Below are 57,075 nucleotides of genomic sequence, written 5' to 3'. Positions count from 1 at the left end.
GTGCGCCCCTCGTACCGATCGCGCACGATCGAGACGGCCAGCACGCGGGTGCAGGCGCTGCCCAGACCCTGGCCGACGCGGGCCATGATCAGAGTCTCGAAGGTCGGCGCCAGGGTCGCTAGCAGGCTGAACATCACATAGACGCCGACGCCGAACAGCAGGACAGGCTTTCGCCCGAACCGATCCGCCAACGGACCGTAGAACAGCTGCGCCCCGCCGAAGCCCAGCAGATAGGCCGTCACCACCCATTGTCGGTCGTTGTCGGTCGCCACGTTCAGGTCGGCGCCGATGTGCGGCAGGGCCGGCAGCATGGAATCGATCGCCAGCGCATTCAGCGCCATCATCAGGGCGATGAGGCAGACGAACTCGACGAAGCCGAGCTCCTTCTTGGCGGGCGCTGACGCAAGGGAAGAAGACATCCGGGCCAGATGCGCCGTCACGCCCCGATCCGCAACCGCACGCCCGTCATAAATTGCTGCAATGCAGCGAAATCGGGTTTGAACGGGCGGCGCCTCGCCAAAGCCGCGAAGCTTCGCTAGAGGAAGTCATGACAGAACAGATGACAGCACAGGCGGCGCTGGACCGCCTCGAAACCCTCTACACCCAATCCGTGACCAACCTGCGCGACGCCGTGCGGGATTTCGTCAATACCGGCGCGCGGCCCGATCCGGTCAAACGCGCCGAAGGGGTGTTCGCCTATCCCGAACTTCGCATCCGCTGGGACGGGGATCGCCCCCAGGACCTGGAGCCGCGCGCCTACGCCCGGCTGTCGAGACAGGGCAGCTATTCGACCACGATCACGCGGCCCGACCTTTTCCGCCCCTATCTGACCGAACAGCTGGGCCTGCTGGAGCAGGAATATAACGCGACCTTCGAAGTTGGCCTGTCTCGCCAGGAGATCCCCTTCCCCTATGTGACCGACGGGCTGGAGGTCGCGCTGGACCGGTCGATGACGGCGGCTCTTGCGCGCTGGTTCCCCACCACGGACCTGGCCCATATCGGCGACGAGATCGCCGACGGCCTGTTCGAAATGGGCGGCGACTTCCCCCTGTCGCACTTCGACGGCCTACGGACCGACTTCTCGCTGGCGCGGCTGAAACACTACACCGGCACGCCGGTGGACGACGTTCAGTCCTATGTCCTGTTCACAAACTACAATCGCTACGTCGATGAGTTCGTGCGCTGGGCCATCGAGCAACTTCGGACGCCCGGCTCGCCGTATCAGACCCTATCCTGCGCCGGCGGCGTGGTGATCACGCGCGATACGCCCAACCCCGAGGCGGCGATCAGCGACACGGCCTGGAAGAAGCACCAGATGCCGGCCTATCACCTGACCGCGCCGGGCCATAAGGGCGTGACCCTGGTCAACATCGGCGTCGGCCCGTCCAACGCCAAGACGATCACCGACCACCTGGCCGTCACCCGTCCGCACGTCTGGCTGATGATCGGTCACTGCGGCGGCCTGCGCGCCAGCCAGACCATCGGCGACTATGTGCTGGCCCACGCCTATCTGCGCGACGATCACGTGCTGGACGCGGTGCTGCCGCCCGACATCCCCATCCCCTCCATCGCCGAGGTTCAGCGCGCCCTGTACGACGCCACCAAGTCGGTCAGCGGCATGCCCGGCGACGAGGTCAAGCTGCGCCTGCGCACCGGCACCGTCGTGACCACCGACGACCGGAACTGGGAGCTGCGCTATTCCAAGTCGGCCCTGCGCTTCAACCAGAGCCGCGCCGTCGCCATCGACATGGAAAGCGCCACCATCGCGGCCCAAGGCTATCGCTTCCGCGTCCCCTACGGGACGCTGCTTTGCGTGTCGGACAAGCCGCTGCACGGCGAGATCAAACTGCCGGGTCAGGCCAACCGCTTCTACGAAGGTTCGATCTCCGAACACTTGCAGATCGGCATCCAGGCGGTGGACCTGATGCGCAGCGAAGGCTCAAAGCTGCACTCGCGCAAACTGCGCGCCTTCGACGAGCCGCCGTTCCGGTAGGCGAGAAAGTCTCCTCCCCACAGCGTGGGGAGGGGGACCGCGCGTAGCGTGGTGGAGGGGCTCTTGAAGTCCCACCGGCGCCTGTAGCCAGCAAAGAACCCCTCCGTCTCTCCGCTACGCTTCGAGCCACCTCCCCACTTCGCAGGGAGGGGACGGATCTGGGGTCTTCAGACCGCCGCCTTCTCCAACGCGCCGGGCTCGACGGGGCTAGGCGCGGTGGTGGCCTTGCGGGTGTCCTGACGGCGCGGCAGCCGCCACACCTGGTGCGAGCGATAGCTCGTTCCATCCCAGGCCAGGGCCGTCACGGTGATGGTCTTGGCGTCCCAGTCGATCTGATTGAAGCCGGGCGGCGCGCCGCGCTCGCGATGCGACAGCGTCCCGCAGCCGACCGCATAGGAGCAGCGATCCGCCAGCGGGATCGGCATGGCGAACGGCACATGGACGTGACCGGTCATGATCAGATCGACGCCTGCCTCGGCGAAGATCAGGGCCGCCTCGTCGCCGCGCTTGACGTCGCCGGTCATCGGCGTGCCGACCATCTCGATCAGCGGATGGTGACAGGCCAGGATCCGCAGCGCGCCGATCGGCGCCTGACGCAGGGCCTCGGCCGCACGCCGCGTCTGGTCCAGATCGATGACGCCCTTCGACCAGTTGGGCCGCGCCTGCCAGCCGCGCGCGGTGACGACGCCGCGCACCATGACCGCATCGCTGCAGAACTGCCCGTCGTGGGCCGGAAAGCCTGTCGCCGTCTCGAACGCCCGCCAGGGATGGAAGACCCGCGCGATGGCGTCCCAATAGGGCACGTCATGATTGCCGACGATGACGAAGCGTGGCTCTGGCATGGCCCGCATCCATTCGCCCGCGGCCGTGAACTCGTCGGGGAACCCCTTCTGGGTGATGTCGCCGGTGATCAGCACCAGATCGTTCGGCGTTGCGTGGGCGTATTCCAGAGCGGCGGCGCAGGCGCGTTTGTGCTCGCAGCCGAAATGGACGTCGGAGAACTGAAGAACGCGTCCCACTAGATGCTGTCCTCGGCTGAGGGCGGCTTGGGCGCCAGCGCCTTGAAGGCCTTGGGCACGAAGCGGATCACGGCCTCGGGCTTGAGCAGCAGCGGCTCGCCGTCGATCACGGCCGGAATTTTCGAGCGGGCGCGCACCTCGATCCGTTTCGCCGGGCGGGTCGAGACGGCCGGATCCTGGCGCCAATCGCTGAACAAGGCTGTCGCAGCCAGGCGGAAGGCCTGGGTTGTGTCGCTGGGGTCCATGGCGGCGGCCTCCAGTCCGATGGGATCCTCCATCGCCTTGGAGATCATCGGGCTGATCAGCACCAGAGCCTCGGTGCGGCGTTTCTCGCCGCCATCGAGGGTGAAGCGCAGACGGCCGGAGAAGGCGCGTTTCAGGGCGCGACGACCATATTGCCAGGCCAGTTTGATCTTGCCGGTCCGCATCGCCTCGCGCGCCGGGGCCCACAGCGCCGGCGATCCCAGAATGGCGGCGCAATAGAAGTATTCGCCCTGAACCTCGCCGCCCGATACGGCCTGAGGCTCGCCCTCCTCCAGCGCCCGCTTCAGCGCCAGCTTCCAGTCGGCGGTGCCATAAAGCGCCTTGGGCAACATGTTCATCGTGCCGCCAGGCAAGGGCGCGATCATCGGACCGTCAGGCTTGGCCTTCGACGCCACCGAGCGCGCCGTGCCGTCGCCGGCCAGAACGAAGATCACGTCCGGCTTGGCGGCGAAGGCGTCGGCGATGATCTGGTCGAAGTTGCCCCCTTCGAACGACACGACCTCGGCCTTGAGGTCATACTGCCCCAACAGGGCTTCGGCCTCGCCGGCGGCGCGGGGCCCCACGCTTCCGGACAGCGGATTGACCAGCATCACGGCGTGCCGGATCTGGGCATGGGGCGTCAACGCAGTTTTGTCGTCTGCATCGGAGGGGGGGTGGGCGACATCGGTCATGGCGGCCGAACGCCCCGCAGGCGCCGTCGTTCCGCCCAAGCGTCACCATAGTTGCAGATGCAGTCTGCCGACGCGGAACCTATGCCGCGAGGACACGTTTGCTGCCCACAGGGGCCAACACCCAGGGACAAAGGAATTCATCATGAAAAAGGCGATTATCGCGATTGCCGGCGCCGGCCTGCTGGCTTCGGCCTGCGCCAGCGACCCGTACGGCTATAACAACGGCTCGAACGAAACCGTCCGCCAAGGCGCCATCGGCGCCGGCCTGGGCGCCGTCGCCGGCGCCATCATCGGCAACAACGTCGGCGGGGGCAACGCTGCGACCGGCGCCCTGATCGGCGGCGCCCTGGGCGGCACGGCCGGCGCCATCCGCGGCTCCAACCAGGACCGCAACAACCAGCAGCGTTATCGCGACAGCCAAGGTCGCTACTACTACTGCTACGACAACCGTCAGGACGAGTGCTACTGGGACAACGGTCAGCGCCGTTATTGATCAGTGATCAGATGCCGGTCGCGAAGGTCCGCGACCGGCGTTAGGTTGAAGAGGCGGCCTGTCGGACGACGGGCCGCCTCTTTTGCGTAATGGGCCGGCCGAGCCGGAGGAGGGCTGAGATGAAGCGATCGATGGGTCTGGCTGTGGCGACCGTGGGAATGCTGGCGGCGTGCGCGCCGATGCCGAAGCGCGAGGCGCTTGTGGTGGGCGAATCGCTGTGCGCGCCGGGGCGTTTCGATATCTATTTCCTGGAAAATCAGGCGCGGCTAACCGAGCCGGCGGCGATGGTGCTGAAGGCGGCGGCGACCAAGGCGAAGGATTGCGACGTGCGCAAGGTGCGCGTGGTGGGCCTGGCCGACGCCACGGGAACGCCCGAAGCCAATCTGAACCTGTCGCAGCGGCGCGCGCGGACGGTGGTCGAGGCGCTCACCCAGGCGGGTATGCCCGCGCCGATCTTCGAGCTGAACGCCGCAGGCGATGCGGGCGCCACAACGGCAGCCGGCAATGACGAACCGCTGCGGCGCCGCGCGGAAGTGATCTACGAGGCCTATCCGCGCTGATCGACGCGGGGGCGGGCGCAGCGATGGCGCGGGGACGCGTGACGCATTAGGTTGCGGCGCTCCCCTCGCCTGCCGGAACACGCGTTTGCGCCTCTTCGCTCTTCTCCTCGGCCTGCTGTTCAGTTTGACGGGCGTTTCGGCGACCGTCGCCCAGCCGGTGCAGAGCCAGCCCACGGGCGTCGTCGCCTTCGGACCGCAGCGGACCGAGCGGATCGAGGCCGAACTGGTCCCGATGTCGCAATGGGTCGCGCCCGGTTCGACGACCGTGGTGGCGGTGCGCCAGAAGATCGCGCCCGGCTGGCACACCTATTGGCGCAATCCCGGCGACAGCGGCGGCGCGACCAGCCTGATCTGGACCCTGCCCGCCGGGGTAACCGCCGATCCGATCCTGTGGCCCCTGCCCAGCCGCCAGCGGCTGATGAGCCTGATGAACTATGGCTATTCGGGCGCGGTGCTCTTGCCCGTGCCGATCCATGTGCCGCCGACGGCGCGGCCGGGCGAAGTGCTGACTCTGACGACGGATGTGCTGTTTCTGGTGTGCAGCGATCAGATGTGCGTGCCCGAGCCGATGACCCTGTCGCTGGCCCTGCCGGTGCGCGAGGGCGCAGCGCCCCTGGCCAAACCTTGGGGTGAAGAGATCGAGCGGCTGGTCGAAACCGCGCCGCGACCGGCCGGGATCGAGGCGCGCGTCACGCGTCAGGGCGGCCAGCTGATCCTGACCGCCACCGGCGGGCCGCTATCTGGCGACCAGGCGGGCGCCGACATCAGCCAAGTCTATTTCTATCCTTTCGACGGCGGGCGGATCGACCATGCGGCGGCCCAGTCGGGCCAGCGGGGGCCCAATGGCCTGACGCTGACGCTGACGGCCGGCAAGGATGCAGCGCAGACGGCGCTGACCGGCGTCCTGGCGACTGACAAGGGCGCGTGGGAGATCACGGCGGAGCCGGGCGCGCCTCTGGCGGGCGCCCAAGGCGGCGCGGCGCTCAAGCCGCTGGACGACGCCACAAAGACTCTGGCGAAGACCGGCGCTCTGGTCTTCCTTCAGGCCCTGGGCCTGGCGCTGCTGGGCGGGCTGGTGCTGAACCTGATGCCGTGCGTCTTCCCGGTTCTGGCGATGAAGGCGGCGTCGCTGTCGGCGGCGGCGCATGATCCGGCGCGGGCGCGGCGCGACGGCCTGGCCTTCACCGCCGGTGTGTTGGTCAGCTTCCTGGTTCTGGCTGGCGCCCTGCTGGCGCTGAGGGCGGCGGGCCAGGCGATCGGCTGGGGGTTCCAGCTTCAGTCGCCGGGCGTGGTCGCGGCCCTGGCCCTGGTCATGCTGCTGGTCGGGTTGAATCTGTCGGGCGTCTTCCATGTCGGCGCCGGATTGCAGAACGCGGGGTCCGGCCCCCTGTCGCGCCTGCCCGGATCGGCTGGCGCCTTCTTCACCGGGGTGCTGGCCGTGGTCGTGGCAGCGCCCTGCACCGCGCCTTTCATGGCCGCAGCGCTCGGCGCGGCCCTGGTCCTGGCCTGGCCGATGGCGCTGGCCGTGTTCCTGATGCTGGGGCTGGGTCTGGCCCTGCCCTATCTGGCGATCAGCCTGTCGCCCGGCCTGCTGTCGCGCCTGCCGCGACCGGGCGTCTGGATGGAGCGGCTGAAGGGTCTGCTGGCCTTTCCCATGTATGGGGCGGCGCTGTGGCTGCTGTGGGTGTTCACGCGACAGGGCGGCGTCGACGCCTTGGGGCTGCTGCTGACGGCGGCGCTGCTGCTGGCCCTGGCGGCCTGGCTGACGGGTCTGGCGCAAGCGGCGCGTCAGCGTGATGAACGACCAATCCTGACCACGATCTGCGCGATCGTCGTCGGCGTTCTGGCGCTGGGCCTGGCAGGCGTTGCGGCCGGCGCAGCGCGGAGTGCGGACGCCGCGCCGCAAGGCGACAGCGGCCCGCTGGCGGCCCAGCCCTGGTCGGCGGCGGCGGTGAATGCAGCGACCGCGTCGGGACGCCCCGTGCTGGTCAATCTGACCGCCGACTGGTGCGTGACGTGCAAGATCAACGAACGCGCGGCCCTGTCTTCGCCCCGTGTCGCCAAGGCCATGCGCGAAGCGAACGCCGCCTATCTGGTCGGCGACTGGACCCGGCGCGACGACGCCATCACGCGTGAGCTTCAGGCGCACGGGCGATCGGGCGTGCCGCTGTATCTGCTGTATCGACCGGGTCGGGCCGAGCCGGAAATCCTGCCGCAACTGCTGACCGAGGGCGTGGTCGCGGATGCGCTGAAGGATTGAGCGTCAGCTCAGGAACCGCTGCACCGCCGCCAGGAACCGCTGCGGCTGTTCGATCATCACCTGGTGTTCGGCGCCTTCGATCCGCTCGAACCTGGCCGTGCGCGCCAGCCCTTCGAACCCGTAGCGATACAGACCCTCCAGCCGATTGCGGGGCGCGTCGGGATCGCGGGTCCAGCCATAGACGACAGTGACCGGAGCGGTGATCTGCGACAGGCGGGGGCGCAGATCGACGGTCAGGGCCTCATACAGACCCTGGGCCAGGACGCGCCGGTCGCCGCCCTGAAGCCCCAGCCCTTCAAACACCATGTCGCCGGCCAGACCCATGTCCACGCCAAAGGCCGCGACCTGGGACTTCAGCGCCTGATCGCCGAACAGGAGCAGGGCCTGATAGCCCAGACGGGCCAGGGGCTCGACCTGATCGGATGTGGTGCGGGCGTCGATCAGGGACGGGAAGAAGGGCGAGGAATCGACCACCATGACGCGGCCGATGCGGTCGCCCATGTCGGCGGCGACGCGCAGGGCGATCTGGCCGCCCAGCGAATGGCCGATCACGGCGGGATGGTCGATGCGCTGCTCGCGGATGTAACGTTCGATCTCGCTGGCGGCCGGGCCGGCCAGACCGCCGCTGACATTGTCGCCGATTTGCGTCTCGCCGAAGCCGCGCAGAGTGACCAGATGCACCCGGTAACGGTTATCGAGCCGATCCGCCGTCGAACGCCAGGCCGAGCCGGTCGAGCCCAGGCCGGGGATGAAGATGATGTCCGGCCCCCGCCCGCGCGTCTCGACGATGATGCGGCTGGAGCTGAAGGCCGGCGTTTGAGATTGGGCCTGGACGGCGACGGGGGCGAGGACGAACAGGGTCGCAAGGAGCGAGGCGAGGAGGCGGATCATCATCCGCCCCTAACGCCCGATCACGGCGATCGGTTGACCTCAGTGTTGCGACCTATCGCCCCTTGAACTCGGGTTTGCGCTTTTCGACGAAGGCGGACATGCCCTCCTTCTGGTCCTCGAAGGCGAACAGGGAGTGGAACAGGCGGCGTTCGAACTGGACGCCTTGGGTCAGGGTCGTCTCCAGCGCGGCGTTGACCATCTCCTTGTTGGCCATGATCGCCAGCGGGCTTTGCGAAGCGATCTTGGCGGCGATCTTGCGCGTTTCGTCCAGCAAGGTGTCGTGCGGGTAGACGCGCGAGGCCAGACCGGACGCTAAAGCCTCCGTCGCGTCCATCATGCGGGCGGTCAGGACCATGTCCATGGCCTTGGACTTGCCGACCAAGCGAGTCAGGCGCTGGGAACCGCCGATGCCCGGCGCGACGCCCAGGTTGATCTCGGGCTGGCCGAACTTCGCCTTGTCCGAGGCGACGATGAAGTCGCACAGCATGGCCAGTTCGCAGCCGCCGCCGAGAGCGAAGCCGTTGACCGCGGCGATGATCGGCTTTCTGAAGCGGGTGATGCGGTCGTGGCCGAGAGCGAAATAGTTGCCCGTGTACATCTGGGCATAGGTTTGGTCCGCCATCTCCTTGATGTCGGCGCCGGCGGCGAAGGCCTTTTCGCCCGAGCCGGTCAGGATCAGGCAGCGCACGCTGTCGTCCTGTTCGACGCTGTCGAGGAAGTCGGCCAGGTCCTTGAACAGGGCCGAGTTCAGGGCGTTCAGCGCCTCGGGCCGGTTCAGGGTCACCACCGCATAGCCGTCGGCGTGGCGTTCGATCAGCAGGTTGGAATAGGCGTCGGCCATGGTCGGTCTCCTTTGACGGCGGTCATACAGGCGCGCGGCGGGGCCCGCTAGCGCAGGCGCTACCGTCGGGGCATCAGGGCCAGGGTCAGGGCGGCGCGCGCCAGTTCGACCACGACCACCATGCCCAGCAGCAAATTGGCGGCGATCACCTGACCCCGCGCGCCCGACAGGTCCAGCGTCCAGCCGAAGATGGACGATAGGGCGAGGATCAGCGCCGAGATCAGCACCAGGCCGACCAGCAGCATCAGGGCGACATGACCCGCCTTCAACGCCGCCTGAAGCGTCGGCCCCTCGTCCAGCACGCGGGCGCGGCGGCGCAACAGCCGGGCGATCAGGCCGGTGGCGGCGGCCTCGGCGACGGCGGCGACGACCAGGGCGGCGACGAACCACCAGATCAGGTCGCCGAGGTCGCCGGTGCGCAAGCCCTGGATGAAGTGGACAAAATAGGCGCCCCAGACCAGGACGCCGACGATCAGACTGATCCACAGGTGGATTTTGCGCATGGGTCGGATCTCGAAGGCTTATCGCCTCTGGCAGGAGGGGCAGTAGAAGGTGGAGCGGCCGCCCTGGACGATGCGGGCGACGACGCCGGTGCATTTCTCACCCCGACACGGTTCGCCTTCGCGGCCATAGACGTCGAACCGGTGCTGGAAATAGCCCTGGCCGCCCTCGGCGTTGGCGAAGTCGCGCAGGGTCGAGCCGCCCGCCGCGATGGCGTCGTTCAGGACGTTTCTGACTTCGGTCGCCAGACGCTCCAGCCGCGCCTTCGACACCGATCCAGCCGCGACCAGGGGCGAGATGCGGGCGCCGTAAAGGGCCTCGCACACATAGATATTGCCCAGGCCGGTGACGATCCGCTGGTCCAGAAGGCTGACCTTGATGTTCTGTTTCTTGCCCGCAAAGGCCTCAACCAGATGGGCGCCGGAAAAGCCGTTGCCCAGAGGCTCGGGCCCCAGGCCGGCGAACCAGGGATGGGTCTCGACCTGGTCGCTGGAGATCAGGCCCATGAAGCCGAACCGACGCGCGTCGGCGTAGCCGATGCGGGTCGCCGCCCCATCGCGGATGGCGCAGCCGCTGAAATGTTCATGCTTGCCGGCGATGGGCGCGGCCTCCTCGAACTCGCCCAGCAGGGTGCCGTCCAGGGTGAAGCGGCCGGTCATGCCCAGATGGGTGATCCAGGTCTCGCCGGTGGACAACGGCATCAGCAGATATTTGGCCCGCCGGTCTATCCGCAGCACCGTCGCCCCCTCCAGCCGTTCGACGAAACGCTCGGGGAAGGGAAATCGCAGGTCGGGCCGGTTGATCCGGACCCGCGACAGCCGCGCGCCCTCCAGCACCGGCGTCAGGCCGCGTCGGACGGTTTCGACCTCGGGAAGTTCGGGCATGGCCCGGTCCTAGCCCGTCCGGCTCGCGGGGCCAAGCGGCGGGGGCGCCCGCATCTGACCGCGACCAGTTGCCGCCTGCGACAGAATGCGCTTACGTCCGCGCAAACGTGGGACCTCGCATATGACAGACGCCGCCGCCGCCCCCAAGGGCCGGCTAGAACTTACGCTCCGCGCCCTGGTGCTGGGCTGCCTGCTGGCGGTGATCTTCACCGCCGCCAACACCTATCTGGGCCTGCTGGTCGGCCTGACCTTCGCCTCGGCCATTCCGGCGGCGGTGATCTCGATGGCGGTGCTGCGGGCGTTTCGCACCTCGACCATCTGGGAGAATATGACCGTCCAGACTGTGGCCTCGGTCGGCGGGGCCATGAGTTCGATCATCTTCGTCCTGCCGGGCCTGGTGATGATCGGCTGGTGGCTGGAGTTTCCGTTCTGGCAGTCGGTGGCGATCTGCATCCTGGGCGGCGTGTTGGGCGTGACCTTCTCGATCCCGCTGCGCCGGGCGCTGGTCGTCAACGGCGGCCTGCCCTACCCCGAAGGCGTCGCCGCCGCCGAGGTGCTGAAGGTCGGGTCGCGCGGAGCCGAACAGACCGAAAGCGCGGTGCGCGAGAACAAGTCGGGCCTGTGGGTCGTGGTCGCCGGCGCTGTGGTGTCGTCCGGCTACGCCCTGCTGGTCGCGGGTCGGGTCTTTGCGGGCGAAGCGGCCAAGTTCTTCAAGCTGCCGGCCGCGTTGGGCGGCGGGGCCACCGGCATGGGCTTTGGCATGCAGTTCGCCCTGCTAGGCGCCGGTCACCTGATCGGCCTGACGGTCGGTCTGGCGCAGCTGTTCGGCCTGGTGCTGGCCTGGGCCATCGCCGTGCCGATCCTGACCAGCCCGGACACCATCGCGTGGCTGACGGCGCACGGCATTCCGTCGATCGCCTCGACCCTGCCCGCCGGCGCGCCGGCCGAGGAGCTGGCGACCACCGTCTGGGCGCGCGAAGTGCGGTTCATGGGCGCGGGCGTCATCGGCGTCGCCGCCATCTGGACCCTGATCAAACTGGCCGGTCCGCTGATCGGCGGCCTGACCTCGGCGCTGGCCGCCAACGCCAAACGCGCCCACGGCGAAGTGCTTGAGCGCACCGAACAGGACCTGCCCATCAAATTGGTGGGCGGCGTTTCGGTCGCCTGCCTGGTCGGCATCGCCGGCCTCCTGGCCTGGTTCGCCCAGAGCGCCCCGGCCCTGGCGGGATCGACGCCGCTCCTGGTGATCGGCGGCCTGGTCTATGTGGTGCTGATCGGCTTCGCCGTGGCGGCCATCTGCGGCTATATGGCCGGTCTGATCGGGTCGTCGAACAGCCCCGTGTCGGGCGTCGGCATCCTGGCCATCGTCATCGCCTCGCTGCTGATGCTGGGCGTCATGGCCATCGCCGGCGTGCCGGCCGATCCGTCGATCATCGCCTTCGCCCTGATCGTGACGGCGGTGGTCTTCGCCGTCGCCGTCATCGCCAATGACAACCTTCAGGACCTGAAGACCGGCCAGTTGGTCGAGGCCACGCCGTGGCGTCAGCAGGTGGCGCTGATCGTCGGCGTCGGCGCCGGCGCCCTGGTGATCCCCTTCATCCTGAACCTGCTGAACCAGGCCTTCGGCTTCGAAGGCGGCCCGCCCGCCATCGTGGAAGGCGCCAAAACCCTGGCGGCCCCGCAAGCCACCCTGATCTCGGCCCTGGCGCGCGGCGTCATCGGCGGCGACCTGCGCTGGGACCTGATCGGTCTGGGCGCGGCGATCGGCGTGGTCATCATCGTGCTGGACGCGGTCGTGTCGAAGGCGACCAAGGGCAAGGTCAAGCTGCCGCCGCTGGCCGTCGGCATCGGCTTCTATCTGCCGGCTGCGGTGACAACCATGCTGGTCATCGGCGCCGTCGCCGGCTGGATCTACGACAAGGCGGTCTCATCCACCCGCTACGCCGACGTGGCGCGTCGGATGGGCGTGCTGCTGGCCTCGGGCCTGATCGTCGGCGAAAGCCTGTTCGGCGTCTTCACCGCCGGGGTGATCGTGGCGACCAGGGACGACGCGCCCTTCGCCATGCTGCCCGAGGATTCGGCCTGGCCGGCCATGCTGGCGGGCATCGTCGGCTTCGCCGTCGCGGTGTTCGGCCTGTACGCCTGGACGCGCAGCCGGGCTTCGAAGGTCTAGGGGCGGACTGGCGCCTCTCCCTCCCCTGCGGGGGAGGGTGGCTGAGCCGAAGGCGAAGCCGGGTGGGGGCGGCAGGGCGACACGTCGCAAGTCTGTCTTAGGTTGAACAGGTGCGGCCTTGCCGGCCGCCCCCACCCGGTCGCTAGCGCGACCACCCTCCCCGGAACGGGGAGGGAAAAGCTGGCTCAGGCGCGCGTGGCGACCATCATATAGTTGATGCCCGCATCGTCGGTCTGGCTCCATCGGTCGTGAAGCGGGTCGTAGTTTAGGCCATAGGGGCCCTCGACCGTCACTGGCTCCGCGGCCAGCATCGTGCGGATTTCCTCGGGCTTCAGGAACTGGCGCCAGTCGTGTGTGCCGGCCGGAACCCAGCGCAGGATGTATTCCGCCGCCACCTTGCCCAGGGCCAGCGACTTCAGCGTGCGGTTCAGGGTGGCGACCATCATCACCCCGCTCGGCCGGACCAGGCGCGAACAGGCGCGCACGAAGCCTTCGGGATCGGCGACGTGTTCGATCACCTCCATCGTCAGGACCACATCGAACGGCCCCGCCCCTTCCGCCTCGATCTGTTCCACCGTGGCGGCGCGATAGGCGATATCCAGGCCGACCATGTCGGCGTGGGCGCGGGCCGTGCCGATGTTCTCGGACGACGCGTCGATGGCGGTGACGTCAAAGCCCATCCGCCGCATCGGCTCGGCGATCAATCCGCCGCCGCATCCCACGTCCAGCAGGGTCAGACCTTCGAACGGCGCGCGCGCCTTGGGATCGCGGCCCAGCCGCGTGCAAAGCTGTTCGCGGATCAACGCCAGCCGCGCGGGATTGAAGCGGTGCAGCGGCGCGAACGGCCCGTGCGCGTCCCACCATTCGGCCGCCTGGGCCGAGAAGCGCGCCACGTCGGCGGGGTCGATCGATGCGCCGAACGCCGTTTCGGACGAATTTTGCGAAAAACCATGCCCCTGTTGGGGTAGGCGAGACGGAGCGGCGCCGTTAGAAGCGGTCATGACGCGAGGGATGAACCTTCGCGCCCTTTCACGCAAGCAGGGGGCGGAACGCCACGATGACGCGGCCCGATACGACACGACTGGTGATGAAGTTCGGCGGCACCTCGATGGGCGACCTCGAACGCATTCGCCGTGCGGCGCGGATCGTTGCGGCCGAAGTCTCGGCGGGCAAACAGGTCGCCGTCGTCGTCTCCGCCATGGCGGGCAAGACCAACGAACTGGTCGCCTGGACCGACGGCGCCGGACCGGCCGCTGCAGGCCTGCCGCTCAGCGACGACGAATATGACGTGGTGGTCGCCTCGGGCGAACAGGTGACCTCGGGCCTGTTGGCCGCGACCCTGCGCAACATGGGCTTCAACGCGCGCTCGTGGATGGGCTGGCAGGTGCCGATCCTGACCGACGACGCCCACGCCCGCGCCCGCATCATCGACATCCCCGGCGAGAAGCTGGGCGCCGCCGTCGACGTCGGCGAGATCGCCATCGTGCCCGGCTTCCAGGGCGTGACGGCGGACGGCAAGATCACCACCCTGGGACGCGGCGGTTCGGACACCTCGGCGGTCGCCGTGGCGGCGGCCCTGGGCTGCCCCTGCGACATCTATACCGATGTGGACGGCGTCTATACGACCGACCCGCGCATCGAGAACCGCGCGCGCCGCCTGGCCAAGGTGTCCTACGAAGAGATGCTGGAAATGGCGTCGCTGGGCGCCAAGGTGCTGCAGACCCGCTCGGTCGAGCTGGCCATGGCCAAACAGGTCCCGGTCCGCGTTCTTTCAAGCTTTATCGAACCCGACGCGAATGGCGTCATGCCCGACAAGGGTGGAACCCTGATCTGCGACGAGGAGGAGATCGTGGAAAAACGTATCGTGTCCGGTGTGACCATGAGCCGTGACGAGGCCCGCATCACCCTGCTGGGCCTCTCCGACCGGGTGGACGCGCCCGCCGACGTCTTCACGCGCCTGGCCGAGGCCAACGTCAACGTCGACATGATCGTACAGAGCCAGTCGCGCACCGCCGGAACGGTCAACCTGACCTTCACGACCGGCCGTCGCGACGCCGTGCGCGCCGCCGACCTGATGACCGCCGCGAAGGAACAGCTCGGCTTCGAGGAAATCCGCGTCGACGAGGACGTGGCCAAGGTTTCGGTCGTCGGCGTGGGCATGCGCAGCCACGCGGGCGTCGCCCAGACCATGTTCAAGGCCCTGGCCGACAAGGGCGTGAAGTTCCAGGCGATCTCGACCTCCGAGATCAAGATCAGCGTGCTGATCGACGCCGCCTACGCCGAGCTCGCCGTTCGCGCTCTGCATTCGGCATATGGGCTGGACGCGGTATAGGGTGAGTTCAGAAGGCGCCTAGGCGCCGGGGCGCGGGAGACATGATGCCGGCAGGCGGCGCGATGACCAGAGGACCCCGGATCCTCCTGCGCCAGATCCGCGAGGCTCTGGGCGGGGCCGGCGCGGGCGCGACGCCGGCGCAGGACCGGCTGAACATGGTCGTCAAGATCATCGCCCGGTCGATGGTCGCCGAAGTCTGCTCCATCTATCTGCGTCGCGCGTCAGGCGAGCTCGAGCTGTTCGCCACCGAGGGCCTGAACCCCGACGCCGTGCACAACACCCGGCTGCGGCCCGGCGAGGGCCTGGTCGGCGAAGTGGCGCGGATGGCCCAGCCCATCAGCCTGTCTGACGCGCCGTCGCACCCGTCCTTCTCCTATCGTCCCGAGACGGGCGAAGACCCCTATCACGCCTTCCTAGGCGCCCCGCTGCTGCGCGGCGGCCGGGCCATCGGCGTCCTGGTCGTCCAGAACCGCACCGAGCGGCGCTATGACGAGGAAGAGGTCGAGGACATCCAGACCATCGCCATGGTCCTGTCCGAAACCGTGTCGTCGGGCGAGTTGCTGGCGCTGGACGAGCTGCGCGACGTGGAGCTGGCGCCGCACCGGCCCGAACGACTGAAGGGCCAGAAGTTCGCCGACGGCCTGGCCTTCGGCCATGTGGTTCTGCACGAGGCGCCGCTGGCGCCCGAACGCCTGCTATCCGACGACCCGGCGATGGAGGAGGCGCGGCTGAAGCTGGCGCTGGCCACGCTGAAGAGCGGCCTGGATGTCATGCTGGACAAGGGCCAGGGCCTGGCCGGTCCGTCGTTCGAGGTTCTGGAAACCTATCGGATGTTCGCCGACGACCGGGGCTGGAACCGGTCGCTGGAAGAGGCGGTCAGGAACGGCCTGACGGCCGAGGCGGCGGTGGACCGGGTCAGGAACGAACACCGCGCCCGCTTCGCCCAGGCGCGCGACCCCTATATCCGCGAGCGGCTGCACGACTTCGAGGACCTCGCCAACCGGCTGCTGCGGGTGCTGGCGGGCGACAAGCCGGGCGAGCGCGAACTGCCCGACGACGCCATCCTGGTGGCGCGAAACCTGGGCCCCGCCGACCTCTTGGAATATCCGCGCGACAAGCTGAAGGGGCTGTTGCTGGAAGAGGGCTCGGCCGCCAGCCACGCCGCCATCGTCGCGCGCGCGCTGCAGATCCCGTGCGTCGGCCGTCTGATGGGCCTGCGCGACCGGCTGTCGGAAGGCGACATGGTCATCGCCGACGGCGAGACCGGCGAGACCTATCTGCGCCCCCGCCCCGACATGCTGGAGGCGGTGCAGTCGCGCATGGCCGTGCGCGAACAGCGCCAGGCCGAGTTCGCCCAGCTGCGCGACGTGCCGGCCGTGACCCTGGACGGGCAGCGGATCACGGTCCTGACCAATGCCGGTCTGGCGGTCGATCTGGAAAACATGATCGAGACGGGCGCCGAGGGCATCGGCCTGTTCCGCACCGAGTTCCAGTTCATGGTCTCGGACGAACTGCCCCGGCTGGACGCCCAGACGGCGCTCTACAAGCTGGTGCTGGACGCAGCGGGCGATAAACCCGTCACCTTCCGTACCCTGGATATCGGCGGCGACAAGGTCCTGCCGTATCTGGAGGCCGAGCGCGAAGAGAACCCCGCGCTGGGCCGTCGCGCCATCCGTTTGGGTCTGGATCGGCCGTCGCTGCTGCGAATGCAGCTTCGGGCGCTGCTGGCGGCGGGGGCGGGGCGCGAGCTGCGCGTCATGTTCCCGATGATCGCCACGGTGGACGAGTTCCGGGCCGCGCGCGAGCTGGTGGATATCGAATGCGCCTGGGCGCGGCGTCGCGGGCGCGCCTTGCCGGCCCTGCTGCGCGTCGGGGCGATGGTCGAATGTCCGTCGCTGCTGTGGCATCTGGACGCTCTGCTGCCGCTGACGGATTTCGTCTCCATCGGCACCAACGATCTGTTCCAGTACATGTACGCGGCCGACCGGACCAATCCGCTGGTGTCGGATCGCTACGACCCGCTGTCGCCGCCGACCCTGCGGGCGCTCCAGACCATCCAGAAGGCCTGCGCCGACACCGGCACGCCGGTCTCGATCTGCGGCGAACTGGCGGGGCGGCCGCTGGAGGCCTTCGCCCTGATCGTGCTGGGCTTCACCCGACTGTCGGCGCCGGCGGGCGGTGTCGGGCCGGTCAAGCGGATGATCCTGTCGGCGGACCTGAATGCGGCGCGGCGCGGCATGGCCAATCTGCTGAACCTGTCCACCGGCTCAGTCCGAAACGAGATCGAATCCCTGGCGCGCAAGCTGAACGTCGCGGTCTGATCGCAGGCGTCTGGACGCAAGGGCGGCGTTGCTGGTCGGCGCGCAATCGTCTATCTCGAGCCCTGTGAACGGCGCGTCGGCGCTGTGTTTCCCGGACATGGGGTCAGGCGTCATGACGCTGAATGCGGGGGTCGCCCCCGAGGCGATCGAAAGCATTGCGGACCGGCCGGATCCGACGGCCGCCTTCGTCGACGCCGCGACCCTGGGCGACGGTTTTCGCGCCGCCCGAGAGCGGTCGGGCAAGTCGCCGGCCGAGCTGGCCGCCGAAACCAAAGTGCATCGCCGGTTCCTGACCGCCCTGGAGCAGAACGACTGGTCGTCCCTGCCTTCGCGGGTCTTCGCCCTGGGCTATGTTCGGGCCTATGCCTCGGCTCTGGCGCTGGACGAACAGACGGCCGTCGAGCGATTCAAGCGCGAGAGCCCCGACACCTCCGTGCCGCTGAAGGCGCCCATCGGCATCGCCTTCGAGGACGTGAAACGCCATTCGCCGCGCATCGTCGCCGGCATCGCCGCCGTGGTGGTCGCCGTCATCGGCTGGAACGTGTTCCAGCGCGCCAGCCTGCATCAGACCGCCCATCCGTCCGATATCGCCGCCGTGCCAAAGACCTGGACCGGGGCCGCCGATCCCGATCCGCAGGTCGCGCTCAGCGCGCCCATGTCCGCCCCGCCCGACCAGACGACGCCGGCCCTCTACATCACCCCGGGATTGGAAGCCGAACTCACCGGGGTCGATCCGACCGATCCGGCCGTGATCGCCGCCGCCGCCAATCCGGAGCCGGTGCAGAAGGCGTTCAACCCGCGCGGGGCCGTCTATGGCGCCTCGGCCAACGCCTCGATGGTGGTGATCCAGGCCAAGACGGCCGGCGCCCTGGTCGTTCGGCTGGGCGACGGTCAGGCCCTGTTCGCGCGTCAGATGGCGCCGGGCGAGGCATGGCGCGCGCCCATCGGCGTGGCGGCGACGGTGGATGTGTCCGACCCGGCCGCCTTCGACGTCTTCCTGAACGGCGAATACGGCGGACCCCTGGCCGGCGTGCTGACGCCGCTGGCCCAGCTGAACAGCCGCGCCGACCAGGCGGCCAAGGCGCTGGCCGCCAGCCAGGCGCGCGCTCAGGCTCAGGCTCAGGCCGCCCAGGCCCGGACACAGGCGGCCGCGACGCCAGGGGCGACGCCTTCCCCCGCGCCGGCGCCCTCTTCACCCGCCCCTGCGCCGAACTGACAGGTCGGCCGTGGTCCCGCCGTCATCATCGGCCTATATGATGCTCCCATGAGCGACCACACCCACGTCCGACCCTGGCGCCACATCGAGCGTCGCAAGAGCCGCCAGATCCGCGTCGGCTCCGTCCTGGTGGGCGGCGACGCCCCGATCAGCGTACAGTCGATGACCAATACGCCGACGACGGACGCGGCGGCGACCATCGACCAGATCCGTCAGTTGGAAGAGGCCGGCGCCGACATCGTGCGCGTCTCCTGCCCCGACGTGGAATCGACCGCCGCCTTCAGGACCATCGTGCGCGAGGCCAAGGTTCCCTTGGTCGCCGACATCCACTTCCACTACAAGCGCGGCATCGAGGCCGCCGAGGCGGGCGCCGCCTGCCTGCGCATCAACCCGGGCAACATCGGTTCGGCCGACCGCGTCCGCGACGTGATCCAAGCGGCCAAGGACAATGGCTGTTCAATGCGGATCGGCGTCAACGCCGGTTCGCTGGAAAAGGAACTGCTGGAAAAATACGGCGAGCCCTGCCCCGACGCCATGGTCGAGAGCGCGCTGAACCACGCCCGCATCCTGCAGGACCACGACTTCCACGAGTTCAAGATCTCGGTGAAGGCGTCCGACCCCTTCCTGACCGTCGCCGCCTATCAACAGTTGGCCGAGGCGATCGACTGCCCCCTGCACCTGGGCGTGACGGAGGCCGGGCCGTTGCGCACCGGCACCATCAAGTCCGCCATCGGCCTGGGGTCGATGCTGTGGGCCGGGATCGGCGACACCATCCGCGTCTCGTTGGCCGCCGATCCGGTCGAGGAGATCAAGGTCGGCTTCGACATCCTGAAGTCGCTGGGTCTGCGCCACCGGGGGGTCAACATTATCGCCTGCCCGTCCTGCGCGCGTCAGGGCTTCAACGTCATCGAGACGGTGGCGGTGCTGGAAGAGAAGCTGGCCCACATCTCGACGCCGATGAGCCTGTCGGTGATCGGCTGCGTCGTGAACGGACCGGGCGAGGCTCTCTATACCGACATCGGCTTCACCGGCGGCGGCAAGGGCGCGGGCATGATCTATCTGAATGGCAAGATCGCCCACAAACAGGCCAACGACGGCATGATCGACCAAATCGTCGATCTGGTCGAACAGAAGGCCGCCGAACTGGACGCCGCACGCGCGGCGGAGCTTCAGGCGGCCGAGTAGCGGTCGCTCCGCTCTGGTTGCAGAAACTGGGCGCGCGTCACAAACCTGTGATTGACGACAACTGGTCTGCGTGCGACCTGTGCGTCAGGTTCGGCCGGGGGGCCGACATGTTAATCCACTGAGGGGCCCATGAATTCCAAAAACGCCGCACGCCTTGGCGTGCGTCTGCTCGCGCTTGCCGGCGTGGCGCTTTCGTTGCCTGCCTGCGCGACCGTCACGCGCGGCTCCAGCCAGCAGTTCACGGTCGAAAGCACGCCGCCCGGCGCCCAGATCAGCACGTCGAACGGCTTTGAATGCCAGGCGACGCCTTGCACCTTCCGCATGCCGCGCAAGGACGGTTTCCGCATCACGGTCGCTAAGGAAGGCTATGTCTCGCAGACGCACGAGATCACCAGCAGCGTTTCCGGCGCCGGCGGAACGGCCATGGCCGGCAATATTCTTGTCGGCGGCATCATCGGCGGGGCCATCGACGCCACGTCCGGCGCCATGAACGACCTGAAGCCCAATCCTTTGGTCGTCACCCTGCGCACGCCGGCCGAAGAGGCGGCAGCGGCCCGCACTCCGGCCTCGACCACCAGCGCGCCGGGCGATCAATAGCCGAAGACCCGCGATTGAACATGAGACGGCGGCGGGTGCGAGCCCGCCGCCGTTTTTCGTTTCAGATCACCTTGAACAGCCGCAGGGCCTGATAGCCGGCCGAGAGCAGCACCACGGCGCCGACGCCGTAGGTGAGAGCCCGGCGCGGGGCGATGCGGGCGATGACGCCGGCGAAGGGAGCGGCGATCAGGCCGCCGATAATCAGGCCCAGCACCGCCATGGCGTGGGTCGAGAAGCCCTCGGCCTCCTGCCAATGTCCGGTCAGCAGGGCGACCAGGAAGGTCGCGGAGATGGCGGAGGTGACGAAGAATTCCGCAGTATTGGTGGTGCCGATCGAGACGCGCGGATCCTGGCCCGTGCCGACCAGGGTGGTGGTGACCGTGGGTCCCCAACCGCCGCCGCCGATGGCGTCGAAGAAGCCGCCGACCAGACCCAGAGGGCCGGCGAACTTGCGCGGGAAGATCCGCTCGCGCGTCTGACGCGTCGCGCGCCAGATGATCACGACGCCCATGATGGCCAGATATGTGGTGATGAAGGGCTTCAGCACATCGCCGTCGATGCTGGTCAGCACGAAGGCGCCGAAGCCGCCGCCGACGACGCCGCCCAGGGCCAGCGGCACGAACAGCTTCCAGTTCACGTTCTTGTTGACCGTATGGGACCCGGCCGACGCCGCCGTGGTGAAGACCTCCGCGGCGTGGACGCTGGCCGACGCCGTCGCGGGCGGCACGCCGAACGACAGCAGGACGGTCGAGGAAATCACGCCATAGGCCATGCCCAGCGCCCCATCCACGATCTGGGCCAGAAAACCGACGGCGAGGAAGAGCAGGAAATCTTGCATGGCGGCCTCTGGAATGGGGGGCGAACGGTGCGGGCTATTTCCCTAGTCGGTCAATAGGAGAAGAAGTGTCCGCCGCTTGCAGAAGGGTTCGCGCCTCGAAGACGGCGGCGATCGCGTCGCGACCGTCCTGAAGCACGGGCTGCAACGGACAGGTCTCGACATCCGGGCAGGTCTCGCACGGACCATAGGCGGTGCGCGAGGCGCAGGGCGCGAGGGCCAGCGGGCCTTCCAGCGCGCGGATCACGTCGGCGAAGCTGATGGCGTCGGCGGGCGCGCCCAGCGCATAGCCGCCCGCCCTGCCCCGCTTCGACGCCAGCAGACCCTGACGGCGCAGATCCAGCAGGATGGCCTCCAGGAACTTTCGCGGAGCCGCCGCCGCCTCGGCGATCTCGGCGATGGTCGCGTGGCCGCCGTCCGGCAGACCGGCCAGATGCACCATGGCGCGCAGGGCGTAGCGGGACCGGTTCGACAGCATGATCCGTGATCGCCCGCCTGAGCCCCAGACGCAAGCTGTGGGAGCTCGATCCGACCCTCAGGCGAGGCGCGACACCGCCTCCAGAATCTGCGCGCCGTTATAGGGTTTCAGCACCAATGCCTCGGCCATGTCCGCATTCTTCGCGGCGGCGGCCACATCGCCGGAAATGAAGATGACCCGCACGGCCCAGCGGTCGGTCAGGACGCGGGCCAGTTCCACCCCGGTCATCTCGCCCGACAGATTGATGTCCAGCAGGGCCGCATCGATGCTGTGCAGCGCAGCGGCGGCCTCGGCTGCGGCGGCGCTGTGGAACGGGCCGACGACATTGTGGCCCGCCTCGGTCAGCAGTTCGGTCAGGGAGGCGGCGGCGTCGGCATCGTCCTCGACCACCAACAAGGTCAGGGTCTCAACCTCGGCCGGCGCCGTGGCGTCAAGCGGCGCCTGGCGCGTGACGACGGCGCGAAGGTCGCGCCAAACCTCGGTCGAGGGGCGGTCGGTGTCCAGATCGTAGATGGCGGCCATGGCCCTCAGTTCGCGGGCGTCTTCGGGCGACAGGTCGCCGCCGGTCTCGGCCAGACGGCTGTCGTACAGGCGGCACAGGCGATCGACGCTTTCGGCGACCTCGGCGGCGTCCGGCTGCGACGGGGGCGGGCGATCGAACATGGCGTCCTCCTCACGGTTGTTCGATCTCAACTAATGGCTTTGAGCCGATTGCGTCACCGCGACTGACGCCATCGTGACCCGGCCGTGATCGCCGATCACAAGCGCGGCGCCGGTGCCGCCCCACGCCCAAACACGGCTTGCAATCGACACGAGCCCCCCCGGCGGGTAAGGACGGCGCTCCGCTTTTTCTCAGGACATTTCCCTCTTGCGACTGCCCCAGGCCCGTCTCGATCAGGTGCTCGACCGTTTCCACGAGGTGGAGGCGCGCATGGGTTCGGCGACCGACGGCGCCGAGATCGTGCGGCTGTCCAAGGAGCACGCCGAGCTGAAGCCCGTCGTCGATGCGGTCCAGGGCCTGGCCCGGGCGCGCGCCGAAATGGCGGACCTGGAAGCCATGACGGCCGATCCGGAAATGGCGGCGATGGCCGAGGAGGAGCTGCGGGCGCTGACCGACAGGCTGCCCGAGCTGGAACGCGAGGTCGCGCTGCTTCTGGCCCCGCGCGACGCCGACGAGAACGCCTCGGCCGTGCTGGAAGTGCGCGCCGGCACCGGAGGGGACGAGGCGGCCCTGTTCGCGGGCGACCTGTTCCGCATGTATTCGCGCTACGCCTCCACGCGCGGCTGGCGGATCGAGCTGGATTCGGCGACCGAGGGCGACGCCGGCGGTTATAAGGAAATCATCGCCACGGTGACCGGCGAAGGCGTGTTCGGCCGGCTGAAGTTCGAGAGCGGCGTTCACCGGGTCCAGCGCGTGCCGACGACCGAGTCGCAGGGGCGCATCCACACCTCCGCGGCGACGGTGGCGGTCCTGCCCGAGGTCGAAGACGTGGAGATCGAAATCCACGACAAGGACATCCGCATCGACACCTTCCGCGCGTCGGGTTCGGGCGGGCAGCACGTCAACACGACCGATTCCGCCGTGCGCATCACCCACCTGCCTACCGGCATCATGGTGACGTCGTCGGAGAAGTCCCAGCACGTCAACCGCGACAAGGCGATGAAGAACCTGCGCGTGCGGCTGTACGACATGCAGCGCCAGGCCAAGGATCTGGCCCGCTCGGACAGCCGCAAGTCCCAAGTCGGGTCGGGCGACCGGTCTGAACGGATCCGCACCTACAACTATCCGCAAGGGCGGGTCAGCGATCACCGCATCAACCTGACCCTGCACAGCCTGCCCCAGATCATGGAAGGCGACATCGATCCGCTGCTGAACGCCCTGATCGCCGAGGACCAGGCGGCGCGTCTGGCCGACCTGGAAGCCGAGTTCGGTTGATCAGCCCAGGACGCCGGTCAGTGGCAGCCACAGCACCACGCCAGTGACGGCGGTATAGGCGGCGAAGGCATGCACCGACTTCAGCCGGCCGCTGGCCAGCGGGCTGTCGAGATCGGCGCGGTTGACCCACAGTAGATAGGCGGCCTGGATCGCCCAACCGGCGAGGAACGCGACCACGGCCCAGGCGCTGAGCGCCGCCAGCGCGACGCCCGACATCAGGACCACCACACCGCCCACGGCGATCACGCCGTCTGCGATCTGATCGTCTGCGGGAACGGCGATGACGCCGGACAAGGCCCGTTGCAGACGCCAGTTGAGCCAGGCCTGATACAAAAGCATCAGTCCGCCCAAGACGTAGAACATCCCTATCGCGCGCGCCGCCCACTCCATGTCCGAAATAAGGCGCCATTTTCTGCGGTTGTAATCAGGGAAAATGCGACGCCGATTCGGATCGTTAACGACCGGCGCAAATTAGACACAACCGTTGGTCTGCGAGCGCGCCCGCTAAGCTTTGGCGGCCAGCGCGCGCTGGACCGCCGGACGCGCCTTCATGCGCTCGAAATGCGCCTGGACGCGAGGAAACGCGGCGATGTCCACGCCATCGCTTTCCAGCCAGCCGGCGAAGGTGAACAGATAGGGGTCCGCGACCGTATAGGCGTCGCCCATCGCCCATTCGCCTGTCAGGTCCGCCTCGATCAAAGCGAAGCCGTCGCGCATGTTCTGCGTGACCTTGGCCGCCATCGACGCCTGGGCGGCGGCGTCGTCGCTCCAGCGCGCGGCGCGGCGACCGTGGGCGTGGGCGACGTGGACGGTGGTGGCCAGATAGAGGTTGAACGACTGCATCCGCGCAAAGGCGAAGGGATCGGTCGGCGCCAACAGGCCGGGCGGCGACAGGGCGGCGATGTGCGCCAGAATGGCCGGGCTCTCGGTCAGGACGCCCTGATCGGTCGCGAGCGCAGGAACGCGCCCCTTGGGATTGATCGCCAGATAGGCCGGCTCACGTTGCTCGGCCCTGGCGAAGTCGACCAGACGAACTTCATAGGCCAGCCCGGACTCTTCCAGCGCGATATGGCTGGCCCGGCTGCAGGATCCGGTCGCGGCGTATAGGGTCAGCATGGTCGCGCCTCGCAGCAAAGAAAAAGGCGGCGAGATCATCGCCGCCTTTCAGGAAATCATAGGTCCAGCAGGGCCCGCGCCGGATCTTCCAGCAGCTCCTTGACCCGGACCAGGAAGGTCACGGCTTCCTTGCCGTCCACGATGCGGTGATCGTAGCTGAGGGCCAGATACATCATCGGGCGGATCTTGACCTCGCCATTGATGGCCATCGGGCGCTGGACGATGTTGTGCATGCCCAGGATGCCCGACTGCGGCGCGTTCAGGATCGGCGTCGACATCAGCGAGCCATAGGTGCCGCCGTTGGTGATGGTGAAGGTGCCGCCCTGCATCTGATCCATGGTCAGCGAGCCGTCACGTGCGGCCTTGCCCAGGGCGCCGATGCCCTTTTCGATGCCGGCGAGCGACAGCGTGTCCGCGTCGCGCAGGACCGGAACCACCAGACCCTTGTCGGTGCCGACGGCGACGCCGATGTCGTAGTGGTTCTTGTAGATGATGTCGGTGCCGTCGATCTCGGCGTTGACGGCCGGGATCTCATGCAGGGCCGCGACGACGGCCTTGGTGAAGAAGGACATGAAGCCCAGCTTCACGCCGTGACGCTTTTCGAACACGTCCTTGTACTGGGCGCGCAGGGCCATGACGTTGGTCATGTCCACCTCATTGAAGGTGGTCAGCTGGGCGGCCGTGTTCTGCGATTCCTTCAGACGACGGGCGATGGTCTGACGCAGGCGCGTCATCTTCACCCGCTCTTCGCGCGGCTGGTCGGCACGCGGGGCGGCGGGCGCTGCGGCGGTGGCAGGGGCCGGAGCCGAGGCCTGGCCGATGGCGGCGATGGCGTCGGCCTTGGTGATGTTGCCCTTCGGTCCCGTGGCGTTGATGGCCTTGGGATCCAGATTGTTCTCGCCGACCACGCGCTGGACAGCGGGCGACAGGGTTTCGTTCTTGGCGCCCGAAACCTGAGCAGAGCCGGTGTTGGCGGGCGCGGCTGCAGGGGCCGGAGCGGCGGCGGCGGGAGCCGATGCGGCGGCGCCCGAACCCGAGATCGAGCCGATCTTCTGGCCCGGCGTGACGGTCGCGCCTTCGTCGGCGGCGATGGTCAGAACGCCGTCAGCCGGGGCGGAGACTTCGACCGCGACCTTGTCGGTCTCGATCTCGACCAGCAGTTCGTCCTTCTTGACCGTGTCGCCGTTCTTCTTGACCCACTTGCCCATCGAGCCCTCGGCGACGCTCTCGCCCATGACCGGCACGGTGATGTCGATCGCGGCGGCGGCGGCCGGAGCAGCGGCGGCCGGCGCGGCCCTGGCGTCAGCCTTGGCGGCCTTGGCAGGGGCAGCGGCGGGCGCAGCGGCCGGAGCGGGGGCGGACGCGCCTTCCGTCACCGAACCCAGGACCGTGCCGGGAACGACATTGTCGCCCTCGGCCGCCTTGATGTCGCCCAGCACGCCGTCGGCGGGCGAGACGACCTCCAGCGAGACCTTGTCGGTCTCCAGCTCGACCAGCAGCTCGTCCTTCTTGACCGGATCACCGACCTTCTTGGTCCACTTTGCGATGGTGGCTTCGGTGACTGATTCACCGAGGGCGGGGGTCAGGATATCGGCCATGTCAGGTCCAGCTCGTCTCTAGTCGGTCTTTTATACGTGTATCAGGCGAAGGCTTCAGTCGTGAAGGCTTCGAGTTCCTTCAGGTGCCGGCTCATCAGACCGGCGGCGGTCGAGGCCGAGCCGGGACGGCCGACGTAGCGGGCGCGCTTGGCCTTCACGTCCAGCTTGTCCAGCGTCAGCTCCAGCCACGGATCCACGAAGGTCCAGCCACCCATGTTCTTCGGCTCTTCCTGGCACCAGACCAGTTCGGCGTTGGGGAAGCGGGCCAGTTCCTTGCGCAGCGACTGGATCGGCCACGGATAGAACTGCTCCAGACGCAGGATGTAGACGTCGTCCACCGCCTGGCCGTCCTTGGCCTTCTTCTCGCGCGCGTCCAACAGGTCGTAATAGACCTTGCCCGAACACAGGATGACGCGGCGGATGTCCTTGTCCGCCTTGATCGTGATGCCGGCGATCTCCGGCCGCGTCTGGGCGTCGTCGTGCAGGACGCGGTGGAAGGCCGAGCCCTCCGCCAGGTCCGCCATGGACGAGACCGCCTTCTTGTGACGCAGCAGCGACTTGGGCGTCATCAGGATCAGCGGCTTGCGGAACGGCCGGTGCATCTGGCGACGCAGGATGTGGAAGTAGTTGGCCGGGGTGGTGCAGTTGGCGACCTGCATATTGTCTTCGGCGCACTGTTGCAGGAAGCGCTCCAGACGGGCCGAGGAGTGTTCCGGTCCCTGGCCTTCATAGCCGTGCGGCAGCAGCATGGTCAGGCCGCTCATGCGCAGCCATTTGCGTTCGCCCGAAGAGATGAACTGGTCGATCACCACCTGGGCGCCGTTCACGAAGTCGCCGAACTGGGCCTCCCACATGACCAGCGTATTGGGGTCGGCCAGCGAGTAGCCGTACTCGAAGCCCAGCACCGCCTCTTCAGACAGGGCGGAGTCGATGACTTCGAAATTGGCCTGGCCTTCGCGCAGGTTGTTCAGCGGGATGTAGCGCTCTTCGGTCGTCTGATCGATGATGCCAGAGTGACGCTGCGAGAAGGTGCCGCGCACCGAATCCTGACCCGACAGACGGATCGGGAAACCTTCATCCACCAGGCTGGCGAAGGCCAGGCTCTCGGCCGTGGCCCAGTCCAGGCCCTGACCCGAGGTGATGGCTTCACGGCGACCGTCGATGACGCGCTTCAGCGTCTTGTGCATGTCGACGCTGTTGGGGATCGTGGTCAGGCGGTGGCCCAGGTCGGTCAGCTTGGCCAGCGGCACGGCGGTGTCGCCGCGCAGCTCGTCCTTGGGCGACTGGAAGCCCTGCCACTGGCCGTCCAGCCAGTCGGCCTTTTCGGCGGACCAGGTCTTGCCGGCCTCGAACTGCTCGTCGAGGAATTTCTCGAACCGCTCGACCTCGGCGTCCACCTCGGCCTGGCTGATCACGCCTTCGGCCACCAGACGCTGCGAATACAGTTCGCGGGTCGAGGGCTGGGCGCGGATCTTCGAATACATCAGCGGCTGGGTGAAGGTGGGATCGTCGCCTTCGTTGTGGCCGAAGCGGCGGTAGCAGAACATGTCCACCACCACGTCCTTGTGGAACTTCTGGCGGTATTCGGTGGCCACCTTGGACGCGAAGACGACCGCCTCGGGGTCGTCGCCGTTGACGTGGAAGATCGGCGCCTGGACCATAAGGGCCACGTCCGACGGATAAGGCGACGAGCGCGAGTTGCGCGGGCTGGTGGTGAAGCCGATCTGGTTGTTGATGACGAAGTGCAGCGTGCCGCCCGTGCGGTAGCCCTTCAGTCCCATGAGGGCGAAGCATTCCGCGACCACGCCCTGGCCGGCGAAGGCGGCGTCGCCATGGATCAGCAGGGGCACGACCTTGGAACGGTCCAGCGCCCACTGGCCCTCGGGCACGCCCTCGTTGGCCTCGCGAATGTCGAACGCCTGTTTGGCGCGGGCCTTGCCCAGCACGACCGGGTTGACGATCTCGAGGTGGGACGGGTTGGCGGTCAGCGACAGGTGGACGTGGTTGCCGTCGAACTCGCGGTTCGACGAGGCGCCCATGTGATATTTGACGTCGCCCGAGCCCTCGATGTCGCTCGGCACCGCCGAGCCGCCCTGGAACTCGTGGAAGATGACCTTGTAGGGCTTGCCCATAACGGCGGCGAGGACGTTCAGGCGGCCGCGGTGAGCCATGCCCAGTACGACCTCGTCGACGCCCAGCGAACCGCCGCGCTTGATGACCTGCTCCAGCGCCGGGACCATGGCCTCGCCGCCGTCCAGGCCGAACCGCTTGGTGCCGGGGAAGCGCTTGTGCAGGAAGCGTTCGAAACCTTCGGCCTCGACCAGCTTGGACAGGATGGCCAGCTTGCCTTCCTTGGAGAAGGCGTTCTGCTCGAACTTGTCGGCGCCCTCGAACCGCTGCTGCAGCCAGGATTTCTCTTCCGGTTCAGCAATATGCATGAACTGGATGCCGATATTGCCGCAATAGGTGCGTTTCAGGATCTCCAGCACTTCGCGGATCGTGCCGGTCTGAAGACCAAGCACGCCGTCCAGGAAGATCGGACGGTCCAGATCGGCGCCGGTGAAGCCGTAGAACTCGGGCGTCAGCTCGGGGTTCTCGACCGGCTGTTCGATGCCCAGCGGGTCCAGTTTGGCCTGCAGGTGCCCGCGCACGCGATAGCTGCGGATCAGCATCAGGGCGCGGATGGAGTCGTGGGCGGCGGCGCGGATCGCATCGGCCGAGACGTCGGCGGACGCGGCCTTGGGCGCAGCAGCAGCCGGCGCAGCGCCGGCCTTTTTGGGATCGGGCTTCGGGGCCGGCCAACGACCGTCGAAGACGCCGGTCTCCTCCGTGGGTTCGGTCGCCACGCCGCGACCCCAGCCGCCGGCGCCGGCCGAGGCGGTCACCAGCGCGGCGTTGTCGCGCAGCTGGTCGAAGAAGGCTTTCCATTCGGCGGAAACGGAGCCGGGGTCTTTCGCCCACTTCTCCTGAAGCTCCTCGACGTAGGCCGCATTGGACCCGTAGAGGAATGAGGTCTCGGCAAAGACCTGGTTCAGCCGACCGGCATCGTCCGCCATCGTTTCGCAATCCCTGGGCCCCGACGGACACATCTCCGTGAGGGGCGCGCCCGTCATATAGGCGTCGTTTCCTGACGGGTCATGACCGAAACGGGGCAATTTGGTAGGAAATTGGTCGCAAGCCCAAGAAAAAACGCCCCCGGCCTGAGCCGAGGGCGTCCATCGATGCGTCACACGGCATTTTTGATGCCGAAAAGGCGCTCAAGCAGCGAGCCGCCGCGCGGCGAGCGATAGCGCCCGCGCGCAGCGCGCACTTGGAAAGGCTTAGCCCTTCAGCACTTCGACCAGGGTCTTGCCGAGGCGCGCGGGCGATTCCGACATGCGGATGCCGGCGGCTTCCATCGCCGCGATCTTGGATTCCGCATCGCCCTTGCCGCCCGAGACGACCGCGCCGGCGTGGCCCATGGTGCGGCCCTTCGGAGCGGTACGGCCCGCGATGAAACCGGCCATCGGCTTCTTGCGGCCCTTCTTGGCTTCGTCGATCAGGAACTGGGCGGCGTCTTCTTCCGCGCCGCCGCCGATTTCGCCGATCATGATGATCGAAGTGGTTTCCTCGTCGGCCAGGAACAGCTCCAGCACGTCGATGAACTCGGTGCCCTTGACCGGGTCGCCGCCGATGCCGACGGCCGTGGTCTGACCCAGGCCTTCGTTGGTGGTCTGGAACACGGCTTCATAGGTCAGGGTGCCCGAACGCGACACGATGCCGACCGAGCCCTTCTTGAAGATGTTGCCCGGCATGATGCCGATCTTGCACTCGTCCGGCGTCAGAATGCCGGGGCAGTTCGGGCCCAGCAGGCGCGACTTGGAGCCTTCCAGGCGACGCTTGACCTTGACCATGTCCATCACCGGGATGCCCTCGGTGATGCAGGTGATGAAGGGGATTTCGGCGTCGATGGCTTCGATGATGGCGGCGGCCGCGCCCGACGGCGGAACGTAGATCACCGAGGCGTCGGCGCCCGTAGCGTCACGGGCTTCGGCGACCGAGGCATAGATCGGCAGGCTCTCATCGTGCGATCCGGTCCAGTTCGTGCCGCCCTTGGAGGGATGCACGCCGGCGACCATCTGGGTGCCGTGATAGGCCAGGGCCTGTTCGGTGTGGAAGCCGCCGGTCTTGCCGGTCAGGCCCTGGACGATGATCTTGGTGTTCTTGTCGACGAGAATGGACATGGGTCTGTGCTCTGAATTCGATGTGTCAGCGGGGCGGTGGCGAGTAAGGCCGAAGCCTTAGCCGACCGCCGCGACGATCTTCTGGGCGGCGTCGTCGAGGTCGTCGGCGGCCTGGATGGTCAGGCCCGACTCGTTCAGGATTTTCTTGCCCAGCTCGGCGTTGGTGCCTTCCAGACGCGCCACCAGCGGCACCTTCAGGCCCACTTCCTTCACGGCCGCGACCACGCCCTCGGCGATGACGTCGCACTTCATGATGCCGCCGAAGATGTTGACCAGGATGCCCTGGACGTTCGGGTCGGCGGTGATGATCTTGAAGGCCGCCGCGACCTTCTCCTTGCCGGCGCCGCCGCCGACGTCGCAGAAGTTGGCCGGCTCCTTGCCGTACAGCTTGATGATGTCCATCGTCGCCATGGCCAGACCGGCGCCGTTGACCATGCAGCCGATGTTGCCGTCCAGCGAGACGTAGGCGAGATCCCACTTGGACGCTTCGATTTCCTTGGCGTCTTCTTCGGTTTCGTCGCGCAGTTCCTTGATGTCGTCGTGGCGGAACAGGGCGTTGCCGTCGAAGCTGACCTTGGCGTCCAGAACGCGCAGATGGCCGTCCTTCATCACGATCAGGGGGTTCACCTCCAGCATGTCCATGTCCTTCTCGACGAAGGCCTTGTACAGGGCGGGGAACAGCGACTTGGCGTCTTCGGCCGCGGCGCCCGTCAGGCCGTAGGCGGCGGTGATGGCGGCGACGTCGGCGTCGGTCACGCCCGCGCTCGGGTCGATGACGATGTTCTGAATCTTCTCGGGCGTGTCGTGCGCGACGGTTTCGATGTCCATGCCGCCTTCGGTCGAGACGACGAAGGCGATGCGGCCATAGGCGCGATCGACCAGCAGCGAGCAGTACAGTTCACGCTCGATGTCGGCGCCGTCCTCGATGTAGAGGCGGTTGACCTGTTTGCCGGCGTCGCCCGTTTGGGCGGTGACCAGAGTGTTGCCCAGCATTTCCTTGGCGTGGGCGACGGCTTCCTCGACCGAGAAGGCCAGGCGAACGCCGCCCTTGGCGTCGGCCGGCAGTTCCTTGAACTTGCCCTTGCCGCGGCCGCCGGCGTGGATCTGCGACTTCACGACATAGAGCGGACCGGGCAGCGACTTGGCGGCCGCCTCGACCTGATCGACCGACGTCACCGCGACGCCTTCGGCGATGGGTGCGCCGAAGCCTTTGAGGACCTGCTTGGCCTGATATTCGTGAATGTTCATGGGGGACCGTCGCAACCGCTGCTGGGAGAGTTGCGGGGCTTATAGGCCCCACCCCTTCGCAGGTGCAACCGTCCACAGGCCCCCTTTAGTCGACCCAGTCCTTCTTGAGGGTGCGCGACGCCCCGATAAGCAGGATCGCGGCCAGCACATAGAAGCCCATGCCGGTGTAGATGGCCCAGCGCAGGCTTTCCTCGCCGAAGCGCGGCGCCAGCAGGTCGCTCATCCAGCCGAAATAGTAGAAGCCGACCGCGATCCCGAGCAGATTGTTCAGCAGCAGGAACAGGGCCGAGGCGGTGGAACGCATGGCCGCCGGCACCAAATGCTGAACCGCCGCCGTGATCGGGCCCAGCCAGGCCAGGTTCAATCCGGTCGGCAACAGGAAGATCAGGAAGGCCAGGGTCAGCTGCTGGACATGGCTGCCGCCGCCGGGCAGAACCAGGCCGATCAGCCAGGGCGAGTTCATAGCCAGGATGAAGCACGGCGCCGAGATCAGGAAGGCGACGGCGGGCGTCAGCGGATAGGCGCCCTTGCCCTTCTTGGACAGCTTGTCGGCGATCATGCCGCCCAGCCAGATGCCCAGGATGCCGCCGATCAGGGCAATGCCGGAATAATAAATGCTGGTCTGTTTCAGGGTCAGGTCGAAGCTGCGCATGAAGAACAGCGGCAGCCAGCCGGCCACGCCATAGCCGCACACCGACGACGAGGCGGCGCCAAGGCCCAGCAGCCAGAAGCTGGACTTCTTGATAACCACCGAAGCGGTGCGCCGCGCGATCATCAGCGAAACGCCGATCACCACCGCCAGCAGGCCGCCGAACGCCAGCACCAGCGGATTGCCCAGCGACATGCCCATCAGCCAGCTCAAGGCGCCGAGGATCAGCAAACCGGCGCCAAGCCCCAGCATGATCTGCGCGGCGATCTTGCCGGCCCGATCGGTGCCGACCGGCGCGGCCGCCAGGGCCGCGACCTGCGCTTCGGTCTTGATGGCGTCTGTGCCGCCCCGCCTGGGATCACGCACCGTGAGACGCAGCAGGGGTGCGACCAGCACGCCCAGCAGGCCGACCACGATGAAGGCGGTGCGCCAGCCGTAGGTCGCCGCCAGCAGACCGCCGACCAGGGTCCCCGCCGCCATGCCCAGCGGAATGCCGAAGGCGAAGGCCGCCATGGCCCGCGCGCGCTGATGCGGCGGGAAATAGTCGGCGATCAGCGAATAGGCCGGAGCCACGCCGCCCGCCTCGCCGATGCCCACGCCCATCCGGCACAGGAACAGCTGGCCGAACGACCCGGCCATGCCGCATAGGGCGGTGAAGCCCGACCAGACGGCCAAGGCGCCAGTCATGATCCAGACCCGGCTGAATCGGTCCGCCAGCCAGGCCAGAGGAATGGCCAATGTCGAATAGACCGAGGCGAAGGCGATGCCGCCCAACAGGCCGAACTGGCTGTCGGACATGCCGAACTCTTCTTTCAGCGGCGCGGCCAGGATGCCGATGATCTGGCGATCCAGGAAGTTCAGCATGTAGATCAGGATCAGAACCGCCAGCACATAGTAGCGGTAGCCGGGCCGCTCAGGCCGCTCGGGCCGCGCCTCCTGGACCGTCAGCGTCTCCGTCGTCATCGGCGTTTCCCCTCGGCGTCTTGTTGTTCGTTGCGGCGAGCCTATCCGCAAGTCGAGCCTGTGCAAAATAGGCCCGACAAAGCGAAAAGGGCGGCGGCCCGGAGACCGCCGCCCCTCGTCGTCAGGCGTTATGGATGTGGATCAGAACTTCAGACCCAGGGTCGCCGTGACGGTGCGCGGCGGGCCGTAGAAGCCGATGATCGAGTTGCCGGTCAGGGCGCCGGGGAAGGTATAGCCGCCGACGCGATAGCGTTCGTCGCCCAGGTTCTTGCCGTGGACGCCGAAGGTCAGGCGGTCGTCGGACGAGGTCCAGACGATGCTGGCGTCATACATCCAGTAGGCGTCCTGATCGAGCAGCGGCGCGGGCGTTTCGAACTGCTGATAGGCGCCGCGGTAGGCGACCGACGGGATGAAGGCGATCGACGAACCGTTCTCCATGACCCAGTTGTAGTTGGCCGAGATCGATCCGGTCCATTCCGGCGTGTTCTGGAAGTCGCGCTGCGAGGATACGTCGACGACGCAGCCCGGCAGGGTCGGGCAGGACGTATTGCCCGAGGCCGTCGGGATATAGGCCAGGAACTGGTCGAACTTCGCGTCGATGTAGCTCAGCGAGGCGTTGAACGTCAGGGCGTCGGTGGCGCGCACGCGGCCTTCGAACTCCCAACCGCGGATCGAGGACGAGCCGACATTGTCCACCACCGAGGCGACGGTGGCGCCGGCCGGATACTGGGTCGTGATCTGCTGGTTCTCGTAGCTGGAATCGAAGATCGCGGTGGCGAAGGTCAGGCGACGATCCAGCAGCGAACCCTTCAGCCCGATCTCGTAGGTCTCGACGGTCTCGGGCGCATAGCCGTTGACGGTGGCGGGATACAGGACCGCATCGCCGCGCATGTCGAAGCCGCCCGACTTGAAGCCCTCGCCCCACGAAGCGTAGGCCGTCAGATCGGGGCCGAACTTGTAGTTGACCGAGACGCGCGGCGTGAACTTCTCGAACTCGCGCGTGCGGGTGTAGTTGGTGCGCGGCGCGCCCAGCGGTACGGCGGCGTTGTTGCCGAAATAGGGGCTGCGGATGCCCAGATACTGCTGACGGAAGACGGTGCCTTCCTTCTCGTCCTTGGTGAAGCGTCCGCCGACCGACAGCGACAGGGCGTCTGTGAAGTCATAGGAGAAGTCGGCGAAGGCGGCGTAGCTCTTGGTCGCCACAGAACCCGAGGTCAGGGTCGTCAGATTGGCCAGACCCACGACGGTGTCGAACGCGCCCGAGGCGTTGGCGTCCATGTAGAAGACGCCGGCGACGCCGTTCAGGCGGCCCGCGCTGACCAGAACCTGGAATTCCTGGCTGAACTGGTCGTCGTCATAGGCGGCGGGGATGTCGAGGATGGGCTGGGGCAGGTTGTCGAAGTCGATGTTGCCGCGCGTCAGGCCTTCACGATAGGCGGTGATCGACTTGAAGGTGAACATGTCGCTCATCTCCCACTCGCCGGTCAGCGACACGCCGCGAGTCTGGACGCGGTTCTTGTCGCCGGCGCCGGCGTTGGTGTCATAGACATCGGCGGGCGACGGGGCGAACTCGCGGTGGCCGTGGCGCGCGTTGGAGTCGTCGTTCACCAGATCGCCGGCCAGACGGAAGAACAGGCTGTCGGTCGGGCTCCATTCCGCACTAGCGCGGAAGGCGGTCACGTCCTTGTTGTAGTGTTCGTTGCCGGTGTTCAGGTTCTTGCCATAGCCGTCGCGCAGATAGCGGGCCAGGGCGGCGGAGACCTTGAACTCGTCGCTGAACGGCAGCTGGGCGCTGGCGATCACGTCGCGCTGGTTATAGCTGCCGTAGGCGGCGCGCAGGCGTCCCTCGGGCTCGTCGGCATTGATGCGGCTGGTGACGTATTTGATGGCGCCGCCGATAGTGTTGCGGCCGTAAAGCGTGCCTTGCGGACCGCGCAGCACCTCGACCCGCTCCACGTCGAAGATGTCCAGAACGGCGGCCTGCGGACGGGCCACATAGACGTCGTCGATATACAGGCCGACGCCGGGATCAAAGCCCCACAGGGGATCCTGCTGGCCCACGCCACGAATGAAGGAAATCAGGGTCGAGTTCGAGCCCCGCGCGGCGTTCAGCGTCAGGCTGGGCGTCGAGCGCGCCAGTTCGGTGATGTCCAGGGCGCCGCGCGCCTCAAGCTGTTCGCCGCTGACGGCGGTCACGGCGACCGGCACGTCCTGCAGGCTTTCTGCGCGGCGGCGGGCGGTGACGACGATGTCGTCGACGGTGGCCGCATCCTGGGCGTTCGCGGCCTGAGCGGTCGCCTCCGCGTCCTGGGCGACCGAAGCCCCCGCAAGCACGCCCCACGCCGCGCCGGCCAGCAGCGCGCACTTCACATGACGGTTCATGATCCTAGACCCCTTTATCGTTTCCAGCCCGATGGACGCTTTTATTCAGCGTTCAATGATTTTCACGGACCCTACCCGGTTTCGGCCGTCTGTCAAACACTGGACTGACGCAGCGTCACTTGGATCGCCGACCGTGGCGCCGTTGCACCGTCGCGGTCGTGCGCCTAGCCTTGCAGGATGAGCAAGCCGGACGCCGCCGCCCCCCTTCCCCGCCCTGTCGCCGCCGCGCGTCGCAAGGCGGCGGGCGCTGCGCCTGCGCGGCGTGGTCGGCCGCCCAAGACCGAGGCCAAGGCGGCGGGCGAGACGCGCGATCTGATCCTGGATGCGGCCGAGGACCTGTTTTCCAAACACGGCTTCTACGGCGTCACCATCCGCGAGGTGGCGCGCGAGGCGGGCGTGGATACGGCCCTGGTCCACTACTATTTCGGCGCCAAGCGCGAGCTGTTCGACGCCGTCTTCCTGCGCCGGGCCGAGGTCTGGAACGACGACCGCGTCGCCGCCATCGACCGCTATGCCGAGACGGCGGGCGACGACATGACGCTGGAGGGGCTGTTGGAGGCCTTCCTACGGCCGCCGTTCGAATGGTCGCTGAAGGGCGGACCGGGCTGGAAACACTATTCCGCCCTGGTGGCCCAGACCAACGCCAACCCCAGTTTCGGCGGCGAGACGATGGCGCGCTATTTCGACCCGGCCATCCACCGGCTGATCGAGCTGATCGCCAAGGTGCTGCCCGACGCAAGCGAGGTCGACCTGTACTGGGGCTATCACAATCTGTCGGGCGCCCTGACCCTGACGCTGGGCGAGACGGGACGTCTGGACCGGCTGTCGAACGGGCGGGCGCGATCCGGCGATCTAGAGACGGCCGGCGACTATATGGTCCGGTTCGCGGCGGCCGGTTTCCGCGCCGTGGCGGGAATGACCCCGCGCCAGGGCTGATCGGTCACGCCGGGGCGCCGTCGCGCGCCCGGCTTTCGCCCGGCCGAAAATCGTGGTTTCAAGACGCGATCTTCCGACTGCGAAAGCCCAGATGACCTCCCCTGCCGCCGACCGCCGCCGCACCTTCTTGCGCGGTCTCATCGTCGCCGTTCTGGCAGGCGTCTTTCTGGCGGTGACCGGCGCCTTCGGCAGCGCGGGCGCGTCGTTGCCCGTACGGCTGTCCTATTGGGTGCTGGTTATGGTGCTGGGCGGGCTGTGGGGCCATCTATGCGGGGTGCTGGTCAGCCGGTTTCTGGATTCGGACGAGCGGCCGTGGCTGACCATCGCGATCATGGTGGTCGTGATAACCGGGCCGCTGTGCGTGCTGGTCTGGGCGGCGACGGGATTGTTCTTCGCCCAGAGGCTCTATCCGCTGGCGGTGCTGCCGGAACTGGTCGTGCCCGTCGTGGTCATCACGGCGGCGGTGACGACGTTGAACGTCTTTCTGGGGCGGGCCGTACCGGTCCAGACCCACGCGGCGCCGCCTGAGACAGCGGCCCGCCCGGTTCGGTTTCTGGACCGTCTGCCCATGAAGCTGAAAGGCGCGACGATCCGGGCGGTGCAGGCCGAGGACCACTATCTGCGCATCCACACCGACCGGGGGTCGGACCTGATCCTGATGCGGCTGTCGGACGCGGTGGAGGAACTGGAGGGGCTGGAGGGCGCCCAGACGCACCGCAGCTGGTGGGTGGCGCGCGAGGCGGTGCGCGCCGTCGAACGCGGCGACGGCCGCGCGACCCTGACGCTGGACGGCGGCCTGTCGGCGCCGGTCAGCCGCCGCTACGCCCGGATGCTGCGCGACGCCGAATGGTGGTGACGCTTTAGGGCGCGGGCTGGGTGGTCAGCATCGACGCGGGCGCCGCGCAGCCGGTCAGCTCGTCGTCGCCGATCTCGACCTTGGCCGTCAGCGGATAGGTGCGGTCGCTCATGCCATCCGAACATTCGGTGGCGATCAGCACGACGTTCAGCGCCTTGTTCAGATTGGTCGAGCTGGCGAAGGTCGCGACCGTGCCTTGCACCGTCGCGCCATGGTTCGGCGCGCGCTGGGTCGGCTGATCAACGCGGGTGTAGATCAGGGCGTCCGGCGTGATCTCCACGCCCCAGAAGGGTTCAGTCCCCAGCGCCCGCACCGGCTGGCCCAGATCGACCCCGCCCAGGGTGACGGCGGCCTGGGGCTGGGGCGCCGGCTTGGGCTTGGACTCCTCGCGGTCGTAACAGGCGCTGAGCGAAAGACCGGCGAGGGCGATGGCGAACGGGGCGGCGGCGAGCGGAATGAGGCGCATGACGGCTCCTTTTGGTTCGGGCGCAGGTGAGGTCCCCGCCGCCCTCGGTCAAGGGGCGCGGCTGGGTTATGCTGGTCCCATGTCGATTCGCCCCACCGCATTCGAGTTCTTCGCCGGGGGCGGCCTGGCGGGGTTGGGAGTGTCCGCCGCCGGCATCGACACCGTCTTCGCCAACGACATGGACGGGGCCAAGGCGCGCGCCTTTAAAGCCAATCATCCACATACCCCGTTTCGTCAGGGCGATGTCTGGAGCCTGACCGTCGACGATCTGCCGGGACGGCCGGACATGGCCTGGGCCTCGTCGCCCTGTCAGGACGTCAGTCTGGCGGGCGCGCGCGGCGGGCTGGAGGCCGGGCGGTCGGGCGCCTTCTGGGGCTTTTGGCGGTTGATGCAGGGGCTGACGGCCGAGGGGCGCAGCCCGCGCGTGATCGTGCTGGAGAACGTCATCGGCCTGCTGACTTCCGGGCCCGGGACCGAAGTGGGGCGGGATTTCGCGGCCGTCTGCACGGCGATGGTCGAGGCGGGCTATACGGTCGGCGCGCTGGAGATGGACGCCGCCCACTGGCTCCCCCAGTCGCGGCCGCGCCTTTTCGTGGTGGCCATTCAGGGCGAGGCGCCGCGCGCGGCCGGTCCGACCCAGCCCTTCCATTCACCCCGTCTCATCGCCGCCCACGCGCGCCTGCCCGAGGTGGTGAAGGCGGCCTGGGCTTGGTGGTCGCTGCCTGCGCCGTCGCAGCGCAATCTGGATCTGGCGGCCATTCTGGAGCCGGACGACGCCGTCACTTGGCTGGATGATGCGGACGCCATCCTGGCCCTGGCCGCGCCGCTGCACCGCGCCCGGATCGTGTCGGCCTTGGCGTCGGGTCAGCGTTGCGTCGGCGCCGCCTATCGCCGGGTGCGGACCGAGAACGGCCACAAGGTGCAGCGTCTGGAAATCCGGTTCGATGGCCTGGCCGGATGCCTGAGGACGCCGGCCGGCGGCTCGTCGCGTCAATATGTGGTGGTGTGCGATCGAGGCTTGGCGCGAGTGCGGCGGCTGACCGGGCGCGAGGCCGCGCGGCTGATGGGCGTGTCGGACGACTATCGCCTGCCGTCGAGCGAAAGCGCGGCGCTGAAGCTGATGGGCGACGCGGTCGCCGTGCCGGTGGTCAGGGCGCTGGCCGAAGGGCTGCTGCTGCCGGCGCTGATGGATCGACGCGCCGCCGCCTGACGCCGTCACTGATCGCCAGATAAAAACACCCCCCGGGATATCGCCCGAGGGGTGGGAAACATGCGGTCGTTAGCGCTGGACCCACTGGCCCTGGGCGTTGCGGTACCATTGGCCCGAGGAGATGCGGGGCAGCAGCTGGGCCTCGAACATCCGCGCGCCGGCGACATCGGCCGAGGTGCCGGCGTCGGCGGCGCTGCGGGCGTAGGCGGCGCGGCGGCCGGAGTTGGTTGCGTCGACCGCGGCGCGCAGGCTGGCGTCCGAGGTCGGGGTGCGGAAGCCCAGATAACCGTCGGCCTGCTCACCCACGGTGCCGGCGGCCTTTGCCTGGTCGATCTGCGCCTTCTGGGCGCTGGTCTGGGCGATGGCGGCGCCCGCGACGCCCAGAGCCGCAACGGCGGCGCCGATGACGAAGAGTTTGCGGAAGGTCATGTCAGCCTGTCCCTTTCAGAGAGAAGCGGGAAATCAGAAGAGGTTGGGGTTCTGCTGCAACAGCTGCTGCAGCTCCTGGTCCAGCCGAACGCGCACGTCGGCGTCCAGCTTGGCGTAGATCTGGATCGGCGCGACCTCAAGACGGATGGTCGGGGCGCAGGCCGCGAGGGCGACGACGACGGCTCCGAAACCGAGGCCGGCCAATTGGCGCTTGTGGATCATGACGTGGGCTCCGGTTCGGCCGAGGGTGATGTCTCTAATAGCACGCCGTCCAATGAACGCGCGCTGAATGGTGAAGTTCAATCGGCAGGCGCCGGGACGGGCGCGGGCGTCGCATCCTGCTGACCCTGGCGCGCGCGATTGACGGCCAGCAGATCCGAGATCAGCTGGTTGGCGTTCAGGGTCGTGTCTAGCGTCAGATCGATCTGGGTGTTCGACGGCAACGGCAGTTTGCGGTTCAGGAACTGGCGGCTGATCAGTTCGCCGATCGTCAGGCGAAGCTCCTGGCGTTTGGGAGGATCGTGGCGGCCGCGAATGTGGAACAGGACCGCCAGACGGCCGCCGTCCAGGCTGTTCACATCGGCGCTGAGCTGATCGAAGGACAGATTTTCCATCGCCTGATAGGCCAGGTCCTCGACGACGTTTTCCGACACCTCGCCGCCGCCGCCGCTGGCGGCGACATCGGTCAGGACATCCCGCTTGATCGACAGGCGGCCCGGCTGCACGGCCTCCAGCTTGCCGGCGGTGATCTTGAGCCCGCGCTTGGGGTCCATGATGAAGGGCAGGCGGCCGGAGACGACCGCGTCCAGCTGAACCTTGTCGTCAAAGCCGGTGTCGGCAACGATATCGCCCAGCTGCACCCGGTCCAGCACGATCACGCCGCTGTAGGGCTGGGTGGCGTCCAGCGGGACGGTGAGGGGCTCGACCGAGACCGTCCCGCCGCCGGCGACGACCTGGGCGCCGTCGATCAGCACCCCGGCCTCGTTGATCGAGAAGGTCACATCCAGCGCCGTGACCGCCGTGCCGACGGCCAGGCTGTCGGCCGTCAGCTTCTGGTTCGGGGCGGTGATCAGGGGCGTCAGGCTGCTGAAGACGATGTCGCCGCGCAGGCCCTTCACGGCCCCGACCGGACTGACGAAATCCAGGCCCGGCGTGACCAGATGGCCGCTGGAGGTCGGTTCGGCGTCCTTGGTCCAGTCGAAACGCCCGTCGAAGCTGACGGCGCCCTCGACCGGCGACTGCAGGAAGTCGGCGGCCAAGGGGCTGAGCATCGCCGGCTGAAGCCCATGCTCGGCGAAGGTCACGTTCGGGGCAGTGATGACGATGCCGCCCGATCCGGTGCGGCCATCGTGCGCCAGGGTCAGGCGGCCGAGATCATAGGCGGCCGCCGCGCCCGTGCCCTTCAGATCGAAGGCGCCGCTCCAGCGTTCGTTGGCTAGCGTCGCAGATCCTGTGGCCGAAAGCGGTTCGAACCGTTCCGGCGTCAGGGCGTCGATGACGCGGGCGGCGGCCACATTGGCGGTCAAGCCGATGCCCGCCTTGGTCCCATCGACAGTGACACGGCCCGAGGCGTCGGCGAACCGCATGCCGAGGAATGGCGCCTGGGCCGAGACTTGGGCGAAACCGCCCACGACGCGCCAGACGCCGTCCTTCGACGTCAACAGCGGACCGCCGTGGGGACACAGCTTGCCGGCGACCTGATGGACGTCGTTCTCGTCCAGCTCCAGCCGCTCGACGGTCAGGTCGACGCAGTCCGATGTCGCATAGGTCAGCCGGCCGGCGTTCATAGCCAGGACGCCGCGCGTCCGGGCGTCGATGCCGCGCGCCAGGTCGAAATCCAGTCGGGCGCGACCGTCCAGCATGGCTTCGAACCCGCCCTCGGTCAGGCGCCAGTTCGGGATCGCGACGGACATTTCCGGCAGGCCCTTGCCGCGCGTTGCGGTCACGGTCAGCGCCCCGCCGCCCAGCCGCCCCGGCTCGGCCTGATAGGCGCCGCCCTGACCTTGAGCCACCGTCAGGACGCCGCCGTTGGCGGGCGTCAGGGTCACGGGACGCGACAGGGCGACGGTCGTGCCGGCCGCGCCCGTGGCGAAGCGGATGGCGGGCGCGTTCAGGGCGAAGCGTCCCAGCGCGCGCTTCATCTCGGCCAGCTCGGCGATGTCGTCGCGGCCGACCGCGCCGAACAGGGGCCAGGCCCCGTCCGCGGCGCGAAGCGATCCGTTCGCCGCGATCTGAACCCCGCCGTCGCTGACCACGTCCAGATCCAGGTCGGCGCGGCCGCGCTTCAGCGTCAGGTCGCCGAAACCGAAACGGTCGAAGGTCGCGCTCAAGGGCCCGGTCGCTTCGAAGGCCGCGTCCTTTCCGCCCAAGGCCAGGTCGCGCGACGTCAACGACAATCCGCCGATCGTCGTCTGACCCGTCCGTCCCGAACCGGCGGTCAGGGACAGCGGCCCCTGCATGCGCCAGCGCACGGCGTCGTCGCGCGACATCGTCAGCTTGCCCCGCGTCGCCGTCGCGGCGACATCGGCGATGCGCAGGTCCGCGCCCTCGACGGCCGCCGCCTTCAGCGCGGTCGTGACTTCGCCGTCCAGCCGGAAGGTTTCGATCCAGCCGGAGACGACGCCGTCGAACCGGGCGGCGACATCGGCGCTGCGGGCGCTGAGCGTCGGGGTTCCCAGGCGCTCGCCGGTCAGGCGGGCGTCCAGAACCGCCCGGCCGTCGCCGCGCCGCGTCTTCAGATCCGGATAGGGCAGATCGCCGGTCAGCGTCAGCGCAGCCCCCTGCCCTCGGGCCGCCGGTGTCGCGAAGGTCTCGGCGGCGGCCGACAGCTTGATCGCCATCCGGTCGCCGGTCGTGGTCAGGTCCAGCATGCCGGACAGGCCCTGGGCCTCCGCTTCGCCGCTCTTCAGCGCGGCTTTCGGTAGGCGCGCCGCCAAGCGCATCAGCTTGCCATCGTCGATCCGGGCGTCGGCCAGAATATCGAGGGTTCCGTATTCGGTGGACAGCCGTCCGCGACCGCCCTCGACGATGACCAGGGGGCTGCGCGAATCCGGGCGCGGCGGCCCGCCGGTGAACTCCTTGACCAGCGGGTCCAACGAGCCCAGCGACAGTTTTCCGCCCTTCCAGCTGGCCCGCACCACCGGCCGGACCAGGCGGATGCGGCTGGGGGTCACGCCCAGGCCCGACCGCGACCACGGCAGGGCGACGGCGTAATCGACCTCGGCCCGCTCGACGACGACATCGGGATTTTTGGGATCGCCGATGCGGATGCGGCCGACGAAGCCGTCGATCTCGATCCGCTCGACCTCGACATCGGCCTGGATGCCGCGCTGGTCCAGCCAGCCGACGAGGACGTTGCGCGCCACCGCGCGGCGATTGAGATAGATCAGGGCCGCCACCACGCCGATCAGCAGCGCCAGAATCAGAACGCCGACTGCGACGGCGCGCAGGATGCGACGGGTCTTGGCCTGCGGCTTTGGCTTTGGCTTTGGCTTGGACGGTGTGTCGGTCAAACGGATTGATCGCGTGATTGAAACAGCGGGCCGTCCACCTTGGTCATCCTTATCCCCAGCACAAGATCAAAGCGTGACGGTCGGTGTTCGGCGCCGCTTCCTGCCGGTCAAGCTGGGCCAGATAACGGCGAATCGACCGGTCGGGATCCCCGCACCGTCGAGCTTTGTCTGACGCACGTTAACCGTTTGTAACGGTCTGCTTTCCAAAATGAGACAAGCGAGGTATAGGACCGCCTTCGCGCCACGGGCGATACGGCGCGATCTTCGAGAACGAGTAAAGCTTTGGCGCCTAAGGCGTCGCAATACGACGGGGACCGATGGCTCAGTTCGACCCACGCCGCCAGCCGATGCGGCTCGCGCCGCACATGCTTACGGCGGCAGCTGCAATCTCGGTGGCGATGCTCGCTGGTCGAGCCTATCAACCCGCTCAGGCCGAAGAAGTTCCCGCCCTGACCTCGGCCCAGATGGCGGCCATGGAAGCCAAGGCCTTCGCCGCCGCCAACGCGCCCGCCGGCCTGACCGCGCCCGAGGCCGTCAACGTCCAGATCCGCCGCGGCGAAACCTTCGAGCAGGCCGTGCGTCGCACCGGTGTCGCGCCGGAAGAAGCCAGCGCCGTCGCCGCCACCGTCGCCAACGCCTTCGACCTGGCGGATCTGCGCGCCGGACTGAAGTTCGAAACCGCCATCGCCAAACCGCGCAATGGCCGGGGCGACGCCCGCCTGATCGGCCTGACCATGCGCACCGGCCCGGCGTCGCAACTGACCGTGTCGCGCAGCTTCGACGGCGCGCTTCGCCTGCGCTCGCTGGAAGAAAAAGTCACCCACGAGACGGTCGTCCTGAAGGGCGATGTCGAGCGCAGCCTGTCCGCCAGCGCGCGTGAACTGGGCGCCACCGCCTCCATCGTCCGTTCCGCCAGCCGCCTGTTCGCCACCAAGTTCGACATGCAGCGCGACATTCGCGCCACCGACGAGTTCACCATGGTCTTCGACCGTGAAGTGACCGAGGCCGGCCGCACGGTGGACGTCGGCGACCTGATGTACGCCGAACTGCGCGGCGTGACCTTCTATCGCTTCAAGCCCGCCGGCGCGAAGGAGGCCCAGTTCTTCGATTCGAACGGCAAGAACCTGCGTTCGGCCATGATGCGCACGCCGCTGCAGAACTTCCGCCGCGTGTCCTCGGGCTTTGGTTTCCGCACCCACCCGATCTCGGGCTACAAGAAGATGCACCAGGGCATCGACTTCGCCGCCGGAACCGGCACGCCGGTCGTGGCCCCCGCCGATGGCGTCGTGGTCGAGGCGCGCCGCTGGGGCGGCTATGGCAACTGGCTGCGTATCCGCCACAACAACGGTCTGGAAAGCGGCTACGGCCACCTGTCGCGCTACGGCTCGGGCATCCGCGCCGGCCAGCGGGTCAGCCAGGGTCAAATCGTCGCCTATGTCGGCTCGACCGGCGCCTCGACCGGTCCGCACCTTCACTATGAGCTGTGGCGCGGCGGCCAGCGGATCAATCCCGCCGGCGTGCGCACCCAGGAAGGCACCGAACTGGCCGACGCCGACCTGACCGCCTTCCGCGCCGAAAAGGCCCGCATCGACCGCATCATCGCCTCGGGCGGTCAAAAGCGTCCGGCCATGCAGCAGGCCTCGGCCGAAGGCCTGCGTCCCGCCCGCGGCTAAGGTTCAGCCGACCAGACGCGGGGTCGCGCGCCCCGGTGTCGGGCAGGACAGGCCGTGGACCGTCACATCGGCCTCGCCCAGCTTCAGGCCCAACAGGTCCAGCACGGGATTGAGCGCGCCGTCCAGCACGGGCCCCAGCGGGTCCAGCAGCCGCCCCAGGGCCTTGGTCAGGTCGCCGAGCCCCAAGCCCAGCCCGATCACGTTCACATCCACGTCCAGCCGCGCCAGCAGGCTGGCGACCGCCCCGCTGGCGAAGCTGCGCGAGGCCATGGTCTTGGTGCGCTGATTGTCGATGTCGCTCGCGTCGAACCTTAGCGGCCTGAAACCGATGTCCGCCGCCTCGACATCGGCCTTGCCGGTGATGCTGACGAGGCCCAGGACCGACAGCAGGGTCGCGCGCTGGGGCGTCAGCGGGGTCTTGAAGTCGCCCAGCTTCGCCTCGTCCACCACACCGATCGATGCGCGCGCCAAGCCCGGCCGCACATCGACCTCGACCGCGTGCGCCGGATCGCAGGACAGCGACTTCAGCCGCGCCTCGGACGCCGCCATTTCGATCAGGATCGGCAGTTCGACCCGCGCCAGACCCGACAGGGATTGCGCCGTCTTGGCCCGCACGTAGAGCCGCGCCTGAGCCGTGCGGATGATCGGCTGGCCGTTGGCCGTCACCGTCAGCCAGGGCGAGCGATTGGGCCGTTCGCCGATCGCCAGGCTGGTCTTCAGATCGGCGAGCCCGACCGGCACGCCCAGGTTCAGCGCTATCTGTCGGTCCCCGCCCCCGACCTCCAGCATGGCCATGACCAGATCCATGGCCGAGACCGACGCGTCCAGCCCCTCGCGGATCCCGTCGGGCGATTGCGCCTCCAGCCCGATCAGGTCGCTCAGCCTGACCTTCGTTCCGACCGAGGCCGAGGCCAGCTTGCCCAGCGCCCCGCCGTCCTGGCCGCCCGCCAGCCGCTCCAGCACCCTCAGCGCACGGCCGGCGTCGACCTGGGTCGCCAGAAGCCGGTCATAGTCGCCGACCTGGACGCCCAGATCGGTCGCCAAGGCGTCGGTGAACCCCAGCAAATTGACGTCCAGATCGATCAGACGACGATAGTCCATGACGCTGAGCGACATCTTGGACCCGGTCAGGCCGCCGAGCACCTGATTGGCCACACCGCCGTCCAGCCGCGCCAGACGCGATCCGATCGAGATCATGGCCTTGGGCGTCCCGCCGCCCGTCGTCGCCGTGGCCCGGCGGGTGACCCGCACCTGATCGCGGCCCAGCAACAGCGGCGTGAAGAACATCGGCGCGCGGCTGGTGACCTCGACCCGCGCGGCGTTCGGCTTCATCCCACCCGTCATGAACCGGTCATTGCGCGCCTTGGCCGGGTCGGGCGTATAGACGCCCAGGGCCGTCGCCACCGTAACCGAGACGTCGGGCGCCACATTGGCCTCGACCGTCGCCTGGGCCGCGCGCAAGACCGCAACTTCGCCCTGCGCCAGGTTTCGCACCGCCGACAGCGCTGCGAGATCCGCCGCCCCCTGAACCCGGCGCGTGTGCAGAACCAGAACGCCCAGGTCGATCACCGCCGCCGTGAATAGACACAACAGACCGACCGCGACCGCCGCGATCACCGCCACAGCCCCGCGCCGATCGGCGCCGAACCGTAGCGGCAGACAAGGCGCCCGGACGTTCATCAATAGTCGCCCACATGGATGACCGCCGACCGCCGAATGACAGACGGCGGACGCGGCAGCATTCCGCCCAGCGCCATGATCAGACTGTCGCTTGCGTCATAGACGACGACGACCCGCAGGCGGCCGGCGTCCTCCATCACCTCGATGGTCGTGTGCTTGGGGTTCAGCGCCACGCCCCGCACCGCCTCGCTGACTTCACGCCGCGCCAGACCGTCGCGCTCGACTGGATCCAGCCCCCCGATCGCCGCCCTGGCTCCCTCCGACGCCAGGGCCTGAACCGACTGGGCCATCAAAAACCAGCCGCCATAGACGACGATGCCGATCAGCAGCAGGACCAGAATCGGCCCCACCAGCGCAAACTCCACCGCCGCCACGCCCTCGCGCCCGCGTCGCCTTGCAGCAGGAATGGGTCCGAACGTCCGCATGCCAACCTCACGATTACCATCATGGGTTGTATATCAGGCACGGTTAAGCGTTCGTGTGGCCGGCGCCAATAGCGGGCCGGGAGATTGCCACGAAAATCGGAGCGCCCCTGAAGGTGCATCTCGATCAGCCGCTGCGTCGCGGACCGAACGGCATGTTCACGCAATGGCCCGCCAAACGGAACCTACGTCTCCGCCCCAATCTTGCGCCGGCCTAAAGACCCGCGAAGTCCACAGCCTTGGCGAACAACTCGCCACGACTGCTGACGTCCAACTTGCGATAGGCATGTTTGATGTGAGTGCGCAGTGTTTCGATGGAGATGTCCTGCTTTTGAGCAATACGCCCCGTCTCCATACCCGCCAACATCATCGTCACGATGTGTTTTTCGCAGGGTGTCAGGTGGTGAATCTGAAGCATTGCTTCGTACGAAACACGGTCCGCCATTCGGTGTGCGGCAAACCCTATGCTGTCGTCATCGCCCGGTATCAGTTGTTGACAGCGCAAAAGCCATTGTCGATCCGCATCCGTCGATGTGACCGCATAGATCGCTTGGCCGGGCACAGCGTCTCTTAGAAGGCGCGCCAGCGCCGCAGCCGTCTGAGCACTGTCGGAGACAAGATGGTCGTCAATTAGCCGGAACACGCCGGCGTCCTTCAACATTCGATAGGCGGCTTCGTTGGCCCAACCGATTCGTCCCGATCGCGATAACAACATCCTGGCGCGGGGATCGATGTTGACCCAAGCCGCGATGGCGCGAGACCAAGGCGGTATGAGATCGGCGTCATCGTCGAAGTTCAGGTTCGCCTGTCGTGGATCGCAGTCGCCGATTTCACTCCCGACAGCAAGAAAGCCCGTCACGCCCACAATCATCTCAACCCTCCCTCGTGGCTGGGCCTCGATGCTCGACACGTAAACAGCCATTCCAAGCGTCGAGCGTTCTCAGGCGCAGTTCACCACACCGTCCTATCCACAGACCGGGCCAATTGACATACCCGAGTTAGGGGAGTGACGGCCGTCGAAGCCGATCCAGCTCAATACCGCTCGCCAAGTGGCGTCGAACTTTCACACCAACACGCTGGCGCAGCTTCAAGGTGTGTCCTTGCACCACCAATAATGATGCGCAGATCGACTAAGCAATCATCGATAGTGTCTTTGACGATGCGACGCCGCCTCCAGCGGTGAATAGATGATGACACCACGACATTGTGGAGCCCACCCAGTCTCATTGGGCGGGAAAATATTGAAAAGCTGGAGGATATTATGCGTACCTATATTATTGCAGCGGCGACTGCCGCTGCGGCCTTGCTGGCGATGCCGGCTGTGTCGAGCGCACAGACCAATGTGACCGTCTCGACCACCGTGACCAACTTCTGCGGCATCGGCTTGGCCAATGTTGCAGGCGGAAACGTCGCGGTCGCCAACGGCGTACGTCAGAAGGTCACCACATTGCGGATGTCGTGCAACGCCGCCAGCGGCGCCAAACTGACGTCAAGCGCCGCCAACGGCGACTTTAAGTCGGCGGCAGGCAAGCTGATCAACTACGATTGGGATCTGTCCGTGCCGGAAATCCCGAGCCTGGGCTTTGCGGCCAACGACACCTATCCCGGCGAACCTGCCCAAGTCACCAACTCTGGCGGCTACAGCCAAAAACTGGCTGACGGCGTCTTCGGCGATCTGTTCCTGAACCTCTGCTACAACGTCCCCGGCGGCAGCGGTGTGGGCGGAACGCAGGGCGATCCGAGCAACCCCGGCTCTTCGGGTTGCGCTGCCTCCCCCTCGGGTCCAGGCGCCGCCTCGGCTCCGGCCGGAACCTATACGGAAACCTTCACCTTCTCGCTCGATCCCGCTTGATCGTCGCGAAATGCAGGGGCCGCCCTCGGACGGCCCCTGCTTCTTCGTGAGAAGTCTGACAACACAACGGGGGCAACGATGACACGTCGTGTATTCGCGACACTGATGGCCGCAACGGCTTTAACGACAGTCCTGATGGCAGGCGCGACTGCACCGGCCGAGGCCATGGACGTGTCGCCCATGATCTCGAAGATTACGCCATCCGGCAATGGGTCCAGCTATCGGATGACCGTCAGGAACGACAGCGCCACACCAGCGACGGTCGAAATCGAGACCTATCGCATGCAGGTCGACGATAACGGCGCCCGGTCTCTGGTCGAAGACGACAAAGACATCACGGTGTTTCCTGTCCAGTCCGTCATCCCGGCCAATCGCGAGCAGGTGATCCAAGTCCGCTACACGGGCGACGCTACCGAAGAGGGCCGTATGTATCTGGTCCGCGCAGCTCAATTGCCGATCAATATGCAGACAACGCCGAGCGACGGCGGCGTCGGCACCGACATTCAGGTCGCCTTCACGATCAATACCTATGTGTTCGTGGCCCCGCCCAGAGCGCGCGCCGAAGTGCAGGTCACTGCCGTGTCGCGCGAGCCGAACGGCGACGTCATCCTGACCGCCCATAATTCAGGGACCGGCTTCGCCTATATCCGTGAGTCCAGGATTATCCTGAAGACGGCGGACGGACAGTCGCATGAGGTGCCGGCCGCCGAAGTGGATGTCGGACAGGTCAGCGTGATCGCCGGCGGCGCCACGCGGCAGGTGAAGATACCGGCGGCCCTCGCCGCATCGGCATCCGGCGACCTCACCGCTTCCATCGTGCTGCTGTGAGGGCCGGCGATGGCCCGCGAGTCCCTCAAGGGCGGGCGGTCCGGAGCGCGAACCGCTTTTCGCCGCATCGGGGCCGTCGCCTGCATGGGGGGCGGGTTGGCTACCGTGGCGCATGCCGCTCCCGTCGTGCTGACCGATGAGGTCATGCGCACGGCGCCGCCGGACTATTCCGCCGTCGTAGCCATCGATCGAGACGAAAGCGAACGCCCAGTCACCGAAGCTTCGCCGCCCATTCAGGACCAGTCTCCTTCGGTCAGGCCGTCCTCGGTCTTTACGCCGATCCAGGGGCCGCTAACGCTCGACGGCAAATATCTTGGCGACATCAGCGGCTCGGTCGACGCCCAGGGCCAGGGACTGGTGGATGCGACAGCCCTGCTGGACCTATTGCGGCCTCAGATCGGGTCCGAACTCTTCACCACTCTGTCAGGCCGGATCGCGACACAGACTAAGGTCAATATGGCGGACCTTGTCAGCGACACCTTCTCTCTGACCTTCGATCCCCTGTCTCTGACCTTCGTTGCGACATCCACGCCGGAAAGCCGAGCACGGCGCGATGTCGGCTTCTCCCAGACCCCGGTGATCGACCCTGCCGCCTTCGATCAACCGGCGGACTTTTCGGCCGGCGCGAATATCACCCTGGCCCAACTCTACTCCCACACCGACACTCGTTTTTCGCCGCTGCAGGGCGGCGTCGACTTTTTCGCCAACCTCGGCGGGTTTGACGGCGTCACACTGACCACCGGCGTCGATTACGACGGGAACAACACGCAAGGCCGCTGGCAGCGCCGCGAAATCCGTCTGACCAAGGACATCTTCAAATCCGCTGTACGTTTGACCGCCGGCGAGTTCGCGCCCCCTATCGACAGTTTTCAGGGCTCGCAAAGGTTTTTGGGGCTATCGGCCGCACGCGCGTATTCAACCATTCGACCATTCCAGAACGTGCGTCCCGCAGGGCGCCGCCAGTTCATCCTAGACCGTCCGGCCTTGGTCGTCGTCGAGGTCAACGGCGTGGTGGCGGAACGGATCCGTCTGGACGCCGGCCCCTACTCCATTGGCGACTTTCCCTTCGCGCAAGGCGCCAACACGGTGCGCCTGCTCGTCGAAGACGACAGCGGTCGGCGCGAGATCGCTGTGTTCGACCTGTTCGGCGGCGCCGGGCTGCTGGATCGCGGCGTGTTGGATTTTGGCGTGTCGGCCGGACTGCTGGAAGAAGGCGGAGATCTTCAGTACGGCTCGACGCTGGCCTCGAGCGGCTTTGTTCGCAAGGGCCTGTCCGATGTTCTGACCGTCGGCGTCAACGCTCAGATCGCCGACCGAAAGGGGCAAGCCGGGGCCATAGCGACGTGGGGTTCCAAACTGGGTCTGATCCAGCTGAGCAGCGCCGCCAGCCACAACGGCGACACCGGAAGAAACGGCTACGTCGCCTCTGTCGACTATCTCCTCGAAAGGACTTTGGGCAAGACCGCTGATGCGCGCCTTGTGGCGTCGGCCCAGGCGACCAGCCGCTATTTTCAGAGCGCCTTCGATCCGTCCGCGTTCAACAACGAGAAATGGCGCGCCGCCGCGCGGCTGCTTGTGCGTTTTCGTGACTATTCGATCAGCGGCGGCGTCGCCTTCGTAAAGGGTCGCGAACAAAAGGATCGCACCGATTTCAGCCTGGGCCTGGGCCGCACTTTCCGTCGTTTCGCGGTCAATCTGGCCTGGCAGCGCGGGTCCACCGAAGATGGCCGCGACGAGGACCGCTTCGGACTGACGCTGACGTCGCGCTTCGGCGGGCGCTGGAGCACCACCGCGCGCTACGACACCGACAACGACCTGCGTGAGGTTGGGGTGTCACGCGCATCTTCGGGCCGCCTCAACGACTTGAGCGGCGACTTGCGGCTGTCGCAAGATCGAACCAACCGCGCGATCACGGCGGACCTGCGCTACATCAATAATCGGTTCGACGCCGAACTCGTATCGAACCGGCTGGTTTCGTCCGAGCCCGGCGGGGTCACGCGCCAGGAGTCGTTGTGGCGACTGTCGACGATGATCGGTTACGCCGGCGGCGCCTTTGGCGTCGGACGTTCGGCGCGCGAGGGCTTCGTCATCGCAACGCCCCACCCTACCCTCTCCCGTTCGCGCATCAAGCTGACGGATTCCAGCGGCAATACGGTCGCGCACAGCGGATGGCTGGGTCCGGCTCTGGTCGGGTTGGATCGCGGCTATGGCGTCAATCGCTACGAGATCGAGGCCGATCCGTTGCCGCAGGGCTATGACCTGGGCAGTGGCGTCATCAACATCTTCCCGGGCTACGGCAACGGATACCGCTTCGTGGTGGGTAGCGACGCGTCGCGCACCGCGCGAGGCGTCCTGATGTCCGCTAATGGGCCGGTCGCTCTGGCCGGCGGCGTCATCCAAGCGGCAGGCGCTCCGGCTGATGCCGAGGGCAAGCCATTCTTCACCAACCGCTCCGGGCGTTTCGTCGCCGATGGCCTGGCTCCGGGTCGCTATCGCCTAGTGATCCAGGGCGCAGTGGTAGGAGAATTCGTCATTCCCGAGAAAGTGGAAGGAACAGTCGATGTCGGCGAAATCCGCACGTCTCCGTCGTCGCCGTAGGCGCAAGGCGCAAGGTGACCAAAAGATCCGGGTTCCAACCTGGTCTGAAACGCTGACCGTCATCGTCTCGCTGGTCCTGGCGGCTATTCTGGCCGTGACCGCCTCCAAGGCGAGAGCCTGCGACCTTGCCCTGACCCAGAGCCCCAGCACTGTCGTCGTCAACTACAATCCCTTCGCTGCGGGACCGTCGAGCGGCGCCATCGATCTGGGCCTGAAGAACCAGGCAGACGAGGTCTGCGAGCTGCGGTTGTCCGTCGTGGACGACGGCGGGGCGATTGTGTCCGGCCTGGCGCTTGGGGGGGTGGGGGTGCAGTTCCGCCCGCGAGAGGCGTCGAGGCTTCAGACATCTGACGTCGAGCCTGGCGTCTTCCGCTACACTCTCGCAGGCAAGGCGACAGGTCATGCGCAGCTGGACGCCGCCATCGTCGTGGACGCCGTGCCCGACGCCGGAACCTACGCCACCGACCTGAAGCTGCTGGTCAAGGACGCTGATGGAACGGCTTTGCTTGCCCCAATCCCGGTCCGTATGCAGTTGGTCTCCACGCCCCGAGCACAACTGAACCTGGCTGGAGCCGCCGGCGCCTTTGGTTCGGGTTCCAGTGTGGAGGTGGTCGATTTCGGTGACGCCTCTACCGGCCTGACGCGGCGCATCTTCATCCAGGTCCGCGCCAACGCACCGTCGGTCATCGCGATCACGTCCGAACATCGCGGCCTGATGCAGCGTCAGGGCGACGCGGAGACACCGTCCACCGTCGCCTACGCCGTCGAGCTGGACGGGACATCGGTCGATCTACAGGCGCCGTGGACCAAGGAGGTCGATCCGCCCCGCACCCTCGCCGGCATGTCGCTGCCGATGCTGTTCACCTTGGGCAAAATCAAGGATCAGATGGCCGGTCGCTATCAGGATGTGCTCGCTATCGACATATCGCCCCGCTGACGAGAAATACCCCATCATGGTTAGCCCATAGCGGCGATTACGACCCGGCCGTCAAACTGGTAACAAAGTTAACGCGATGAGCCGGCTGTTTGGAGGAGCCGGCACACACAGATCGTAAGCTTGAGGCTGACAGCCCTATCCGGGTTTGGACAGCCTGCGGAAATGGGTGGCGCAAATGTATGAGCAAAAGATAGCGGCGTCGTCGCGAACAGACGGCCATGCTGGTTCAGCAATCCTGCAAGGAGAGTTTGGGCAGCGCCGGACGCCAATCAGATCGACCGGAAATCCGACACCCCTGCCCCGTGCGGACTGCACCGCCTGGTTCGAACACGACATTCTCGCCCGGTTCGTTCTGGATCCTCAAGGCTGCGTGATCCACGCCAACGCCAATGCCAGAGCCATGATTGCAGCGGGCGTGCTGGGCGCTGGCGGGGCCTTTATCTGCCCCTCCCATCGCAATCGTGGCGAGTTCGACGCCTTGGCCAACCGCCTGCTGGAAGGACGACAATCTCACGGCCGCCTTCTGTTTCGCGCCGGCGATGACGCCTGGTGCCTGCTGGATCTGGCGACGGCGCCCGATGCGATCGACCGCATCTTCGCCACGGCGCGCCCGGCCCACTGCATGGGCGTGGAGGTTATGGAGCCGCTACGCGCCATATTCGGTCTGACCCGGGCTGAACTCCTGGTCCTTTCCCATCTGACCCAAGGCGAGGCCCCGAAGGACATCGGCCGAAAGATGGATATGTCGATCCACACCGTGCGCGCCCACCTGCGCGCCATCTGCATGCGCATGGGCGTCAAAGGCATTACCGGCGCCCTGAGACTGAGTTTTCAACTCATAAACTGACGCTGGTTTCGCAAAGCCATCAAAACCGTCCGCCGCGCTTCCATGTCTTCCATCAAGACAAACGATGGACCAGGCCACATAACTTCGGCGGCGCGGTTCGCGAACCGGTGACGTGCTGGATGCCGATTAGACCATCCCAGCCGAGCGCCGACTTCAAAGAATGGTGCAGAACGACTGTAATCACGCGTCCATGAGCACGCGCGCTGATCATCAAGTCATTGGAAGAAGTGGCGCACCCGGAGCGATTCGAACGCCCGACCCTCAGATTCGTAGTCTGGGAAAATATGCCCGATTTTCTGCACGTTAGAACCATCAATCCTGTAACGAGCGCCAATCGCGTGCTGGCCCCAAGCCTCATGTTATGATCCCCTCAAGCTCTATGCAGCGGTGCCTAGATGGGTGTCGGACAGAACTTTTGTGCTTTCGGATGGTGTCAAAAAACTCACCAGACCTTCAAAAGGCAGTGGTCGCGAGACCCAGTAGCCCTGGATGGTGTCACATCCCAGAGCCGACAAGACATCAAACACTTCCTTGGTCTCGACGCCTTCGGCGACGACGGTCATGCCCAAACCGTGGGCCAGATCGACGGTGGATTTGATGATCAGGCGATCACGCGCGCTGTTGACGACATCAAGGATCAGAGATCGGTCAATCTTCAACTCGTCGGCGTTCAGCATTTTCAGATAGCTGAGCGAAGATAGGCCGGCGCCGTAGTCGTCGATCGAAATCCGCACCCCCGCCGCCCGATAGGCCGCGATCGCCTGGGCCGCGATCTTCGGGTTTTCGATGACGGCAGTCTCAGTGATTTCGAAGATGAGATCGGCGTCGCAGCCCTCGATCAACTGGAGCGCACGCGCCCGGAAGGCCTCATCCACAAGAAGACGTCCCGAAACATTCAGAGCGATCGCCAGATGAACGCCTTGGGCCCTCAACGCGGCCTGATCTTCGATCGCTTTGACGATGCTCCATTCGGTCAGCGCCCTGATCTGTCCCGTCTGTTCGGCGATCGGAATGAACAGGTCCGGCCCGATCCGACCGCGAACGGGATGATGCCAGCGGCAGAGCGCCTCGACAGAAGCCGTTGAGCCATCCGAGGTCTTGCGCTTGGGCTGATAGTGCAGACTGACATCGCTCGTGCGCAGGGCGTCGCGAAGTTCCGACATCAGGGCGAGGTTGTTGTCAGGATCGACAAAGGTCGCCTCGTCATAAAGCACCGTACGGTCGTCCGAGAGATCGGCCTGGTTAAGCGCCGTCGTCGCACGTTCGATCAGGGCGTCGCCGCTCGCCGACTGCCTATCCTGCGAGGCGCTGCCGATGCGGACGAACAAATCCAGCGGCTGGCCGTCGACTGTAAAGGTCGTTTCCACGGCGCGAAGCGATCTGGCCAGGGCGTGTTGCTGATCGACGGACAGATCGGCCCGCGAGAAGGCGAGCACCGAGGACGCGATTTGCGCCACCAGGTCCACGTCGGCCAAATCGGCCAAGCGGTCCGCAAGCTGAACCATCAAGGTGTTGGCGACGTCATAACCGACGACCCCGCGCATTTCCGCATGGCGATCCACGCCGATCGCAAACACGGCGACGTTGGTTTCGGCTGTGGCGATCAGGTCGTCGATGCCCGCCAGCAGGGCTCGGCGATTGGGAAGCCCTGTTTCCGGCTGATGCATCGCCAGATGAAGCAGGCCGGCCTCTCGCGCCTGCACGATCGCCTTGGCTTGCCTCGTCAACTCCACGCGGGTCGCCCAGATCGCCATCAGTGTCTGCGTGAAAAGAAGCGCGGCGATGTCGATGCTAACCGGCAACAAGGCCTGAAGCACGACCGGCGCGATCACGATCAAGGCCGTGACGGCGACATGGCGCACGACTAACCGCCACAGAGCAGCGCCCCCGCTTCTGACGGGCTGCAGCGCCGCGACGAGTCCGGCGCAGAGGATCAGAAGAGCCAGCGGGCTGAGGCTGATCAAGGCCCGTCCGCCAGCGATACTTTCGTAGGCGAGGGCGTGGATGATGACGCCGGGCAACAGCCCGACGGGCGTGGCGAACTCGTCGCCGAGTTCCAGGGCCGTCGCCCCCATCAGGACCTTCTTGCCGCGCACGAGCGAGGGGTCGAAGCGGCCGCTATAGACGTTCTCGAAACTGAGGTGGGGGATCGATTTCTGCTCGATCCCGAAATCGACGGTGAAAGCGCCCTGACGCACCGAGGCATCGGCCAGCAGGGCCGCGACCGATGGCGGCGCGTCTTCTGAGGCGCCGTAATCGTAATGGCGCACCCGTCCGTCCCCATCCACCGGCACATTGACCGACGCGAGCAACGACTCGTTCAGAAGCGGCCCGATCGGGCGGTTGCCCGATCTGCGTCTCTCGCCGGCGCCATACGACTCCATCTGCTCAAAGGTCGCCAACGCCACCTGACCAGGATGGCGCGATACCGCCGCCGCCAGCGCCTGATCGGACGCGGGGTTGGACGGCGCGCTGAAATCGACATCGACGGCGACCAGGGTCGCGCCGGCCGCAATCAGATTGTCGATCGCTTGGGCATATCGTCGCCGGTCCCATGGCCAGGCTTCTGCGGCGACCAGGCTTCGGGAATCGATCTCGACGATCGTCAGGCTCTGGCTGGCAGGTCGCTCCAGAACCGAGAACCGCGCAGAGGCGATGACGTCGTCTAGGGGCCGGAAGGCGTTCGCGAGCATGCCAACGCCAGCGAACGCCAGGATCAGCACGGACCAAACGACGACAGGAAGTCGACGTCGACCGAGTCCATCAGCAGCGGTGCGCATGGTCACCGCTTCGGAGGCCGAGGACCGCCCTTGCCGGGATCATCCCCACCCGGATTACCGTTGCCGGGGTTGCCGTTGCCCGGGTTGCCCGAGCCCGGATTGCCGTTGCCGGGGTTGCCGTTGCCAGGGTTACCGTTGCCCGGATTGCCCGAGCCGGGGTTGCCGGCGCCGGGGTTGCCCGAGCCGGGATTGCCGTTGCCAGGGTTGCCGTTGCCGGGGTTACCCGAGCCGGGGTTACCATTGCCCGGATTGCCGTTGCCAGGGTTGCCCGAGCCGGGGTTGCCGTTGCCGGGGTTACCGTTGCCCGGGTCGCCCGACCCCGGGTTACCATTGCCCGGATTGCCCGAGCCGGGGTTGCCGTTGCCAGGGTTGCCGTTGCCGGGGTTACCCGAGCCGGGGTTACCATTGCCCGGATTGCCC

General features: G+C 67.1%; 48 protein-coding genes and 1 tRNA gene (1 of these 49 only partly in view). 20 read left to right on the top strand and 29 right to left on the bottom strand.

Going from position 1 to position 57,075, the window contains the following annotated elements; all coding sequences use genetic code 11:
- Nucleotides 1-419: the beginning of a multidrug effflux MFS transporter gene (locus tag GGC30_RS08850; RefSeq protein WP_153923524.1), read on the bottom strand. 832 nt of this gene lie to the left of the window's left edge; 419 of the gene's 1,251 nt are visible here — the first part of the coding sequence; its start codon is at nucleotides 417-419; the stop codon falls past the left edge of the window.
- 128 nt (nucleotides 420-547) lie between these two features.
- On the opposite strand from GGC30_RS08850, the gene GGC30_RS08845 reads away from it, so the two are divergent.
- On the top strand, nucleotides 548-1,993 hold the full coding sequence (locus tag GGC30_RS08845; RefSeq protein ID WP_055754590.1) for an AMP nucleosidase: 1,446 nt from the start codon (nucleotides 548-550) through the stop codon (nucleotides 1,991-1,993).
- 167 nt (nucleotides 1,994-2,160) lie between these two features.
- On the opposite strand, the gene GGC30_RS08840 is transcribed toward GGC30_RS08845, so the two are convergent.
- Together GGC30_RS08840 and GGC30_RS08835 are read right to left on the bottom strand one after the other, a co-directional pair.
- Nucleotides 2,161-3,012 (bottom strand): metallophosphoesterase, encoded by an 852-nt coding sequence (locus GGC30_RS08840; RefSeq protein WP_055808812.1) that lies wholly within the window; start codon nucleotides 3,010-3,012, stop codon nucleotides 2,161-2,163.
- Complete coding sequence (locus GGC30_RS08835; RefSeq protein ID WP_153923523.1) at nucleotides 3,012-3,947, bottom strand: diacylglycerol kinase family protein; 936 nt, start codon at nucleotides 3,945-3,947, stop codon at nucleotides 3,012-3,014. The genes GGC30_RS08840 and GGC30_RS08835 overlap by 1 nt, the downstream gene beginning before the upstream one ends.
- A 142-nt stretch (nucleotides 3,948-4,089) precedes the next feature.
- Between GGC30_RS08835 and GGC30_RS08830 the strand changes: the two genes are divergently transcribed.
- The 3 genes from GGC30_RS08830 to GGC30_RS08820 all read left to right on the top strand — a co-directional run bounded on the left by GGC30_RS08830 (nucleotide 4,090) and on the right by GGC30_RS08820 (nucleotide 7,260).
- Nucleotides 4,090-4,440, top strand: a complete 351-nt coding sequence (locus GGC30_RS08830; RefSeq protein ID WP_066625255.1) for a glycine zipper domain-containing protein — start codon at nucleotides 4,090-4,092, stop codon at nucleotides 4,438-4,440.
- Between the two features lie 131 nt (nucleotides 4,441-4,571).
- A complete protein-coding gene (locus GGC30_RS08825) occupies nucleotides 4,572-5,000 on the top strand; it encodes an OmpA family protein (RefSeq protein WP_153923522.1) in 429 nt (142 codons plus the stop codon).
- An 85-nt stretch (nucleotides 5,001-5,085) separates the two neighbouring features.
- Complete coding sequence (locus GGC30_RS08820; protein ID WP_228763683.1) at nucleotides 5,086-7,260, top strand: protein-disulfide reductase DsbD; 2,175 nt, start codon at nucleotides 5,086-5,088, stop codon at nucleotides 7,258-7,260.
- A gap of 3 nt (nucleotides 7,261-7,263) precedes the next feature.
- Here GGC30_RS08820 and GGC30_RS08815 read toward each other — a convergent pair whose 3' ends face one another.
- The 4 genes from GGC30_RS08815 to mutM are packed head-to-tail and all read right to left on the bottom strand — an operon-like array spanning nucleotide 7,264 to nucleotide 10,377.
- On the bottom strand, nucleotides 7,264-8,151 hold the full coding sequence (locus GGC30_RS08815; protein WP_228763682.1) for an alpha/beta fold hydrolase: 888 nt from the start codon (nucleotides 8,149-8,151) through the stop codon (nucleotides 7,264-7,266).
- Between the two features lie 52 nt (nucleotides 8,152-8,203).
- Nucleotides 8,204-8,992: an enoyl-CoA hydratase-related protein gene (locus GGC30_RS08810; RefSeq protein WP_153923520.1), complete on the bottom strand. Its 789-nt coding sequence runs from the start codon at nucleotides 8,990-8,992 to the stop codon at nucleotides 8,204-8,206.
- A 59-nt stretch (nucleotides 8,993-9,051) separates the two neighbouring features.
- Nucleotides 9,052-9,495, bottom strand: a complete 444-nt coding sequence (locus GGC30_RS08805; RefSeq protein WP_153923519.1) for a hypothetical protein — start codon at nucleotides 9,493-9,495, stop codon at nucleotides 9,052-9,054.
- Nucleotides 9,496-9,513: 18 nt separating this feature from the next.
- Complete coding sequence (gene mutM / locus GGC30_RS08800) at nucleotides 9,514-10,377, bottom strand: bifunctional DNA-formamidopyrimidine glycosylase/DNA-(apurinic or apyrimidinic site) lyase (RefSeq protein ID WP_153923518.1); 864 nt, start codon at nucleotides 10,375-10,377, stop codon at nucleotides 9,514-9,516.
- 121 nt (nucleotides 10,378-10,498) lie between these two features.
- On the opposite strand from mutM, the gene GGC30_RS08795 reads away from it, so the two are divergent.
- Nucleotides 10,499-12,550, top strand: coding sequence for an OPT family oligopeptide transporter (locus GGC30_RS08795; RefSeq protein WP_153923517.1), 2,052 nt, complete (start codon nucleotides 10,499-10,501; stop codon nucleotides 12,548-12,550).
- Nucleotides 12,551-12,735: 185 nt separating this feature from the next.
- Here the strand turns inward: GGC30_RS08795 and ubiG are convergent, their stop codons facing one another.
- A complete protein-coding gene (gene ubiG / locus GGC30_RS08790; protein ID WP_153923516.1) occupies nucleotides 12,736-13,551 on the bottom strand; it encodes a bifunctional 2-polyprenyl-6-hydroxyphenol methylase/3-demethylubiquinol 3-O-methyltransferase UbiG in 816 nt (271 codons plus the stop codon).
- Nucleotides 13,552-13,607: 56 nt separating this feature from the next.
- On the opposite strand from ubiG, the gene GGC30_RS08785 reads away from it, so the two are divergent.
- The 5 genes from GGC30_RS08785 (at nucleotide 13,608) to GGC30_RS08765 (ending at nucleotide 20,201) form a co-directional block, all read left to right on the top strand.
- On the top strand, nucleotides 13,608-14,882 hold the full coding sequence (locus GGC30_RS08785) for an aspartate kinase (protein ID WP_153923515.1): 1,275 nt from the start codon (nucleotides 13,608-13,610) through the stop codon (nucleotides 14,880-14,882).
- Nucleotides 14,883-14,944: 62 nt separating this feature from the next.
- On the top strand, nucleotides 14,945-17,203 hold the full coding sequence (ptsP, locus tag GGC30_RS08780) for a phosphoenolpyruvate--protein phosphotransferase (RefSeq protein ID WP_369814640.1): 2,259 nt from the start codon (nucleotides 14,945-14,947) through the stop codon (nucleotides 17,201-17,203).
- A 112-nt stretch (nucleotides 17,204-17,315) separates the two neighbouring features.
- Nucleotides 17,316-18,419, top strand: coding sequence for a RodZ family helix-turn-helix domain-containing protein (locus tag GGC30_RS08775; protein ID WP_228763681.1), 1,104 nt, complete (start codon nucleotides 17,316-17,318; stop codon nucleotides 18,417-18,419).
- A gap of 48 nt (nucleotides 18,420-18,467) precedes the next feature.
- Nucleotides 18,468-19,604 (top strand): flavodoxin-dependent (E)-4-hydroxy-3-methylbut-2-enyl-diphosphate synthase, encoded by a 1,137-nt coding sequence (gene ispG, locus GGC30_RS08770; protein ID WP_153923513.1) that lies wholly within the window; start codon nucleotides 18,468-18,470, stop codon nucleotides 19,602-19,604.
- Nucleotides 19,605-19,733: 129 nt separating this feature from the next.
- Nucleotides 19,734-20,201 (top strand): PEGA domain-containing protein, encoded by a 468-nt coding sequence (locus GGC30_RS08765; protein ID WP_153923512.1) that lies wholly within the window; start codon nucleotides 19,734-19,736, stop codon nucleotides 20,199-20,201.
- 61 nt (nucleotides 20,202-20,262) lie between these two features.
- On the opposite strand, the gene GGC30_RS08760 is transcribed toward GGC30_RS08765, so the two are convergent.
- From GGC30_RS08760 to GGC30_RS08750, 3 genes are read right to left on the bottom strand one after another with little or no spacing between them, the layout of a single operon-like run.
- On the bottom strand, nucleotides 20,263-21,039 hold the full coding sequence (locus GGC30_RS08760) for a sulfite exporter TauE/SafE family protein (RefSeq protein WP_153923511.1): 777 nt from the start codon (nucleotides 21,037-21,039) through the stop codon (nucleotides 20,263-20,265).
- 34 nt (nucleotides 21,040-21,073) lie between these two features.
- The gene (locus GGC30_RS08755) at nucleotides 21,074-21,514 is read right to left on the bottom strand and encodes an Rrf2 family transcriptional regulator (protein WP_153923510.1); all 441 of its coding nucleotides are present in this window, start codon (nucleotides 21,512-21,514) and stop codon (nucleotides 21,074-21,076) included.
- A 57-nt stretch (nucleotides 21,515-21,571) separates the two neighbouring features.
- The gene (locus GGC30_RS08750; protein ID WP_153923509.1) at nucleotides 21,572-22,177 is read right to left on the bottom strand and encodes a response regulator; all 606 of its coding nucleotides are present in this window, start codon (nucleotides 22,175-22,177) and stop codon (nucleotides 21,572-21,574) included.
- Nucleotides 22,178-22,382: 205 nt separating this feature from the next.
- On the opposite strand from GGC30_RS08750, the gene prfA reads away from it, so the two are divergent.
- The gene (prfA, locus tag GGC30_RS08745) at nucleotides 22,383-23,450 is read left to right on the top strand and encodes a peptide chain release factor 1 (protein ID WP_017505440.1); all 1,068 of its coding nucleotides are present in this window, start codon (nucleotides 22,383-22,385) and stop codon (nucleotides 23,448-23,450) included.
- On the opposite strand, the gene GGC30_RS08740 is transcribed toward prfA, so the two are convergent.
- The 8 genes from GGC30_RS08740 to GGC30_RS08705 all read right to left on the bottom strand — a co-directional run bounded on the left by GGC30_RS08740 (nucleotide 23,451) and on the right by GGC30_RS08705 (nucleotide 35,629).
- Nucleotides 23,451-23,813: a hypothetical protein gene (locus tag GGC30_RS08740; RefSeq protein ID WP_228763680.1), complete on the bottom strand. Its 363-nt coding sequence runs from the start codon at nucleotides 23,811-23,813 to the stop codon at nucleotides 23,451-23,453.
- Between the two features lie 141 nt (nucleotides 23,814-23,954).
- Nucleotides 23,955-24,566 carry a glutathione S-transferase family protein gene (locus tag GGC30_RS08735; RefSeq protein WP_153923507.1) on the bottom strand — a complete coding sequence of 204 codons (612 nt, stop codon included), beginning with the start codon at nucleotides 24,564-24,566 and terminating at the stop codon, nucleotides 23,955-23,957.
- 56 nt (nucleotides 24,567-24,622) lie between these two features.
- Nucleotides 24,623-26,164, bottom strand: a complete 1,542-nt coding sequence (odhB, locus tag GGC30_RS08730) for a 2-oxoglutarate dehydrogenase complex dihydrolipoyllysine-residue succinyltransferase (RefSeq protein ID WP_153923506.1) — start codon at nucleotides 26,162-26,164, stop codon at nucleotides 24,623-24,625.
- Between the two features lie 41 nt (nucleotides 26,165-26,205).
- Entirely contained in the window at nucleotides 26,206-29,220 is a 3,015-nt protein-coding gene (locus GGC30_RS08725) for a 2-oxoglutarate dehydrogenase E1 component (protein WP_153923505.1), read from the bottom strand.
- Between the two features lie 264 nt (nucleotides 29,221-29,484).
- Nucleotides 29,485-30,387, bottom strand: coding sequence for a succinate--CoA ligase subunit alpha (gene sucD, locus GGC30_RS08720; protein ID WP_153923504.1), 903 nt, complete (start codon nucleotides 30,385-30,387; stop codon nucleotides 29,485-29,487).
- A 57-nt stretch (nucleotides 30,388-30,444) separates the two neighbouring features.
- Nucleotides 30,445-31,635, bottom strand: coding sequence for an ADP-forming succinate--CoA ligase subunit beta (sucC, locus tag GGC30_RS08715; protein ID WP_153923503.1), 1,191 nt, complete (start codon nucleotides 31,633-31,635; stop codon nucleotides 30,445-30,447).
- 85 nt (nucleotides 31,636-31,720) lie between these two features.
- Nucleotides 31,721-33,247, bottom strand: a complete 1,527-nt coding sequence (locus GGC30_RS08710) for an MFS transporter (RefSeq protein ID WP_153923502.1) — start codon at nucleotides 33,245-33,247, stop codon at nucleotides 31,721-31,723.
- A gap of 141 nt (nucleotides 33,248-33,388) precedes the next feature.
- On the bottom strand, nucleotides 33,389-35,629 hold the full coding sequence (locus GGC30_RS08705) for a TonB-dependent receptor (RefSeq protein WP_153923501.1): 2,241 nt from the start codon (nucleotides 35,627-35,629) through the stop codon (nucleotides 33,389-33,391).
- A gap of 177 nt (nucleotides 35,630-35,806) precedes the next feature.
- On the opposite strand from GGC30_RS08705, the gene GGC30_RS08700 reads away from it, so the two are divergent.
- Entirely contained in the window at nucleotides 35,807-36,565 is a 759-nt protein-coding gene (locus GGC30_RS08700) for a TetR/AcrR family transcriptional regulator (protein ID WP_153923500.1), read from the top strand.
- Nucleotides 36,566-36,656: 91 nt separating this feature from the next.
- Nucleotides 36,657-37,421, top strand: coding sequence for a LytTR family DNA-binding domain-containing protein (locus GGC30_RS08695; RefSeq protein WP_153923499.1), 765 nt, complete (start codon nucleotides 36,657-36,659; stop codon nucleotides 37,419-37,421).
- A 4-nt stretch (nucleotides 37,422-37,425) separates the two neighbouring features.
- On the opposite strand, the gene GGC30_RS08690 is transcribed toward GGC30_RS08695, so the two are convergent.
- On the bottom strand, nucleotides 37,426-37,887 hold the full coding sequence (locus GGC30_RS08690) for a COG3650 family protein (RefSeq protein WP_153923498.1): 462 nt from the start codon (nucleotides 37,885-37,887) through the stop codon (nucleotides 37,426-37,428).
- A gap of 79 nt (nucleotides 37,888-37,966) precedes the next feature.
- Here GGC30_RS08690 and GGC30_RS08685 point away from each other — a divergent pair, with 79 nt between their 5' ends.
- A complete protein-coding gene (locus GGC30_RS08685) occupies nucleotides 37,967-39,097 on the top strand; it encodes a DNA cytosine methyltransferase (RefSeq protein ID WP_153923497.1) in 1,131 nt (376 codons plus the stop codon).
- 69 nt (nucleotides 39,098-39,166) lie between these two features.
- Here the strand turns inward: GGC30_RS08685 and GGC30_RS08680 are convergent, their stop codons facing one another.
- The 3 genes from GGC30_RS08680 to GGC30_RS08670 form a co-directional block, all read right to left on the bottom strand.
- Nucleotides 39,167-39,526, bottom strand: a complete 360-nt coding sequence (locus GGC30_RS08680) for a DUF1318 domain-containing protein (protein ID WP_055754619.1) — start codon at nucleotides 39,524-39,526, stop codon at nucleotides 39,167-39,169.
- Nucleotides 39,527-39,559: 33 nt separating this feature from the next.
- On the bottom strand, nucleotides 39,560-39,748 hold the full coding sequence (locus GGC30_RS08675; RefSeq protein ID WP_055754620.1) for a YnbE family lipoprotein: 189 nt from the start codon (nucleotides 39,746-39,748) through the stop codon (nucleotides 39,560-39,562).
- Nucleotides 39,749-39,825: 77 nt separating this feature from the next.
- Entirely contained in the window at nucleotides 39,826-43,038 is a 3,213-nt protein-coding gene (locus tag GGC30_RS08670; protein WP_153923496.1) for a YdbH domain-containing protein, read from the bottom strand.
- A gap of 317 nt (nucleotides 43,039-43,355) precedes the next feature.
- On the opposite strand from GGC30_RS08670, the gene GGC30_RS08665 reads away from it, so the two are divergent.
- The gene (locus GGC30_RS08665) at nucleotides 43,356-44,711 is read left to right on the top strand and encodes a M23 family metallopeptidase (RefSeq protein WP_194943565.1); all 1,356 of its coding nucleotides are present in this window, start codon (nucleotides 43,356-43,358) and stop codon (nucleotides 44,709-44,711) included.
- A 3-nt stretch (nucleotides 44,712-44,714) separates the two neighbouring features.
- Here GGC30_RS08665 and GGC30_RS08660 read toward each other — a convergent pair whose 3' ends face one another.
- The 3 genes from GGC30_RS08660 to GGC30_RS08650 all read right to left on the bottom strand — a co-directional run bounded on the left by GGC30_RS08660 (nucleotide 44,715) and on the right by GGC30_RS08650 (nucleotide 47,735).
- Nucleotides 44,715-46,391, bottom strand: coding sequence for a TadG family pilus assembly protein (locus GGC30_RS08660; protein WP_153923495.1), 1,677 nt, complete (start codon nucleotides 46,389-46,391; stop codon nucleotides 44,715-44,717).
- The gene (locus GGC30_RS08655) at nucleotides 46,391-46,816 is read right to left on the bottom strand and encodes a TadE/TadG family type IV pilus assembly protein (protein ID WP_153923494.1); all 426 of its coding nucleotides are present in this window, start codon (nucleotides 46,814-46,816) and stop codon (nucleotides 46,391-46,393) included. Before GGC30_RS08655 ends, GGC30_RS08660 begins: the two co-directional genes overlap by 1 nt.
- A gap of 211 nt (nucleotides 46,817-47,027) precedes the next feature.
- Complete coding sequence (locus tag GGC30_RS08650) at nucleotides 47,028-47,735, bottom strand: response regulator transcription factor (protein ID WP_066625181.1); 708 nt, start codon at nucleotides 47,733-47,735, stop codon at nucleotides 47,028-47,030.
- Nucleotides 47,736-48,074: 339 nt separating this feature from the next.
- Between GGC30_RS08650 and GGC30_RS08645 the strand changes: the two genes are divergently transcribed.
- The 5 genes from GGC30_RS08645 to GGC30_RS16775 all read left to right on the top strand — a co-directional run bounded on the left by GGC30_RS08645 (nucleotide 48,075) and on the right by GGC30_RS16775 (nucleotide 53,875).
- Nucleotides 48,075-48,665, top strand: coding sequence for a hypothetical protein (locus GGC30_RS08645; protein WP_055807932.1), 591 nt, complete (start codon nucleotides 48,075-48,077; stop codon nucleotides 48,663-48,665).
- Between the two features lie 78 nt (nucleotides 48,666-48,743).
- Nucleotides 48,744-49,493, top strand: a complete 750-nt coding sequence (locus tag GGC30_RS08640; RefSeq protein WP_153923493.1) for a fimbria/pilus periplasmic chaperone — start codon at nucleotides 48,744-48,746, stop codon at nucleotides 49,491-49,493.
- A 105-nt stretch (nucleotides 49,494-49,598) separates the two neighbouring features.
- On the top strand, nucleotides 49,599-52,091 hold the full coding sequence (locus GGC30_RS08635; RefSeq protein WP_194943564.1) for a fimbria/pilus outer membrane usher protein: 2,493 nt from the start codon (nucleotides 49,599-49,601) through the stop codon (nucleotides 52,089-52,091).
- Nucleotides 52,054-53,028 (top strand): hypothetical protein, encoded by a 975-nt coding sequence (locus GGC30_RS08630; RefSeq protein WP_153923491.1) that lies wholly within the window; start codon nucleotides 52,054-52,056, stop codon nucleotides 53,026-53,028. Before GGC30_RS08635 ends, GGC30_RS08630 begins: the two co-directional genes overlap by 38 nt.
- A 370-nt stretch (nucleotides 53,029-53,398) precedes the next feature.
- Nucleotides 53,399-53,875, top strand: coding sequence for a LuxR C-terminal-related transcriptional regulator (locus GGC30_RS16775; RefSeq protein WP_307508410.1), 477 nt, complete (start codon nucleotides 53,399-53,401; stop codon nucleotides 53,873-53,875).
- Nucleotides 53,876-54,103: 228 nt separating this feature from the next.
- Here GGC30_RS16775 and GGC30_RS08620 read toward each other — a convergent pair.
- The 3 genes from GGC30_RS08620 to GGC30_RS16275 all read right to left on the bottom strand — a co-directional run.
- A tRNA-Arg gene (locus tag GGC30_RS08620) sits at nucleotides 54,104-54,175 on the bottom strand.
- Nucleotides 54,176-54,252: 77 nt separating this feature from the next.
- A complete protein-coding gene (locus GGC30_RS08615; protein ID WP_153923490.1) occupies nucleotides 54,253-56,655 on the bottom strand; it encodes an EAL domain-containing protein in 2,403 nt (800 codons plus the stop codon).
- 2 nt (nucleotides 56,656-56,657) lie between these two features.
- A partial coding sequence (locus GGC30_RS16275) for a hypothetical protein (protein ID WP_194943562.1) occupies nucleotides 56,658-57,075 on the bottom strand: 418 nt, incomplete at its 5' end.

It is taken from the genome of Brevundimonas sp. SPF441 (genome assembly GCF_009661015.1).
GTDB lineage: Bacteria > Pseudomonadota > Alphaproteobacteria > Caulobacterales > Caulobacteraceae > Brevundimonas > Brevundimonas vesicularis.
This window is presented reverse-complemented; position numbering and strand designations above follow the sequence as displayed.

Coding starts and splice junctions, on each gene's coding strand:
- GGC30_RS08810 (WP_153923520.1), bottom strand. CDS start 8,992: ATGGCCGACGCCTATTCCAACCTGCTGATCGAACGCCACGCCGACGGC.
- GGC30_RS08615 (WP_153923490.1), bottom strand. CDS start 56,655: ATGCGCACCGCTGCTGATGGACTCGGTCGACGTCGACTTCCTGTCGTC.
- GGC30_RS08690 (WP_153923498.1), bottom strand. CDS start 37,887: ATGCGCCTCATTCCGCTCGCCGCCGCCCCGTTCGCCATCGCCCTCGCC.
- GGC30_RS08835 (WP_153923523.1), bottom strand. CDS start 3,947: ATGACCGATGTCGCCCACCCCCCCTCCGATGCAGACGACAAAACTGCG.
- GGC30_RS08705 (WP_153923501.1), bottom strand. CDS start 35,629: ATGAACCGTCATGTGAAGTGCGCGCTGCTGGCCGGCGCGGCGTGGGGC.
- GGC30_RS08685 (WP_153923497.1), top strand. CDS start 37,967: ATGTCGATTCGCCCCACCGCATTCGAGTTCTTCGCCGGGGGCGGCCTG.
- GGC30_RS08695 (WP_153923499.1), top strand. CDS start 36,657: ATGACCTCCCCTGCCGCCGACCGCCGCCGCACCTTCTTGCGCGGTCTC.
- GGC30_RS08655 (WP_153923494.1), bottom strand. CDS start 46,816: ATGCGGACGTTCGGACCCATTCCTGCTGCAAGGCGACGCGGGCGCGAG.
- GGC30_RS08680 (WP_055754619.1), bottom strand. CDS start 39,526: ATGACCTTCCGCAAACTCTTCGTCATCGGCGCCGCCGTTGCGGCTCTG.
- ispG (WP_153923513.1), top strand. CDS start 18,468: ATGAGCGACCACACCCACGTCCGACCCTGGCGCCACATCGAGCGTCGC.
- GGC30_RS08765 (WP_153923512.1), top strand. CDS start 19,734: ATGAATTCCAAAAACGCCGCACGCCTTGGCGTGCGTCTGCTCGCGCTT.
- GGC30_RS08710 (WP_153923502.1), bottom strand. CDS start 33,247: ATGACGACGGAGACGCTGACGGTCCAGGAGGCGCGGCCCGAGCGGCCT.
- GGC30_RS08735 (WP_153923507.1), bottom strand. CDS start 24,566: ATGCTGACCCTATACGCCGCGACCGGATCCTGCAGCCGGGCCAGCCAT.
- GGC30_RS08740 (WP_228763680.1), bottom strand. CDS start 23,813: ATGTTCTACGTCTTGGGCGGACTGATGCTTTTGTATCAGGCCTGGCTC.
- sucC (WP_153923503.1), bottom strand. CDS start 31,635: ATGAACATTCACGAATATCAGGCCAAGCAGGTCCTCAAAGGCTTCGGC.
- mutM (WP_153923518.1), bottom strand. CDS start 10,377: ATGCCCGAACTTCCCGAGGTCGAAACCGTCCGACGCGGCCTGACGCCG.
- GGC30_RS08630 (WP_153923491.1), top strand. CDS start 52,054: ATGTCGGCGAAATCCGCACGTCTCCGTCGTCGCCGTAGGCGCAAGGCG.
- GGC30_RS08645 (WP_055807932.1), top strand. CDS start 48,075: ATGCGTACCTATATTATTGCAGCGGCGACTGCCGCTGCGGCCTTGCTG.
- GGC30_RS08725 (WP_153923505.1), bottom strand. CDS start 29,220: ATGGCGGACGATGCCGGTCGGCTGAACCAGGTCTTTGCCGAGACCTCA.
- GGC30_RS08640 (WP_153923493.1), top strand. CDS start 48,744: ATGACACGTCGTGTATTCGCGACACTGATGGCCGCAACGGCTTTAACG.
- GGC30_RS08650 (WP_066625181.1), bottom strand. CDS start 47,735: ATGGCTGTTTACGTGTCGAGCATCGAGGCCCAGCCACGAGGGAGGGTT.
- GGC30_RS08665 (WP_194943565.1), top strand. CDS start 43,356: ATGGCTCAGTTCGACCCACGCCGCCAGCCGATGCGGCTCGCGCCGCAC.
- GGC30_RS08815 (WP_228763682.1), bottom strand. CDS start 8,151: ATGATCCGCCTCCTCGCCTCGCTCCTTGCGACCCTGTTCGTCCTCGCC.
- GGC30_RS08845 (WP_055754590.1), top strand. CDS start 548: ATGACAGAACAGATGACAGCACAGGCGGCGCTGGACCGCCTCGAAACC.
- ubiG (WP_153923516.1), bottom strand. CDS start 13,551: ATGACCGCTTCTAACGGCGCCGCTCCGTCTCGCCTACCCCAACAGGGG.
- GGC30_RS08755 (WP_153923510.1), bottom strand. CDS start 21,514: ATGCTGTCGAACCGGTCCCGCTACGCCCTGCGCGCCATGGTGCATCTG.
- GGC30_RS08660 (WP_153923495.1), bottom strand. CDS start 46,391: ATGAACGTCCGGGCGCCTTGTCTGCCGCTACGGTTCGGCGCCGATCGG.
- GGC30_RS08775 (WP_228763681.1), top strand. CDS start 17,316: ATGACGCTGAATGCGGGGGTCGCCCCCGAGGCGATCGAAAGCATTGCG.
- GGC30_RS08830 (WP_066625255.1), top strand. CDS start 4,090: ATGAAAAAGGCGATTATCGCGATTGCCGGCGCCGGCCTGCTGGCTTCG.
- GGC30_RS08805 (WP_153923519.1), bottom strand. CDS start 9,495: ATGCGCAAAATCCACCTGTGGATCAGTCTGATCGTCGGCGTCCTGGTC.
- GGC30_RS08760 (WP_153923511.1), bottom strand. CDS start 21,039: ATGCAAGATTTCCTGCTCTTCCTCGCCGTCGGTTTTCTGGCCCAGATC.
- sucD (WP_153923504.1), bottom strand. CDS start 30,387: ATGTCCATTCTCGTCGACAAGAACACCAAGATCATCGTCCAGGGCCTG.
- GGC30_RS08750 (WP_153923509.1), bottom strand. CDS start 22,177: ATGTTCGATCGCCCGCCCCCGTCGCAGCCGGACGCCGCCGAGGTCGCC.
- odhB (WP_153923506.1), bottom strand. CDS start 26,164: ATGGCCGATATCCTGACCCCCGCCCTCGGTGAATCAGTCACCGAAGCC.
- GGC30_RS08700 (WP_153923500.1), top strand. CDS start 35,807: ATGAGCAAGCCGGACGCCGCCGCCCCCCTTCCCCGCCCTGTCGCCGCC.
- GGC30_RS08825 (WP_153923522.1), top strand. CDS start 4,572: ATGGGTCTGGCTGTGGCGACCGTGGGAATGCTGGCGGCGTGCGCGCCG.
- GGC30_RS08675 (WP_055754620.1), bottom strand. CDS start 39,748: ATGATCCACAAGCGCCAATTGGCCGGCCTCGGTTTCGGAGCCGTCGTC.
- ptsP (WP_369814640.1), top strand. CDS start 14,945: ATGACCAGAGGACCCCGGATCCTCCTGCGCCAGATCCGCGAGGCTCTG.
- GGC30_RS08785 (WP_153923515.1), top strand. CDS start 13,608: ATGACGCGGCCCGATACGACACGACTGGTGATGAAGTTCGGCGGCACC.
- GGC30_RS08795 (WP_153923517.1), top strand. CDS start 10,499: ATGACAGACGCCGCCGCCGCCCCCAAGGGCCGGCTAGAACTTACGCTC.